At 73.7% G+C, this 56,263-nt stretch carries 51 protein-coding genes, 1 tRNA gene, 2 pseudogenes and 1 riboswitch (1 of these 55 cut by a window edge); of the genes and pseudogenes, 26 read left to right on the plus strand and 28 right to left on the minus strand.

Annotated features, from left to right (window positions below; all coding sequences use genetic code 11):
- Positions 1-124: 124 nt before the first annotated feature.
- Positions 125-1,519, minus strand: coding sequence for a hypothetical protein (locus IF61_RS0102235; protein WP_030364464.1), 1,395 nt, complete (start codon positions 1,517-1,519; stop codon positions 125-127).
- An 84-nt stretch (positions 1,520-1,603) separates the two neighbouring features.
- On the minus strand, positions 1,604-2,374 hold the full coding sequence (locus IF61_RS0102240) for a DUF4097 family beta strand repeat-containing protein (RefSeq protein WP_030364465.1): 771 nt from the start codon (positions 2,372-2,374) through the stop codon (positions 1,604-1,606).
- 191 nt (positions 2,375-2,565) lie between these two features.
- Here IF61_RS0102240 and IF61_RS0102245 point away from each other — a divergent pair.
- A tRNA-Val gene (locus tag IF61_RS0102245) sits at positions 2,566-2,640 on the plus strand.
- 65 nt (positions 2,641-2,705) lie between these two features.
- Here the strand turns inward: IF61_RS0102245 and IF61_RS0102250 are convergent.
- From IF61_RS0102250 to IF61_RS0102260, 4 genes and pseudogenes are all read right to left on the minus strand, one after another.
- Positions 2,706-2,951, minus strand: a complete 246-nt coding sequence (locus IF61_RS0102250) for a hypothetical protein (RefSeq protein ID WP_030364466.1) — start codon at positions 2,949-2,951, stop codon at positions 2,706-2,708.
- Positions 2,951-3,235, minus strand: a complete 285-nt coding sequence (locus IF61_RS0102255; protein ID WP_030364467.1) for a hypothetical protein — start codon at positions 3,233-3,235, stop codon at positions 2,951-2,953. Before IF61_RS0102255 ends, IF61_RS0102250 begins: the two co-directional genes overlap by 1 nt.
- 95 nt (positions 3,236-3,330) lie before the next feature.
- Positions 3,331-3,593: pseudogene (locus IF61_RS36785) on the minus strand (replication initiator); the annotation flags it as partial.
- Between the two features lie 414 nt (positions 3,594-4,007).
- A complete protein-coding gene (locus tag IF61_RS0102260) occupies positions 4,008-4,967 on the minus strand; it encodes a LysR family transcriptional regulator (RefSeq protein WP_030364468.1) in 960 nt (319 codons plus the stop codon).
- Positions 4,968-5,176: 209 nt separating this feature from the next.
- Here IF61_RS0102260 and snpA point away from each other — a divergent pair, with 209 nt between their 5' ends.
- Together snpA and IF61_RS0102270 are read left to right on the plus strand one after the other, a co-directional pair.
- Positions 5,177-5,845 carry a snapalysin gene (gene snpA, locus IF61_RS0102265; protein ID WP_043187574.1) on the plus strand — a complete coding sequence of 223 codons (669 nt, stop codon included), beginning with the start codon at positions 5,177-5,179 and terminating at the stop codon, positions 5,843-5,845.
- 109 nt (positions 5,846-5,954) lie between these two features.
- A complete protein-coding gene (locus IF61_RS0102270; protein WP_030364470.1) occupies positions 5,955-6,482 on the plus strand; it encodes a DUF1990 domain-containing protein in 528 nt (175 codons plus the stop codon).
- 266 nt (positions 6,483-6,748) lie between these two features.
- Here IF61_RS0102270 and IF61_RS0102275 read toward each other — a convergent pair whose 3' ends face one another.
- The 3 genes from IF61_RS0102275 to IF61_RS0102285 all read right to left on the minus strand — a co-directional run bounded on the left by IF61_RS0102275 (position 6,749) and on the right by IF61_RS0102285 (position 8,972).
- On the minus strand, positions 6,749-7,372 hold the full coding sequence (locus IF61_RS0102275) for a DedA family protein (RefSeq protein WP_030364471.1): 624 nt from the start codon (positions 7,370-7,372) through the stop codon (positions 6,749-6,751).
- Between the two features lie 129 nt (positions 7,373-7,501).
- Entirely contained in the window at positions 7,502-7,981 is a 480-nt protein-coding gene (locus tag IF61_RS0102280; RefSeq protein ID WP_078659925.1) for a DoxX family protein, read from the minus strand.
- Between the two features lie 322 nt (positions 7,982-8,303).
- Positions 8,304-8,972 carry an HNH endonuclease family protein gene (locus IF61_RS0102285; RefSeq protein WP_030364473.1) on the minus strand — a complete coding sequence of 223 codons (669 nt, stop codon included), beginning with the start codon at positions 8,970-8,972 and terminating at the stop codon, positions 8,304-8,306.
- A gap of 244 nt (positions 8,973-9,216) precedes the next feature.
- Between IF61_RS0102285 and IF61_RS0102290 the strand changes: the two genes are divergently transcribed.
- Together IF61_RS0102290 and IF61_RS0102295 are read left to right on the plus strand one after the other, a co-directional pair.
- Entirely contained in the window at positions 9,217-10,029 is an 813-nt protein-coding gene (locus IF61_RS0102290) for an ABC transporter permease (protein WP_052392362.1), read from the plus strand.
- A gap of 198 nt (positions 10,030-10,227) precedes the next feature.
- Positions 10,228-10,809 carry a TMEM165/GDT1 family protein gene (locus tag IF61_RS0102295; protein ID WP_030364475.1) on the plus strand — a complete coding sequence of 194 codons (582 nt, stop codon included), beginning with the start codon at positions 10,228-10,230 and terminating at the stop codon, positions 10,807-10,809.
- Positions 10,810-11,148: 339 nt separating this feature from the next.
- Here the strand turns inward: IF61_RS0102295 and IF61_RS0102300 are convergent, their stop codons facing one another.
- The gene (locus IF61_RS0102300) at positions 11,149-11,829 is read right to left on the minus strand and encodes an HAD-IA family hydrolase (protein WP_030364476.1); all 681 of its coding nucleotides are present in this window, start codon (positions 11,827-11,829) and stop codon (positions 11,149-11,151) included.
- A 473-nt stretch (positions 11,830-12,302) separates the two neighbouring features.
- Between IF61_RS0102300 and IF61_RS0102305 the strand changes: the two genes are divergently transcribed.
- Entirely contained in the window at positions 12,303-14,411 is a 2,109-nt protein-coding gene (locus IF61_RS0102305) for an MDR family MFS transporter (RefSeq protein ID WP_052392344.1), read from the plus strand.
- 13 nt (positions 14,412-14,424) lie between these two features.
- On the opposite strand, the gene IF61_RS31985 is transcribed toward IF61_RS0102305, so the two are convergent.
- Complete coding sequence (locus IF61_RS31985) at positions 14,425-14,778, minus strand: hypothetical protein (RefSeq protein ID WP_043187577.1); 354 nt, start codon at positions 14,776-14,778, stop codon at positions 14,425-14,427.
- A 134-nt stretch (positions 14,779-14,912) separates the two neighbouring features.
- Between IF61_RS31985 and IF61_RS0102315 the strand changes: the two genes are divergently transcribed.
- Together IF61_RS0102315 and IF61_RS0102320 are read left to right on the plus strand one after the other, a co-directional pair.
- Positions 14,913-16,253, plus strand: a complete 1,341-nt coding sequence (locus IF61_RS0102315) for an NsdA family TPR-like regulatory protein (RefSeq protein WP_030364479.1) — start codon at positions 14,913-14,915, stop codon at positions 16,251-16,253.
- Between the two features lie 38 nt (positions 16,254-16,291).
- Entirely contained in the window at positions 16,292-16,621 is a 330-nt protein-coding gene (locus tag IF61_RS0102320) for a putative quinol monooxygenase (protein ID WP_030364480.1), read from the plus strand.
- A gap of 111 nt (positions 16,622-16,732) precedes the next feature.
- Here the strand turns inward: IF61_RS0102320 and IF61_RS0102325 are convergent, their stop codons facing one another.
- Together IF61_RS0102325 and IF61_RS0102330 are read right to left on the minus strand one after the other, a co-directional pair.
- The gene (locus IF61_RS0102325; RefSeq protein ID WP_245684370.1) at positions 16,733-17,173 is read right to left on the minus strand and encodes a GNAT family N-acetyltransferase; all 441 of its coding nucleotides are present in this window, start codon (positions 17,171-17,173) and stop codon (positions 16,733-16,735) included.
- Between the two features lie 83 nt (positions 17,174-17,256).
- A complete protein-coding gene (locus tag IF61_RS0102330; protein WP_030364482.1) occupies positions 17,257-18,426 on the minus strand; it encodes a steroid 3-ketoacyl-CoA thiolase in 1,170 nt (389 codons plus the stop codon).
- 271 nt (positions 18,427-18,697) lie between these two features.
- Between IF61_RS0102330 and IF61_RS0102335 the strand changes: the two genes are divergently transcribed.
- The 4 genes from IF61_RS0102335 (at position 18,698) to IF61_RS0102350 (ending at position 22,285) form a co-directional block, all read left to right on the plus strand.
- Positions 18,698-19,930 carry a cytochrome P450 gene (locus IF61_RS0102335; protein ID WP_030364483.1) on the plus strand — a complete coding sequence of 411 codons (1,233 nt, stop codon included), beginning with the start codon at positions 18,698-18,700 and terminating at the stop codon, positions 19,928-19,930.
- A gap of 414 nt (positions 19,931-20,344) precedes the next feature.
- Entirely contained in the window at positions 20,345-20,965 is a 621-nt protein-coding gene (locus tag IF61_RS0102340; protein WP_030364484.1) for a DUF6230 family protein, read from the plus strand.
- Between the two features lies 1 nt (position 20,966).
- Complete coding sequence (locus tag IF61_RS36790) at positions 20,967-21,587, plus strand: DUF6114 domain-containing protein (protein WP_245684371.1); 621 nt, start codon at positions 20,967-20,969, stop codon at positions 21,585-21,587.
- Positions 21,584-22,285: a hypothetical protein gene (locus IF61_RS0102350; protein WP_030364486.1), complete on the plus strand. Its 702-nt coding sequence runs from the start codon at positions 21,584-21,586 to the stop codon at positions 22,283-22,285. Before IF61_RS36790 ends, IF61_RS0102350 begins: the two co-directional genes overlap by 4 nt.
- 24 nt (positions 22,286-22,309) lie before the next feature.
- On the opposite strand, the gene IF61_RS0102355 is transcribed toward IF61_RS0102350, so the two are convergent.
- Positions 22,310-24,373, minus strand: a complete 2,064-nt coding sequence (locus tag IF61_RS0102355) for a bifunctional glycosyltransferase 87/phosphatase PAP2 family protein (RefSeq protein WP_052392346.1) — start codon at positions 24,371-24,373, stop codon at positions 22,310-22,312.
- A gap of 362 nt (positions 24,374-24,735) precedes the next feature.
- On the opposite strand from IF61_RS0102355, the gene IF61_RS0102360 reads away from it, so the two are divergent.
- On the plus strand, positions 24,736-25,257 hold the full coding sequence (locus tag IF61_RS0102360) for a GNAT family N-acetyltransferase (protein WP_030364488.1): 522 nt from the start codon (positions 24,736-24,738) through the stop codon (positions 25,255-25,257).
- A gap of 41 nt (positions 25,258-25,298) precedes the next feature.
- On the opposite strand, the gene IF61_RS0102365 is transcribed toward IF61_RS0102360, so the two are convergent.
- The 6 genes from IF61_RS0102365 to IF61_RS0102390 all read right to left on the minus strand — a co-directional run bounded on the left by IF61_RS0102365 (position 25,299) and on the right by IF61_RS0102390 (position 32,404).
- The gene (locus tag IF61_RS0102365) at positions 25,299-26,168 is read right to left on the minus strand and encodes an esterase/lipase family protein (protein ID WP_030364489.1); all 870 of its coding nucleotides are present in this window, start codon (positions 26,166-26,168) and stop codon (positions 25,299-25,301) included.
- Positions 26,169-26,300: 132 nt separating this feature from the next.
- The gene (locus IF61_RS0102370) at positions 26,301-27,182 is read right to left on the minus strand and encodes an ECF transporter S component (RefSeq protein WP_052392363.1); all 882 of its coding nucleotides are present in this window, start codon (positions 27,180-27,182) and stop codon (positions 26,301-26,303) included.
- 92 nt (positions 27,183-27,274) lie between these two features.
- Positions 27,275-28,960, minus strand: a complete 1,686-nt coding sequence (locus IF61_RS0102375) for an ABC transporter ATP-binding protein (protein ID WP_030364491.1) — start codon at positions 28,958-28,960, stop codon at positions 27,275-27,277.
- Positions 28,957-30,417 (minus strand): CbiQ family ECF transporter T component, encoded by a 1,461-nt coding sequence (locus IF61_RS0102380; RefSeq protein ID WP_245684372.1) that lies wholly within the window; start codon positions 30,415-30,417, stop codon positions 28,957-28,959. Before IF61_RS0102380 ends, IF61_RS0102375 begins: the two co-directional genes overlap by 4 nt.
- Entirely contained in the window at positions 30,414-31,112 is a 699-nt protein-coding gene (locus tag IF61_RS0102385) for an SCO2322 family protein (RefSeq protein ID WP_397945237.1), read from the minus strand. Before IF61_RS0102385 ends, IF61_RS0102380 begins: the two co-directional genes overlap by 4 nt.
- 14 nt (positions 31,113-31,126) lie before the next feature.
- Positions 31,127-32,404, minus strand: a complete 1,278-nt coding sequence (locus IF61_RS0102390; protein ID WP_030364494.1) for an SCO2321 family membrane protein — start codon at positions 32,402-32,404, stop codon at positions 31,127-31,129.
- A gap of 182 nt (positions 32,405-32,586) precedes the next feature.
- Positions 32,587-32,722: riboswitch (cobalamin riboswitch) on the minus strand.
- Positions 32,723-33,018: 296 nt separating this feature from the next.
- On the opposite strand from IF61_RS0102390, the gene IF61_RS0102395 reads away from it, so the two are divergent.
- The 6 genes and pseudogenes from IF61_RS0102395 to IF61_RS37680 form a co-directional block, all read left to right on the plus strand.
- Positions 33,019-34,449: an aldehyde dehydrogenase gene (locus IF61_RS0102395; RefSeq protein ID WP_052392364.1), complete on the plus strand. Its 1,431-nt coding sequence runs from the start codon at positions 33,019-33,021 to the stop codon at positions 34,447-34,449.
- A gap of 5 nt (positions 34,450-34,454) precedes the next feature.
- Entirely contained in the window at positions 34,455-34,688 is a 234-nt protein-coding gene (locus IF61_RS0102400; RefSeq protein ID WP_030364496.1) for a ferredoxin, read from the plus strand.
- A 124-nt stretch (positions 34,689-34,812) separates the two neighbouring features.
- Positions 34,813-37,686 (plus strand): class III lanthionine synthetase LanKC, encoded by a 2,874-nt coding sequence (lanKC, locus tag IF61_RS0102405; protein ID WP_030364497.1) that lies wholly within the window; start codon positions 34,813-34,815, stop codon positions 37,684-37,686.
- A 102-nt stretch (positions 37,687-37,788) separates the two neighbouring features.
- Positions 37,789-37,911, plus strand: coding sequence for a SapB/AmfS family lanthipeptide (locus tag IF61_RS0102410; RefSeq protein WP_030364498.1), 123 nt, complete (start codon positions 37,789-37,791; stop codon positions 37,909-37,911).
- Between the two features lie 117 nt (positions 37,912-38,028).
- Positions 38,029-39,810, plus strand: coding sequence for an ABC transporter ATP-binding protein (locus IF61_RS0102415; RefSeq protein WP_078659928.1), 1,782 nt, complete (start codon positions 38,029-38,031; stop codon positions 39,808-39,810).
- A 1,478-nt stretch (positions 39,811-41,288) separates the two neighbouring features.
- Positions 41,289-41,786, plus strand: a pseudogene (locus tag IF61_RS37680) (ATP-binding cassette domain-containing protein); the annotation flags it as partial.
- A 282-nt stretch (positions 41,787-42,068) separates the two neighbouring features.
- On the opposite strand, the gene IF61_RS37540 reads toward IF61_RS37680, so the two are convergent.
- Both IF61_RS37540 and IF61_RS0102425 read right to left on the minus strand, forming a co-directional pair.
- Positions 42,069-42,701 carry a response regulator transcription factor gene (locus IF61_RS37540; RefSeq protein WP_397945223.1) on the minus strand — a complete coding sequence of 211 codons (633 nt, stop codon included), beginning with the start codon at positions 42,699-42,701 and terminating at the stop codon, positions 42,069-42,071.
- A 212-nt stretch (positions 42,702-42,913) separates the two neighbouring features.
- Complete coding sequence (locus IF61_RS0102425; RefSeq protein ID WP_030364501.1) at positions 42,914-43,552, minus strand: TetR family transcriptional regulator; 639 nt, start codon at positions 43,550-43,552, stop codon at positions 42,914-42,916.
- Positions 43,553-43,772: 220 nt separating this feature from the next.
- Here IF61_RS0102425 and IF61_RS0102430 point away from each other — a divergent pair, with 220 nt between their 5' ends.
- From IF61_RS0102430 to IF61_RS0102455, 6 genes are all read left to right on the plus strand, one after another.
- Positions 43,773-45,146, plus strand: coding sequence for a glycosyltransferase family 4 protein (locus IF61_RS0102430; RefSeq protein ID WP_030364502.1), 1,374 nt, complete (start codon positions 43,773-43,775; stop codon positions 45,144-45,146).
- A gap of 289 nt (positions 45,147-45,435) precedes the next feature.
- Positions 45,436-46,179 carry a class I SAM-dependent methyltransferase gene (locus IF61_RS0102435; RefSeq protein WP_030364503.1) on the plus strand — a complete coding sequence of 248 codons (744 nt, stop codon included), beginning with the start codon at positions 45,436-45,438 and terminating at the stop codon, positions 46,177-46,179.
- Positions 46,176-47,264, plus strand: a complete 1,089-nt coding sequence (locus tag IF61_RS0102440) for a prenyltransferase/squalene oxidase repeat-containing protein (protein ID WP_030364504.1) — start codon at positions 46,176-46,178, stop codon at positions 47,262-47,264. The genes IF61_RS0102435 and IF61_RS0102440 overlap by 4 nt, the downstream gene beginning before the upstream one ends.
- A gap of 227 nt (positions 47,265-47,491) precedes the next feature.
- Entirely contained in the window at positions 47,492-48,034 is a 543-nt protein-coding gene (locus IF61_RS0102445) for a hypothetical protein (protein WP_030364505.1), read from the plus strand.
- Between the two features lie 78 nt (positions 48,035-48,112).
- Positions 48,113-48,925, plus strand: coding sequence for a maleylpyruvate isomerase family mycothiol-dependent enzyme (locus IF61_RS0102450; protein ID WP_030364506.1), 813 nt, complete (start codon positions 48,113-48,115; stop codon positions 48,923-48,925).
- A gap of 99 nt (positions 48,926-49,024) precedes the next feature.
- Complete coding sequence (locus IF61_RS0102455) at positions 49,025-50,440, plus strand: M1 family metallopeptidase (RefSeq protein WP_030364507.1); 1,416 nt, start codon at positions 49,025-49,027, stop codon at positions 50,438-50,440.
- A gap of 81 nt (positions 50,441-50,521) precedes the next feature.
- Here the strand turns inward: IF61_RS0102455 and IF61_RS0102460 are convergent, their stop codons facing one another.
- The 4 genes from IF61_RS0102460 to IF61_RS0102475 all read right to left on the minus strand — a co-directional run bounded on the left by IF61_RS0102460 (position 50,522) and on the right by IF61_RS0102475 (position 54,585).
- Positions 50,522-51,529 carry an LLM class F420-dependent oxidoreductase gene (locus IF61_RS0102460; RefSeq protein WP_030364508.1) on the minus strand — a complete coding sequence of 336 codons (1,008 nt, stop codon included), beginning with the start codon at positions 51,527-51,529 and terminating at the stop codon, positions 50,522-50,524.
- Positions 51,530-51,857: 328 nt separating this feature from the next.
- Positions 51,858-52,700 (minus strand): hypothetical protein, encoded by an 843-nt coding sequence (locus IF61_RS0102465; RefSeq protein ID WP_030364509.1) that lies wholly within the window; start codon positions 52,698-52,700, stop codon positions 51,858-51,860.
- A 197-nt stretch (positions 52,701-52,897) separates the two neighbouring features.
- On the minus strand, positions 52,898-53,908 hold the full coding sequence (locus IF61_RS0102470) for an N-acetylmuramoyl-L-alanine amidase (RefSeq protein WP_030364510.1): 1,011 nt from the start codon (positions 53,906-53,908) through the stop codon (positions 52,898-52,900).
- Between the two features lie 38 nt (positions 53,909-53,946).
- Positions 53,947-54,585: a class I SAM-dependent methyltransferase gene (locus IF61_RS0102475; protein ID WP_030364511.1), complete on the minus strand. Its 639-nt coding sequence runs from the start codon at positions 54,583-54,585 to the stop codon at positions 53,947-53,949.
- Positions 54,586-54,727: 142 nt separating this feature from the next.
- Between IF61_RS0102475 and IF61_RS0102480 the strand changes: the two genes are divergently transcribed.
- Positions 54,728-55,294, plus strand: coding sequence for a superoxide dismutase family protein (locus IF61_RS0102480; RefSeq protein WP_030364512.1), 567 nt, complete (start codon positions 54,728-54,730; stop codon positions 55,292-55,294).
- Between the two features lie 102 nt (positions 55,295-55,396).
- On the opposite strand, the gene IF61_RS0102485 is transcribed toward IF61_RS0102480, so the two are convergent.
- The gene (locus IF61_RS0102485; protein ID WP_030364513.1) at positions 55,397-56,002 is read right to left on the minus strand and encodes a response regulator transcription factor; all 606 of its coding nucleotides are present in this window, start codon (positions 56,000-56,002) and stop codon (positions 55,397-55,399) included.
- On the minus strand, positions 55,999-56,263 hold the end of the coding sequence (locus IF61_RS0102490; RefSeq protein WP_030364514.1) for a sensor histidine kinase. It continues 935 nt past the right edge of the window; the window shows 265 of its 1,200 coding nt (coding positions 936-1,200); its start codon lies off the right edge, out of view; the stop codon is at positions 55,999-56,001. The genes IF61_RS0102485 and IF61_RS0102490 overlap by 4 nt, the downstream gene beginning before the upstream one ends.

Consider the following 56,263-nt stretch of genomic DNA (forward strand, 5'->3'; position numbering starts at 1 on the left):
GCGCTGACGTGTATTTGTGGGCCCAATACCGGGGCCCCCTTGGAGGCCGCGGCAAAGGGCCCGTAAATATACGGCCCCGGACCCCCACCCCGGAGCCCCCGCCACCGGCACCCGGACGCACCCGCTACCGGCCCCGCTCCCCCCGGATCTCCTGAACCACCCGGGAAACAGAACCCCGCACCGCCGACGTCTCCGTAAGGAAGTGCCACCAGTCCGGGTGCCGCCCCTCCAGCCCGGCCACGGCCCGGTCCAGCCGTTCCACCGCCGCGTCCAGCGGCCCCGCGTGCCGCGGGTCGGGCGTGCTGCGCCCCGCCATGGCCAGCCGCTGCGCGTCGCGGATCGCGAAGCGCGTGCGCTCGACTTCCTGCTGGTGGTCGAAGGACACCTCGTCCAGTCGCCGCAGCCGGTCGGCCGCGGCGGAGACGGATTCGTCGGTCGTGCTCAGCACGGCCCGTACGGTCGAGAGCAGGGCCTGGGCGTCGGGCCACCGCTGCTCGTCGCGCGCCCGCCGCGCCTCGGCGAGCTTCTCCTCGGCCTGGGCGACGGCCCGCTGGGCCTCCTCGGGCACTTGCTGGAGGTCCTGCCAGCAGGCGGCGCTGTAGCGGCGGCGCAGCTCGCTGAGGACGGGCTCGACGCCCGAGGCGCGGGTGGTCAGGGCCTGGGCCCGCGTCCGCAGGGACACCAGCCGCTTGTCGATCTCCGCGACCTTGGCCGGCAGGCCCTCCGCCTCGGCCCGTACGGCCCCGGCTTCCTGCAGGACTCGTTCCGCGCGCCGGAGCGTGTCGGGCACGCCGTGCTGCCCGGCGCCCTGGTTGAGCTTGGTGAGCTCGGGGGAGAGCGCCGCGAGCCGCGCGGCGAGGCCGTCGGCCCGCAGGCCCGCGCCGCGTGCGGCGTCGAGCGCGACGGTGGCGGCGAGGAGGCCTTGGCGGGCGCGTTCCACGGCGGGCGCGAGGCGGGAGAGCTGTTCCTCGGCGGTGCTCAGGAGCGGGCCGAGGCCCTGCCCGAACCGCTCCAGGTCGGCCTTGGCGCGCAGCAGCTCGTCCTTGGCCTTGGTGAGGTCGGTGCGGGCGCGGGCGGCGGCGCCGGCGTCGAGGTCCTCGCGGTCGAGGTCGTGGGAGTCGACGGCGGTGATGTAGGCGTGGGAGACCTCGTCGATGCGCTGCCCGAAGGCGGCGAAGTCGGCGGCGGCCTTGCGGGCGGCGGGGGAGGAGTCCACCGCGGTGATCGTCTCGATGGAGATCCGCAGCTCGCGCTGGGCGGTGTCGAGCTCGTAGAAGGCGGCCGCGGCGGCGTCCTTCGCGGCCTGGGCGTCCGCCCGCTGGCCTTCGCCGCGGCCCCAGCCCCAGCGGCGGGTGCCGCCGCCGGCGAAGGCCGCGGGCGCGGTGGCGAGGGCCGCGGCGAGCAGGGGGAGCGGCAGGAGGACGAGGGCGAGGGCGTCGCGGGCGGCGGCGGTGCGGGCCCCCGCAGCCCGGAAACGGCGGTGCGCCGGTCGTGCGGACTGTGCGAAGGTCGCCGTCACTTGCCCTCTCCCGATGGATCGCCCCTGGCCGGATGCCATTCTCCCACCCGGTAAGGACGAACACACGGGACGGTCAGTTGCCCGTCAGTCCGCGAGGCGGATCTTCACCTCGCCGTTGTTGCTGTGGGCGGTGACGACGTGGGCGCTGCTGTCGTCGCGCGGCACGTCCACGCGCACCTTGCCGTTGTTGCTGCGGCCCTCGGCCTTGTACGGGGCGCGGGGCAGGTCGACGGTGATGCTGCCGTTGTCGCTTCCGGCCTCGACGCGGTCGGGGACCCGGCCGAAGGCGAGCCGTACGGCCCCGTTGTCCGTGTCGGCCTTGACCTGGCGGGAAGTGACGCCGCTGGTGGTGAGGGTGCCGTTGGAGCTGTGGAGGCGCAGGGAGCCGCTGCTGTCCTCGACGCGGACGGCGCCGTTGCCGGAGCGGATGTCGAGGTCGGTATCGAAGCCGCGGGCCTTGACCTCGCCGTTGTCGTTCTTGACGGTCACCTTCACACCGCGCGGCACCTCGATCTTGTGCCGGGCGTCGCAGTCGGTGCTCAGCCCGGAGCACTGCTCCTTGAGCTTGAGGACGGAGCCGTCGAGCTCCCAGGTGACCTTCGTGGTCCCGCCCAGGGTCCATCCGGAGAACCACCGCGTGACCTGGACGCCCTTGACGTCGGCGGGCACGAGCTCCAGCGCCGAGTTGTCGGACTCGACGGTCAGCTCCTTCCCGGCCAGCGCGAACGCCTTGTGCTCCGGCGTCGCCTCGCCGGCGTCGGCGCTCCCGCACCCGGTCAGCACGGCTCCGGCGATCAGCACACCGACCGTGACGAGCGGGATACGGACGGCGGCGGAACGGGTGCGGGGCTTCATCGGGTCTCCGGTGGGGCAGGTCGGCGAGGTGCGGCAGAGGCGCCGCGTACGGGATCAGCGTAGGAGTGGATCACGGCCGGGCACGATGAAGCCCGCTACCGGAAAAGGGGTGGGGATAACCCCCGCACGGGCCCCCGGCCCTGCGTTTGCGGGGACCCCGGCAGGTCGATGTAGGCTGTCACCTCGTGCCAGGGCGCATAGCTCAGCGGTAGAGCGCTGCTCTTACAAAGCAGATGTCGGCGGTTCGAATCCGTCTGTGCCCACCAGCGCGAAGACCCCGAAGCGATCAGGCTTCGGGGTCTTTGTCGCATACGGCAGCGAGGCGCAGGTGTCAGCCGATGTAGTTGAGCTGAAGGACTGTCAGTGTCTTCGTTTGCTGGCCGACGAGGAGCACAGCGATGGCGTGATCCGTCACCAAAGTGCGCATCACGCCGTCGTCTTCCCCGTAGACGTGGGTGGCCCCGTAGGGGTCATCACAGGCAGCGGCTAAGGCCACGGCTAATTGCGCGCTTGCCTCGGGTGGCATCGCATCGTGAACCGCCTCGGTGCCGTGCCCGTACTTCAGCCGGAAGGTCATCAGGCAGCCCCTCGGGATCGCGCGGCGGCGGCTTCGGCCTGGATCCGGTCGGTCACGTCGATCCACTCGCCGGGGACCTCCCCGGTCTCCGCTTCGACTCGCGCGAGCTCCCGGCCGCGCTCGACGGCAGCACTGATGTCTTCAGCGATCTGCTGCCACTTCGCAAACACGGTGACGATCTCGTGTACCGGGGCGCGGTTGATCTCGCTCAGGAAGCGCTGCTTCGCCGGTGGACTGCCCAGGGCGTCGCAGATCGTTTCGATCGTCCATCGCTTCGCGGTCATGGTGTGTTCCTCCTCCAGCAGAGGCCGCCTGCACGCTGCCATCCCACGGTACGCGGGGCGGGGAATCTTCGGGGCATCATAGGCAACGAGGCCCGTCACCAGTCCCCCTCTGCGTCGTCGGGGTCGAGTTCGGCGAGGGCTTCGCGTGCGGTATCGCGGTTGGTTTTGAGGTCTTGGGCGATGGTGGCGGCGAGCCAGGATTCGCCGGGGGCGTGTCCTTGTCCGGCGTAGGTCCAGTGGGCCAGGACGAGGGTGGTGGCTTCGGGGGTGTCGTCGGGGTCGGGGAGTCCTCGTTCGCGGCGTTCCTGGCGGGCGCGGTAGTCGGCGCGGGCCCCCGGAGGGTGCCGAGGGTGGTGGAGTTAGGAGGTCACGTCTATGACGGACATGCCCAACCCGGCAGAGCCAAGCCCACGTCCTGACCCTACTGTGTCGCCCCCTCCGGGCCATACCGCACGCGCTTGGCTCATGACTCTTGCGACCTTGATAGGGGCCGCTGCAACTCTCATCAGTGCACTCCGTGGAGTAACGCACTAGAGCGTCTGTGGGCAGCGCCCTAGGTGGAGCAGGACACCTCAGTTGACGCCAGGCTGACATCAGCAGCCGACATCAACAAGCGTGGGCGCCGACGGATTCGGGCGGTCGGACGCGCACCGGTCGACGCCTGATGGGGAGCCCTGGACTGCTACGCGGCGGTTGCCGGATCGAACTTACCGGGATCGGTGCGGGGCTCCTGCGTTTTCGTGCGGGGCCGGGGGACGCCCGGAGGGCCCGGTCACGGCAGAGGCAGCATGCCGCCGTTCCTGTGGAGCCACGACCGGTACGTCGGGTTGGCGTAGGCGAGGGACCGGTAGGCGTCGGCCAAGTCGCAGAAGAGGGCGTCGGTTTCCGGGACGGAGAGCGCGCCGGGGCGGGTGGTCAGGGAGAGTTCGACGGTGAGGGGGTCGCCGTAGAGGGGGCGGAGGACCGTTCCCGGGCCGGCCTCCGCGGTGGGCTGGCAGGCCCGTACGGCCTCGCCCGAGGCGACGAGGTCCGCGGCCGTGGTGGTGTCGCGGACGTGCACGAGGCGCGGGTCGATCCCGGCGGTGGTGAAGGCCCGCTGCAGGGCGGACCACTCGTGGTCGGCCGCGGGGTCCACGATCCAGGCGTCGTCGGCGAGTTCGGCGATCCCGACCACGGGGTGGGCGGCCGCCGGGTGCGTGACGGACAGGGCGACGAACCGCGGCTCCCGGGTCATGAGGACGCGCTGTTCGACGCCCGGCGGTATGTGCAGGGGGAAGCCCTCGGTCTCGTGGACGAAGGCGGCGTCGAGCTGGTTGGTCGCGAGCAGCTGCAGCAACGTTCCCGCGGAGACCTCTATGTGGATGGCGACGTCCGTGTCGGGCAGCCGGGCGTGGAGGCGGCGCAGCCAGCCCGTGACGACGCGTCCGCCGAGGCTGCCGACCCGCAGCCGGGCCCCGCCCGCGCCCGCCGCGGCGTCACGGGCCGCCGCCATGAGCGCGCTCATCTCGGCGATGATGGGCCGGGCCCGGGAGAGCACGGAGTGGCCGAGCGGCGTGGGGCGGCTGCCCGTCTGGCCGCGGGTGAACAGCAGGCCGCCGACGGCTCCTTCGATGCGGCGGAGCTGGGTGGTGAGCGAGGGCTGGGTCATGCCCAGCTGCAGCGCGGCCTTCCGCACACTTCCCGCATCCGCAATGGCGCAAAGCGCGCGGAGGTGCCTGACCTCGAGCTCCACGGGGGGAGCATATCCGCGCCCCGCACGTCACACCAGGCACATGGCGGGGCAGGGTAGGTGATTGGCTGGTGTTATGGCCAGTTGGCATCATCCGTATCGCTGATAACTCGTCACAGACTCTCGGGGACCAGCAGTTCACCCGACGGACATCCGGTCGGCACACCCACCAGCCGGCAACGGACGTCCTCGGCACGAATGGAGTCCCCCACATGAAACGCTCCACGATGGTGCTGTCGGCGGCGATCGGCCTCGGGCTCACGGCGGCCATGACGGCGGTTCCCGCCTCCGCCGCCGCCCCGGCGGCCACGGGATCGCAGACCGTGCAGTCGTCGTACGCCGGCTCGGCGGCCGAAGAGGCCGACAACAAGGCGTTCTTCGACGCGGTGATGAAGTCGGCGCAGGCCAAGGCCGCGAAGTCGCCGGGCCTGCGGGCCGTCACGGTCACCTACGACGCCAGCAGAGCGCCCAGCTTCGCCTCCCAGATAGCCGCCAGCGCGCAGATCTGGAACAGCTCCGTGCGCAACGTCCAGCTGCGTGCGGGCAGCAACGCCGACTTCAGCTACTACGAGGGCAACGACTCCCGCGGCTCCTACGCGAGCACCGACGGCCACGGCCGCGGCTACGTCTTCCTCGACTACCGGCAGAACCAGCAGTACAACTCCACCCGCGTCACCGCGCACGAGACCGGGCACGTGCTCGGCCTGCCGGACCACTACTCCGGTCCGTGCAGCGAGCTGATGTCCGGCGGCGGCCCCGGCACGTCCTGCCAGAACACCCGCCCCAACAGCGCCGAGAGCAGCAGGGTCAACCAGCTGTGGGCCAACGGCCTGTCGGCCTTCAAGAAGGACGACAAGGGAGTGTTCACCACGGTTCGATGAGCCCCGGAGCTCACTGAGCCTCGCCCGTCCGGCGGCCCGGTTCCCTCGCGGAGCCGGGCCGCCGCCCGTCTCCACGCCCGTCGCGCCGCACGGCCGCATACTGGAACAGATGACACACGTGCCCCCTGGCCTCACCTATCCGGAGGCCGGCGCCACCGCCCGCTTCCCGCTGCCCGCCGGCTACCACCACCTCCACGAGGTCGGGTACGTCGGCCGCGGCCGGCCCGTCTTCGAGGCGGCGGCCGACGCGGTCCTCTCCTGGCGCCTGCACCGCGCCGCCGGCATCCGCGTGCCCGCCGGCACCCTCCCGGCCGCCCCCGGCGTGACCGTGGACGTCTCCCTCGGCCTCGGCCCGCTGCGCGCCTCCGGGACGTGCGCGGTGGTCTGGACCGTACGGGAGGAGCGCCGCGCGGGCTTCGCCTACGGCACGCTGCCGGGGCATCCCGAGTGCGGGGAGGAGTCCTTCGTCGTCACTCTCGACGGGGCGGAGGACGTACGCCTGGCCGTGACGGCGTTCAGCCGGCCGGCGCGCTGGTTCACGCGGGCCGCCGGGCCCTTGGTGCCGGCCTTCCAGCGGAGATACGCACGGCACTGCGCGCGCGTGCTGCGGGCGGAGGCGGCTCGTCCGGCGGCGTAGCCGGGGCAGGTATTGGTCCGTACCAATCCTCGTGCGGGGGTGGCACGCGGGGGTCCGCCGTTCGCCGACCGGACGTACGGTCGTTGCGGTATCGGGCCCTGCTGGAACGTGCGGCTGCGGTGGGGGCGGGATTCCGCCGGACTCCCGCCGTTGGGCCGCTTTGCCGTCGCGGCGGCTCTTTCCTTCCGCCGCGGGCGGCGAGAAGCCGCAAAGCCGGGAGGCGGGCGGAACGCGCGGCCGCCGCGACCGGGGCGACCGGAACCGCGCTACGCCTCTCGCGGCCGCTTCACGACGTACGCCGCGCCCGCCCCCGCCGCGAACAGGGCGAGGAAGGAGACGGCCGTGCCGATCCAGCCGGCGCCGAGCCACTGGCCGCCGAAGTAGCCCAGGCTCACGCTGTAGGCGGCCCAGGTCAGGCCGGCCAGGGCGGACCAGGGGAGGAATTCGGCCACCCGGCGGTGCATCACGCCCGCGCCGAGGCTGACCACGGACCGCCCGGCGGGTGCGAAGCGGGCGACGACCACCAGGGGGCCGCCGCCGCGCAGCAGCGCCGTGCCGAGCTTCTCCTGGGCGGCGGTCAGCCGCCGCGACCGGGCGATGGCCCGGTCGAAGCGGTCGCCGCCGCGCCAGGCGAGCCGGTAGGCGACCATGTCGCCGAGGACGGATGCCGTCGCGGCGCACATGACCAGCGCGAGCATCTGGGGGAAGCCGGCGTGGCCGCGGGCCGCGTCACCGACCGCGTCGGCCGCGGTGCCCGCGGCGGCGGTCGCCGCGGTGATCACCAGGACCCCGCTGGGGAGCACGGGGAGGAAGACGTCCAGGAGTACGGAGATGCTGACGATCACGTAGATCCATGGGGTGTCGGCCAACGCCCCCAACTGCTCCAGCACGTCCTGATCTCCCGGTACGGTCCCCCGCCGCGACGTCGCAGGGGAGCGGCAGGGGCGGCCTTCACAACCGCACAGCGTACGCCTGGGGCGTGTGTGACGTGTGAGCGGGGGAGGGGAAAATGGCGCAGATCACCCGCGGCGGGAGAAGAGCCGGTCCAGGGACAGCGCACCCGGGCCGGTGAAGACGAGCAGCAGGAAGCCCCAGCAGAACACGACGGGCAGCTCGCCGCCGTTCTGGATCGGCCACAGCGCCCCGCTCTGGTGCATGTCGAAGTACGCGTACGCCATGGAGCCGGACGCGATCAGGGCCGCGCTGCGGGTGCCCGCGCCGAGCAGCACGAGGATGCCGGCGACGGCCTGGATGACGGCCGCGTACCAGAACGGCCAGAGGCCGGTCGCGACGGTGCCGCCGTGGGTGCCGGCCGCGCCGCCGAGCACGCCGAAGAGCGAGGCGATGCCGTGGCAGGCGAAGAGCAGGCCGATCACGACCCGGAAGGCGGACAGGACGTACGGGCGGGCCGCGTCCAGGCGCTCCGTGAGGGCGGGGGTCGCGGCGGCGCCGGTTCTCGCGGGGGCCGAGGGGGAGGCGGTGGCGGGCGTGGGGGGCATGAGGGGCTCCTCGTATCGGGGACAGGAACGATGAGGTCCCCCAGGTTAGGTACCCCTAATCGATACTTGCAAGTTCAAGGACCGATGGACCGACTTTGTCACATGCCGGAAATCCGGGAACGGGCTGGAACCCCGGCTGGACACCCGGCGGGAAGGCGGTCCGACGCGCGGCGGAACGCGGCGGGAACGCGGCGGGGCGGGCCGGATGTGGATCCGGCCCGCCCCGGGGCGCTCTGTCTGTTCGTCTGTTCGTGCTGTTGCGCCGTCCCGGCTCAGCAGCCGCGGCTCAGCAGCCGCGGTTCAGCGGCTCAACGGCTCCGGCTCAGCAGCCCTTCAGGACGGCCGTGAGCTTGTCCTTCTCCGCGGAGTCGACCGTCAGCTTGTAGTAGTGCTTGACCGTGACCCACATGCGCGCGTACGTGCACGCGTAGGAGTTCAGCGGCGGCATCCACTGCGCCGGGTCCTTGTCGCCCTTCGCCTGGTTGACGCGGTCGGTCACGGCGATCAGCTGCGGCCGGGTGAGGTCGTTGGCGAACGCCTTCCGCTGCTCGGTCGTCCAGGCGTTGGCGCCCGAGCGCCAGGCCTGGGCCAGCGGCACTATGTGGTCGATGTCGATGTCCTGGGCGTCGTGCCAGGTGGCGCCGTCGTAGGGGGAGACCCAGGTGCCGGAGACCGCGGCGCACTTGGCGTCCTGCTGCACGTTCTCGCCGTCGCGCTTGAGGACGACCTCGCGGGTGTTGCACTCCCCGGACTGGGTGGCCCAGTGCGGGAACTTCGTGCGGCTGTAGCCGTCCATGGAGCCCTCGGGGCTGACCTGCAGTTCCGTGAGGTAGCCGCGCACGGTGGCGGCGTCCGGCGGGGTGGGCGGGGCGGCGTGGGCCGTGCCGCCGCCCAGGACGAGCGAGCCGACGAGGGCGGCGAGGCCGCTCGCCACGGCGGTGCGACGCGCGTAGAGACGGCGCGCGGCGGGACGGGTGCGCAGTGCGGGCATGGGAACTCCCTGTGGAGTGGGGGGTCTTCGGCCGTCGGGAACGGCCAGGATCGCGGCGTCCGGTTTCCGGGGGGTGGTCGCCAGGTAACAGGGTGACGACGCGATCATGACAAGGCAAGGGTCAATTCACGTGACGTTGAACCCGATCGGCGCAGCGTCCCGGCATTTCCTGACACGCCGCCATGCGACCGCCGGTAACCGGCCGTTCGGCACGCCTAGGGTGGGCCGCGTGCTCGCCGCCGCAGTGCTGCTGCCCGTCAACGCCACCCTCGCCGTGGTGCTCGCCGTCCTCCTCGCCGCCGCCGTGGCGATCGCCGCGGCCGCCCGCCTCGCCGACGCGCGCGGCCGCGGCTGGGCCCGCTCCGTCGCGGTCGCCGGGGTGCGCGCCGCCGCCCAACTCGCCGTGGTCTCGGCGCTGATCGGCTGGGTGGTGCGGGCCCTGCCGCTGCTGCTGTGCTTCGTGGCTCTGATGTACGCCGTGGCCGTACGGACCGCCGGGCGCCGGATCACCGGCAACCGCACGTGGTGGTGGGCGGCCCTGCCCATCGGCGCGGCCGTGCTGCCGGTCCTCGTGCTGCTGGTGCTCACCGGCCTCGTGCCGGTCGACGGCATCGCGCTCGTCCCCGTCGCGGGCATCCTCATCGGCGGCGGCCTGACCGCGACGGTCCTGGCCGGCCGGCGCGCCCTGGACGAGCTCCACACGCGCCACGGCGAGGTGGAGGCCGGCCTGGCGCTCGGCATGCTCGACCGCGACGCCCGGCTGGAGATCGCCCGCCCGGCCGCGTCCGACGCCCTCCTGCCGGGGCTGGACCAGACCCGCACGGTGGGGCTCGTCACACTCCCCGGGGCGTTCGTCGGCATGCTGCTGGGCGGGGCGTCGCCGCTGCCGGCCGCCGCGGTGCAGCTGTTCGTGCTGGTCGCGCTGATGGCGGTGCAGGTGGTGGCGGTCGCGGTGGTGCTGGAGCTGGTGGCGCGGGGGCGGCTGCACCGGGCGGACGCGAGCGCAGGAGGGAAGCGGCGGGCGTCGCGTACCCTGGGGGGAGCAGAAGGGGAGTAGCTCTTCGCCGGACCGTCGACATACTGCCGAGCTCGCCTCGGCCGGCGCCCGGAGGCCGCCCGTCCCGTACGGGCCGGCCAGCGAGACCTTCGGCCGCAGTGTCCATGACGCTGCCGTGCCGAAGCGACCCCTGAAACGTGCGGAAACGTGCAGGTCCCCTCGGTGCGGCAGCACCCGACCGACTGAGGGATTCACCACGTGTTCAGCTTCACCGTCGCCGCCCTGGCCTTCGGCGTCGTCTTCCTCGCCGAGCTGCCCGACAAGACCGCCCTGGCCGGCCTCATGCTCGGCACCCGCTACCGCGCGGGCTACGTCTTCGCCGGCGTCGCCGCGGCCTTCGCCGTACACGTCGCGCTCGCCATCGCCGCCGGCAGCGTCCTGTCGCTGCTGCCGCACCGCCTCGTCCAGTGCGTCGTCGGCCTGCTCTTCCTCGCCGGCGCGGCCATGCTCCTCTTCAAGAAGGACGAGGACGACGAGGAGCTCCGGAAGCCCGCCGACCAGTCCTTCTGGAAGGTCTCCGGGGCGGGCTTCATGCTGATCCTCGTCGCCGAGTTCGGCGACCTCACCCAGATCATGACCGCCAACCTCGCCGCCCGCTACGACGACCCGCTCTCGGTGGGCCTCGGCGCGGTGCTGGCCCTGTGGGCCGTCGCGGGCCTGGGCATCGTGGGCGGGCGCACGCTGATGAAGTACGTACCGCTGGCGATCGTCACCAGGGTGGCGGCGGTGGTGATGCTGGGACTGGCGGGCTTCAGCTTGTACGAGGCGGTCGCGGGCTGACGCTCTGTACGAGGTGGTCGTGGGCTGACGCTCTGCACGACGCGGTCGCGGGCCGACGTTCTGTACGAGGCTGGTTGCGGGCCGGCGTTCGTCCGGTCCGCCGTTGCCGTGGCGTGGTCCGGCACCGCCGGGGAGCGCCGTCGTGGTTGCTCGCCGTTGCGGCGCAAGGAACTGCCCGCCGCAACGGGGACCAGCCACTGTGGTGAGGGCCCGGCGGCACGGGCGACCACGGCAACCAGTGCCTGCGATCTGCCGCTGTCACCACTGCCAGGGCAACCACCGGCACCGCAGCCGCCGCCACCGTGACCGCCGGCATGCCGAACGGGCCCCGGCGGGGCCCTACCGCGCCGCTATGTGGAGCGTGATCGTGCCGTCCGCCGACGCCTCGACCCGTATCTGCGTCAGGTCCGCCACGGCCACGTCCGGCGCGTGGGCGGCCGCGCGCGGGCCGACGCCGACGACGCGCATGCCCGCCGCCCGGCCGGCGGCGATGCCCGCCTCCGAGTCCTCGAAGACGATGCAGTCGGCGGGCTCGAAGCCGAGCGCGGCGGCGCCCTTGAGGAAGCCCTCCGGGTCCGGCTTGCTCGCGCCGACGGACTCCGCGGTTACGCGGACCTCCGGCATGGGCAGGTCCGCCGCGCCCATGCGAGCCTCGGCCAGGGCGCGGTCCGCGGAGGTGACCAGGGCGTGGGGGAGGGTGGCGAGGGCCGCCATGAAGGCGGGGGCGCCGCCGACCGGCACGACGCCGTCGACGTCGGCGGTCTCGGCCGCGAGCATCCGGCGGTTGTCGGCGTGGTTCTGCTCCATCGGGCGGTCCGGGAGCAGCACGGCCATCGTGGCGTAGCCCTGACGGCCGTGGACGACCTTCATCACCGCGTCGCCGTCGAGCCCCTGCTCGGCGGCCCAGCCGCGCCAGCAGCGCTCCACGACGGCGTCGGAGTTGACGATGGTCCCGTCCATGTCCAGGAGCAGGGCGCGGGCGGTCAGCGTGGTCGTGGCGGCGGGGGCGTTGGCCTGCATCGGCGGACTCCAGGGCGCGCGGGAGGGAGACAAGCGGTCCCGCCCGCCGGTCAGGGAATACGGGCGGAACCACTTTGTTTCCCCACGATACAAAAAGTCGGGCCTTTCATGCCAACCCGTGCCGGCGGGCGGGGGCGGGAAGCGCCGCGCCGGCCGGGCGGCCCGGCGACTCCCGCAGGGCTTCCCGGCGGTTCCCGGCGGTTCCCGGCGGTTCCCAACGGGACCTCCTGGCCGGTGCCCACAGGACTTCACGGCCGCTCCCGTAGTCCCCTGGCTGACCCCCGTAGGACTTCACGGCTGCTCCCGTAGTCCCCTGGCTGACCCCCGTAGGACTTCACGGCTGCTTCCCCGCGCGCTGCCAATGGCCTACCCCGGCGGGCCGGACGCGCCGATCGGGACCACGATGGAAGAGGCCCCGCCGTCCAGGAGACCCGGCGGGGCCCCGCGAGACCCCAGGAGACCCGGGAGCGCCCATGGCGGACGACACCCCTGGCCCCTCCGTGGCCGCAGCGCCGGAGCCCGCCTCCGTACCCGGCGAGGGACAGCCCCGGCGCACCGTCCTCGTGGCGATCGGGGCGCTGCTGCTCGGCATGCTGCTCGCCGCCCTGGACCAGACGATCGTCTCCACCGCGCTGCCCACGATCGTCAGCGACCTCGGCGGCCTCGAACACCTCTCCTGGGTCGTCACCGCGTACATGCTCGCCTCCACCGCCGCGACCCCGCTCTGGGGCAAGCTCGGCGACCAGTACGGGCGCAAGAAGCTCTTCCAGACGGCCATCGTCATCTTCCTGCTCGGCTCCGTGCTGTGCGGCATCGCCCAGAACATGGGCGAGCTCATCGCCTTCCGCGCCCTCCAGGGCCTCGGCGGCGGCGGGCTCATGGTGCTGTCGATGGCGATCGTCGGCGACATCGTCCCGCCCCGCGACCGCGGCCGCTACCAGGGCCTCTTCGGCGCGGTCTTCGGCGGTACGAGCGTGCTCGGCCCGCTGCTCGGCGGCCTGTTCGTGGACCACCTCAGCTGGCGCTGGGTCTTCTACATCAACCTCCCCATCGGCGTCGTCGCCCTCTTCACCATCGCCGCCGTCCTGCACATCCCGGTCCGCCGCACCCCGCACCGCATCGACTACCTCGGCACGTTCCTCATCGCCGCCGTCGCCACCTGCCTGGTGCTGATGACCTCGCTCGGCGGCGTCACGTACCCCTGGAAGTCCTGGCAGATCATCGGACTCGGGGTGCTGGGCGTGGTGCTGCTCGTGCCGTTCGTGGTCGTGGAGCGGCGCGCCGCGGAGCCCGTGCTGCCGCTCAGCCTCTTCCGCATCCACACCTTCTCGCTCTGCTCGGTGATCGGCTTCGTCGTCGGCTTCGCGATGTTCGGGTCGATGACGTACCTGCCGACGTTCCTGCAGGTCGTGCAGGGCGTCTCGCCGACGCTGTCCGGCGTGCACATGCTGCCGATGGTGGCGGGACTGCTCATCGCCTCGACCGCCTCCGGCCAGATCGTCAGCCGCACCGGCCACTACAAGGCCTTCCCCATCGCCGGCACCTTCATCATGACCGTCGGCCTGCTCCTTCTGCACCGGCTCGAACCGGCCAGCAGCACCGCCGAGATGAGCGGCTACTTCTTCGTCTTCGGCTTCGGGCTCGGCCTCGTCATGCAGGTCCTCGTCCTGATCGTGCAGAACGCCGTCGCCTACCGCGACCTCGGCGTCGCCACCTCCGGAGCCACCTTCTTCCGCTCCATCGGCGCCTCCTTCGGCGTCTCCATCTTCGGCACGATCTTCGCCAACATGCTCGGGCCGCGCATTGCCGACGCCCTCGCCGGCGCGAAGCTGCCGCCCGGCGTCAGCGCGGACCGGCTCCAGGCCGACCCGCGCGCCGTCTCCACCCTGCCGCCGGGGGAGCGGGCGCGCGTCCTCGCCGCCTACTCCGACTCGATCACCGACGTCTTCATCTACGCGGTCCCCGCCGCCCTCGCCGCCTTCGTCCTCGCCTGGTTCCTCAAGGAGGAGCCCCTGCGCGGCAGCGTCACCGCCCCCGACACGAGCGAGGTCATCTCCAGCAACCCCGTCGAACGCTCCTCCCACGAGGAGGTCGCCCGCGCGCTGTCCCTCCTCGGCAGCCGCGAGGGCCGCAAGAAGATCTACGAGGTGATCACGGAACGGGCCGGGCTCGACCTGCGGCCCGCGGCGAGCTGGATGCTCCTGCGCATGAACCGCTACGGCTCCGTCGAGCCGTCTCTTCTCGCCGAGCGCGTCGACGTCCCCCTGCGCGCCGTCACCGAAGCCGCCATTCAGCTCGAGGTCCGCGGCCTCGCCCGCCGCGAGGGCCTCCCCCTCGTCCCCACGGACGAGGGCCGCCGCGTGGCCGAGCTCCTCTTCCAGGCCCGCGAGGCGTCCCTGGCCGACCTCCTGGGCGACTGGTGGACCCCTGACCGCCCCACCGACCTCGACGCCCTCGTCCGCGAACTCAACACGGAACTGTGCGGGTCGGACGCGGAACAGCCGCACGACCACGAGGGGCTGCCCCGGCGGGACCACGAGGCGTGGCGGGACCGGGGGAAGGGGGGTGCGGGGGCTGGGTGACGGGCGTGTGAGGTCACATGCCGGGTGATCCGGCGTGGTCCAGCCGCCAGTGGTTGCGGAATCGGTTCAAGGCCCAGCCGGTCGTGGTCGTCCGCTCCCCGGTCGCCGCACACGCCGCCCGCCAGGCCGCCTCCAACTCGGCACACCGGGCACAGCCTCTCCGCTGCGGCGCGTCGTCCCGGTTGGCCAGGACGCGGACCGCCTCCCGCTCCTGCCCCATGGCCAACCGCAGCGCCGACGCAGGCACCTCCCACTCCGCCCCGCCGCCGGGCGCACGCACCTTTACATGGGCACCCCGGTGCCCGATCACCTGGGCGACCCTGTCCTCCCGGGTGTCCACCACGTACGCGCCCACTCGATACATCACGGCGTCGTTCCTCCTGCGAAGTGCTGCCTGACCTGCCCGTACGGCTACGTAACCGGGTGGCTGAGCGGCGCGGTACCGTGGGCGGAGAACCGGCACTTGAATCCCTTGAAAGTCCGCAAGAGCGTGTGGAGTTGATGGGTGTGGGAGAGCGGGAGAACGCGGGCCTGGCGAGGTTCCTGGGTGAGAGCCGCTGGACCTACCGTCAGTTCGCCATGGCGGTCAACCGGCTGGGGACCGAGACCGGGACACCCGTGAAGTACGACGAGTCGTCCGTCCACCACTGGCTGACCGGAACGCTGCCGAGGAAGGCCGTACGGCCCCTCGTCCTGGAAGCCCTGGCCCGCAAGCTGGCCCGCCCCGTGACGCACGCCGAAGCGGGGTTCCCCGCGCCCGAACGGAAGACCGCCGCGCCCGCGGACACCGTGGAAGGTCTGGTCGACCTCGGGCGGCTGGACATGGACCCGTCCCGGCGGGGCGTCCTGGGCGCCGGGCTGTTCTCCGTGGCGCTGACGATTCCGGGCTGGCAGGACGTCGTCGGCCGGGCGGAGGCCGTCCAGAAGGGCAGGGCCACGCGGGTCGGACGGCCTGAGGTCGACATGGTCATCGCCATGACGGAGCGGATCTCCGACCTCGACGACCAGTTCGGCGGGCGGCACGCGCGCCCCATGGCCGCGGCCTTCATGGTGAACACCGTGGCCGCCTACCTACAGGCGGATGCCGCGGCCGACGTGCGGCAGGGAATGCTTTCGGCCGCAGCGGATCTGTCCTACCTCACGGGCTGGATGGCGGTGGACGAGGGATTTCACGGCCTCGCGCAGAGCTACTACACGCGCGCCCTGGAACTGGCCGGTGCGGCCACCGACTACCTCACGTACTGCACGACCCTGCGCGGGATGAGCGTCCAGGCCGTCGACCTCGGTCACGCAGCACCCGCGGTGCGCCTCGCGGATGCGGCGGCCGCCGCCTCACCGCAGGCCGGGCCCCGCATGCGAGCCTTCCTCGCCGGGCAGCAGGCCCACTCGGCGGCTCTGGCGGGAGACCGGCAGAACGCGCTGCTCTACATCAAGGAAGCCGAGGTCGCGATGGAGAAGGCCGAGGCCCGCGAAAAGGCATTCGGCTCCTACGGCCCCTCTTCGCTGCTGTACCACGTCAGTCAGGTGAAATACAGCCTCGGTGACGTAAGGGGATCCATCACGACGATGGAGGAATCGCAGAAGCTGCGGCGCAGCGATCACCGTCGAAGCCGTGTCCGCTTCCGGTCCATGACGGCGGAACGGCAACTGGAGATCGGCCACTTGGAGGCTGCGTGCACCACGTGGCACAGCGTCCTGGACGACTATCCGCTCGTGCACTCGGTGGCCTGTGACGACCGCGTCCAGAGAATGCGCGCCCTCATCCGCCCCCACCTAAAGAACGTCAAGGCCCGCGAGCTCTACGACCGCGCCATGACCATAGAGCGCCCTGTCACTGTGTAGCCCGTCCCGTACCGAAGCCCCACCGGGGAGGAGAGGCCATGAGCACCGGGTTTGGCCTGACAGGGTTCGGCCTGGTCGTACGTTTCACGCTGCGCGGCGCGGACGCCGCGGAGGCCTTCGACGCGCTGGTGTCCCGGACGCTGGAGGGAATCCGGCAGCACGAGAAGGGCACGGTCGTCTACGTGAACCACCGCGTGCCCGGCGAGCCGCTCGTACGGCTCTTCTACGAGCTGTACGAGGACCGCGCCGCGTTCGACGCCCACGAGCAGCAGCCCCACACCAAGCAGTTCCTCGAAGCCCGCGAGCAGTTCGTGGCCAAGACCGAGGTGACTTTCCTGGAGCGTCTCGACGGGAAGCCGTCAGCATGACTGGACGCGCTCAGTGACGACGCCCCGCACGTGCGGATCCACGACGGCCGGAGGTTGATCGTGCCAGGGTGACGGGCCCGGTACCGCGAGCCCGCTCGCCGGGGGCGGCCGTTACCCCAGCGCGAAACGTAGTTCCGGCCGTTCCCAGGTGATTCCCGGCAGCGCTGCCGGGACCGTTCCGACCCGGACCGCGCCCACGCTCCGGTAGAAGCCCTCCGACGGTGGGTGGGAGACGACGCGTACGGACGCAAGGCCTGCCGCCCGGGCCCGTTCCTGCATGTGGGTGGCCAGGCGGCGGCCCACGCCCAGGCCCTGGGCGTCGTCCGCGACGAACATCAGGTCCAGTTCGGCGGGCGGGCCGAGGAGCAGGGCGTAGAAGCCGAGCAACCGCCCGTCCGTCCCCGCCGCCACGTACACCTCGTTCGCCGCCACGTACTCCGCGGTGACCTCGTAGTCCTCGACCATCGCCGCATAACCACCCCGGTACGCGCCCGAACCGCGCACCAGTTCCGTGAGGTGTGCGGCGTCCGCCGCCGTCGCCCGTCTGATCACAGCTCCCCCGATCGATCGGTAATAGATCCAGTACCCCTGAGGGTATTACCGATCCGATCATTCGCCGGAGAGAATGACGGACCTCACAGCCGCTGGATGATAGTCCCCGTCGCCTGCGCCCCGCCCGCGCACATCGTGATCAGCGCGAACTCCTTGTCCGCCCGTTCCAGTTCGTGCAGCGCCGTCGTGATCAGCCGGGCGCCCGTCGCGCCGACCGGGTGGCCCAGGGCTATCGCGCCGCCGTTGACGTTGACCTTCTGCAGGTCCTGTTCGAAGACCTGGGTCCAGGACAGGACGACCGACGCGAACGCCTCGTTGATCTCCACCAGGTCGATGTCGTTCAGCGACATGCCGGCCTTGCCGAGGACGGCCCGCGTCGCGTCGATCGTCCCGTCGAGGTGGAAGTGCGGGTCGGCGCCGACGAGCGCCTGCGTGACGACGCGGGCCCGGGGGCGCAGCTTGAGCGCGCGGGCCATGCGCTTGGACGCCCACATCAGGGCGCAGGCGCCGTCCGAGATCTGGGAGGAGTTGCCGGCGGTGTGGACGGCGCTCGGCATCACGGGCTTGAGCCCGGCGAGGGCTTCGGCGCTCGTGTCGCGTAACCCCTCGTCGCGGTCGACGAGCCGCCACATGCCCTGCCCGGCGTTCTGCTCGTCCTCCGTCGTGGGCACCTGGACGGCGAAGGTCTCCCGCTTGAAGCGCTCCTCGGACCAGGCGCGGGCGGCCCGCTGCTGGGAGAGGAGGCCGAGCTCGTCCACCCGCTCGCGGGTCAGGCCGCGCTTGCGGGCGATGCGCTCGGCGGCCTCGAACTGGTTGGGCAGGTCGACGCTCCACTCGTCGGGGAACGGCTTGCCCGGCCCGTGCTTGGAGGCGCTGCCGAGCGGCACCCGGGACATCGCCTCCACGCCGCACGCGATGCCGATGTCGATGACGCCGCACGCGATCATGTTGGCGACGAGGTGGTTGGCCTGCTGCGAAGAGCCGCACTGGCAGTCGACGGTGGTGGCCGCGGTCTCGTAGGGCAGGCCCATGGCCAGCCAGGCGGTGCGCGCGGGGTTCATCGACTGCTCGCCGGCGTGGGTGACGGTGCCGCTGGCGATCTGCTCCACACAGTCCGGCTGGATTCCGGTACGGTCCAGGACCTCGCGGTAGGTCTCGCCCAGCAGGTAGGCGGGGTGGAGGTTGGCGAGCGCGCCTCCGCGCTTCCCGATGGGGGTCCGTACGGCTTCGACGATGACGGGTTCCGCGGCCATGGTTCGTCCTCTCGTGGCATCCGCTGGGCGTCCCGGCGCCCCCGGCAAACAAGAACACGTTCTTGTTCCGCTCTTCCGTTCGCAGTCTTATGAGCGCTACCCCCGGTACGCAAGGGTCGCGCACGTGCCGGGCGCGCGACAGATGGCCTCGCGCCCTCCCTTGCCGCCCGCCGCGCCCGTCACTACCGTCGGGGCGTGTATATCTGATGGCCCGTCAGGCACGTGTCCGTCAGGCATGGCCTCCGCGCCGCCGACGCCTCATGGAGGACCGATGTCCTGCCCCGCGCTCCCCGAAGGCTTCGACCTCACCGACCCCGCCGTCTACCATCGCCGCGTCCCCCTCCCGGAGTTCGCGGCGCTGCGCCGCACCGCGCCCGTGTGGTGGGTCGCCCAGCCCCACGGCATCGCGGGCTTCGACGACGACGGCTACTGGGCCGTCACCCGGCACGCGGACGTGAAGGAGGTCTCCACCCGGCCCGACCTCTACTCCGCCTCCCGCAACACCGCGATCATCCGCTTCAACGAGCACATCTCGCGCGAACAGATCGACGTCCAGCGGCTCATCATGCTCAACATGGACCCGCCCGAGCACACCCGCGTCCGCCAGATCGTGCAGCGCGGCTTCACCCCGCGCGCGATACGGGCCCTGGAGGCGGCGCTGCGCGAGCGCGCCACGGCGATCGTCGCGGCGGCCCGGGAGCGCGGCAGCGGCGACTTCGTCACCGACATCGCCTGCGAGCTGCCCCTGCAGGCGATCGCCGAGCTCATCGGCGTCCCGCAGGAGGACCGGGCCCGCATCTTCGACTGGTCCAACAAGATGATCGCCTACGACGACCCCGAGCTGGCCATCACCGAGGAGGTCGGCGCGCACTCCGCGACGGAGCTCATCTCGTACGCGATGAACCTGGCCGCCGCGCGCAAGGAGTGCCCGGCGAAGGACATCGTCAGCCGGCTGGTCGCCGCCGAGGACGAGGGCAACCTGGCCTCCGACGAGTTCGGCTTCTTCGTGCTGCTGCTGGCCGTCGCCGGCAACGAGACCACGCGCAACGCCATCAGTCACGGCATGCACGCCTTCCTCACCCACCCCGGCCAGTGGGAGCTGTACAAGCGCGAGCGCCCCGCGACCGCCGCGGAGGAGATCGTCCGCTGGGCGACGCCCGTCGTCTCCTTCCAGCGCACGGCCACGCGCGACACCGAGCTCGGCGGCGCCCGCATCCGCGCCGGTCAGCGCGTGGGGATCTTCTACGCCTCCGCCAACCACGACCCGGAGGTCTTCGACGACCCCGAGGTCTTCGACATCACCCGCGACCCCAATCCGCACCTCGGCTTCGGCGGCGGGGGGCCGCACTTCTGCCTCGGCCGCTCGCTGGCCGCGCTGGAGATCGACCTCATCTTCCACGCGGTGGCCGACGCCCTCCCGGACATCCGGCTCGCCGGGGAGCCGCGGCGGCTGAGGTCGGCGTGGCTGAACGGGATCAAGGAGATGCGGGTGCGGTACGCGTAGCCGCCCTCCGGTACGCGTAGCCGCCCTCCGTTCTGCGTCCGGCTCCTCCGGCTTGCGCCTGGCCCCTGCGTCCCGCGTCCGGCCCTTCCGGCCCGCGCCTGGCTCCCTCCGTCCCGCGCCCGGCCCCTGTGTCCCGCGCCCGATCCCTCCGGCCTGCGCCGGCTCCCTCCGTCCCGCGCCCGATCCCTCCGAACTCCTGCCTGATCGACTCCATGACGGATCGTCAATTCACTTTCCTTGTAAGGGAATAGTCCGTACCGGGACCTTGTCCGCCGGCAGTCGCGGACTTACTCTCGGGTACACCTTCCGGGCAGGCCCGTCACGCGGTAAGCCCGTGACATCACCGGCCCCGTGCCGCACGGAGGCCGCCCGCCCGGCAGCGCTCATCCGAGGCTCTCCGAGGGGACGATCAGCATGAACGACGCGCAAGGCAGACCGGTCACGGGACGGGTCAGGTGGCGCAGGTTCGCCGTCCTGGCCGTGCCCGGCTTCGCGGCGACGGCGGCGCTGGCCGTGGCGCTGGCGGAAGGGGCCCTCGCGGCCTCGTTCGCCGTGTCGGGGCAGGAGTTCAAGGTCTCGGCCGACAGCCTGGAGGGCGAGGGCTTCGCGCAGTACGGCAGCGTGGACACCAACGCCCGCGGCGACCTGCTGCCCGTCGCGGTCACCGCGATCAAGGAGGCCGAGCTGAAGAAGCTCTGCCAGTCCGTGGTCACCCACCTGCCCGTCATCGGGGACATCTCGCTCAATCTGACGGCGGGCGGCGGCGGCACCCCGGTCCGGGCCAGCAACCTCTTCCTCGACGCCACCCAGATGGGTGGCGACGCCGAGTTCAAGAACGTCGAGATCGGCCGCGACGCCTCCACCCTCGACAAGGGCCCGGACGGCGCCCAGGGCCTGCAGGACCTCTTCGCCCAGCAGGCCGACCACGTCAGCGTGAAGAAGCTCCGGCAGGTTGCGTGGGCGACCAACGCGGGAACGTTCAAGCTGGCCGGGCTGCGGTTGAACATCGCCAAGGGCAAGCAGGAGTGCTTCTGACGTGGCGGACGGCACCGCAGGCACAGGGCCCGCCGCCGTCCGTCCCCGCCCCCGGCGCCACCCGTGGGCGGCGTGGCGCCGGTGGCGCAAGGCGCGGCCCTTCTGGGGCGGCCTCGCGACCGTGCTCGCCGGGGCGGAGATCTCCGTCATCCCCCTCGCCCCGCTGAAGATCATGCTCCACCAGGGCATCGCGGGCATCCCCTCGGTCCTGATGGGACTGATCATGGTGCTGATGGGGCTGAGCGCGTGGTTCGCACCGCAGTACCGGGCCCTCGCCGGGGTGGTGACCGTCATGATCGCGGCCGCGGCGCTGGTGATGTCGAACCTCGGCGGTTTCCTCTTCGGCACGATCCTCGGCGTGATCGGCGGGGGGATGGTCTTCGCGTGGCAGCCGGTGGTGCCGGCTCCGGCTCCAGCACCGGCGCCGGAGGGAGCATCCGGTGCCGGAGACGCGCCCGGACGACCCGGCGCCCCCGGCACCGGACCGTCCCCCGCACCGCGCGACGGGACGTCCCACGGACTCCACGACGCCCCTCCCGCGCACCGTGACGAGGCGCCCCACAGACCTCCCGACTCTCCCCCCGCGCACCACCCACACCTCCCTCCCAAGGAGACCCGATGACCACCCCTCGCAGACTCCGTCCCCGTGCCGCCCTCGCCTGCGGCGCCGGGCTGGCCGTCGCCGCCGCCCTCACCCTGACCGGTGCGGCGGGCGCCCAGACGGCTCCGGCGGCGACGACCGAGGCGGGTTCCACCACCGTCACCCCGGCCGGCCACTCCTTCGCGGCCACACTCAACGGGAAGGCCACCTTCAAGGCCGGTTCCGTGACCGCCACGTGTACGGCCTCCAGCTCCAAACCGTCGGACGACTCCACCGGCAACCGGATACCGGAAGCGCCCGGCAACCAGAACCCCGCGGGCCCGGTCACCAGCCCCATCAACGCGCCTACGTACACCGGCTGCACCGCCAGCATCCCCGGGGTGACCACCACCGTCGAAACGTCCGGCGCGTGGCAGGTGTCCATGCAGAACGGGTCGCCGATCACCGCGACCCTCACCATCCCGACCGGCGGCTTCGTCCTGAAGTCCACCGGCCTGGCCAACTGCACCATCACCGCGGCCCCGACCGCGGCCGCGGACATCGTCGCGACCTACACCAACGGCTCCCCGTCCAAGCTCACCGTCAGCAACGCCGGTGTCCCGGTGAAGGTCGAAGGCGGCTTGGGCTGCCCGACCAGCGCGACGACGTCCGTCTTCAACGCCGTCTACGACGTCACGGACACGACCGACCCGGGCTCCCAGATCACGGTGAGCGACTGACCGCGCCCCGCCCGGGGCCGCCGGTCAGCCCTTCGCCGCGGGCGGTCTGGACGCCGTCCCCGTGACCCCCGTGACCCCCGCGGGCAGCGGATCGCTCTCGCCGCGCGCCGCCGGCACCTTCCCGAACGCCAGCCGGCCGGGACCGCTCAGCACGTACTGGATCGCGAAGCCGGCCAGGACGACCAGGGCACCGCCGACCGCGTCGAGCACGTAGTGGTTGGCGGTGCCGACGATCACCGAGAACGTCAGCAGCGGATAGAGCATGCCGAGGCACTTCGTCCACGGCTTCGGCGCGACGACGGCGATCACGATGCCGCACCACAGCGACCAGCCGATGTGCAGCGACGGCATGGCCGCGTACTGGTTGGACAGCTCCGTCAGCGCCCCGAAGTCGGGGTGGTCCAGGTCCTGCGGACCGTTGACCGTGTCGATGAAGCCGAGGCCCGGCATCAGCCGCGGCGGCGCCAGCGGGTAGGCCCAGAAGCCGGCGAGCGCGAGCAGGGTCGCCAGGGACAGCGCGGTGCGGGCCCAGCGGTACGTGCCGGGCCGGCGCACGTAGAGGTAGACCAGCAGGCAGACCGGCACCAGGAAGTGGAAGGTGCCGTAGTAGTAGTTCATGCTGCCGGTGAGCCAGCCGATGCCCGCCACGAAGTGGTTGAAGCCGTGCTCGACGTCGGTGTGCAGGAACTCCTCCATACCGAGGATCTGCCGGCCGTGCGCCTCCGCGAGGGAGCGCTCGTCCGGGGCCTGGGCACGGATGAACTGGTAGAACCAGTAGCCGACCCGTATCAGCATCAGCTCCAGCAGGACGTTCGGGCGGGTCAGCGGCCGCCGCCAGAAGCGGAACAGCGGCACCCAGGAGTACCGGCCCGGCTGCGGTTCGGCCACCGGCGTCGGCACCGGCCGCTCCCAGCCCTCCGCGGTGCGGGGCAGGAACGGCACCACGCAGGCCGCCAGGAGCGCGGCCAGCAGCGGGGCGTTGTCGCCGAGGGGGCGCAGCAGCGGGTTGTCCGGCATCAGCACGGTGCTGGTGAGCGTCATCACGAGCACGACGAGCACGGGCCACACCAGGCGGTCGGCGCGGCGCCCGCCCACGCGGCCGACGACCGCGAGCAGGATCCACAGCTGCTGGTGCTGCCAGGCCGTCGGCGAGACGGCGACCGCGGTGCAGCCCGCGACGGCCGTCGCGAGGAGCGCCTGCCCGTCGAGGGCGTAGCGGGCGGCCCGGCGCAGGCCGAGCACGGTGACCGCGGCGGCCAGCACGCCGTACGACGCCAGTTCGGCCGGGCCGTGCAGGCCGGTGCGGAGCAGCAGGCCGTGCAGGGACTGGTTGGCGAGCCCGTCCGGGGCGTGGCCGAGGCCGGCACCGGCGATGTGGTGGATCCAGTACGTCCACGAGTCGTCCGGCATGAAGACCCACGTCAGCGCCGTGCAGGCCGCGAAGGTGACGCCGGTGGCGGCGGCCGCGCGGCGGCGGCCCGTCAGCCACTGCAGGACGGCGAACAGCAGCACCGCGGGCTGCAGGGCCGCGGCGACGCCGACGAGCAGGCCGCTCACCCGGCCGGAGCCGCGCGCGAGGCGGGGCGGACAGCAGCCGAGGAGCACCAGCAGGACGGGGATGATGCTCGTCTGCCCGAGCGTGAACGTGTTCCGCACGGGCAGCGACAGCACCGCGAGGATCACCGCCACGGGGGCGGCGAGCAGCGCCGTGCGGCGCGGGACGGGACCGGGCAGGGAACGCGCGGCGACGAGCGCCAGGGCGACCACCAGCAACAGCGTGCCGAACGTCCAGAAAATGCCCAGGCCCTGCTCGGCGGCCCTCGTCAGCGGCTTGAGGACGAGTCCCGCGAAAGGAGTACCGGTGAACTCGTCCGTGTCGTAGAGCGAGCCCCTGACGTGGAGGACACCGTGGTCACCGATCCACCGTTCCAGGTCGGTGAACCGCCGCTCGGGAGGCAGCCGCAGCACGGCCGCGGCCTGACGGACCGCCAGCAGCGCGGCGAGCAGCCACAGCGCGCCCAGGGCGAGGCCGGTCCTCGCCCACGCCCTCGGCGGACTTCCGAGTCCGCCTCTCTGCGCATTCGCCACGCCCAGCCGCTCCTCCGGGGTCGCCCAGCTCGGTCACCTCGTAGCGCTCTTTGAGACCTTACTGAGTCCGGAAGAACAGACGCAGGCCGCCGCCGCGTTACCTGGTCGCGTCGCAGAACTGTCCGAAAGGCGACGGCCCGGGGGCCCGCCAGGGGGTCGCCTGACGGATGCGGACGCGCTCGTGGCGCGGCCGCGGTGCTGCCGGGGATCACGTGGGAGCGGCCGGAACCGGTCTTCGCGCCGGGGTGACGGTCACCCCTCGGCCGGCCGGGCCCTGAACCGGTTCCGCAACCACTGGCGGCCGGATCGCGCGCCCCGGTAATTCGGACGCGTCCGCGAAACCCCCGTGCGACCATGCCGCCATGACCCGTACGACCGCCTGGACCGTCACCCCGCAGCCCGTCCGTTCTCCCGAGGCGGTGGACCTGATGCGGGAGTACATGACCGAGGTCGCCGATCGCTGGTTCCTGCTGTACGAGGGGCGTACGACCACGCCGGAGGAGGTCGAGGGGTACGTCGCCGAGGAGGCGCACGACGACCTCGCCCCGCCCAAGGGGGTGCTGCTGGTCGCCCGGCGGGACGGGGAGCCGATGGGGTGCCTGGGGCTGCGGTGGTACGACCGGGGGCGGGGGACGGCCGAGTTGAAGCGGATGTTCGTGCGGGCCGCCGCGCGCGGGCTCGGGGCCGCGCCCGCGCTGCTGGCCGCGGCCGAGACCGCCGCACGGGAGTGGGGCGCCGCGCGGATCGTGCTGGACACGCGCAAGGACCTGGTGGAGGCGAGGGCCCTGTACGCCCGGTACGGGTTCGTTCCGATCCCCCGCTACAACACCGTGGAGGAGAACCCCTACGCCGAAGTGTGGATGGGCAAGGAGCTGCGCTCCTGACCGCCCGGGCCGGGGCGTCACCACCCCGGCCCGGCCCGGGGTCAGCTCAGGACCGACGTACAGGTGGTGGGTTCGGCGTTGGCCGGGTCGAGGAGGTTGGCGACCCAGTGGACGACGATGCGGTCGACGCTGCCGATCGAGATGTGCTCGGAGAGGTCGAGCGGGCAGAGGTCCTGGAGCAGGACGTTGCGGACGTTCCGGCCCGCCAGGAAGTTCGTGCCGTGCGGCGTGACGATCTGGTCGTACTTGGTGGCGATCACCGAGTACTCGACCCCGGGCATGGTGTCGGGGCTTGCGTTCAGGCGGTTGAGGAAGTCGGAACCGAGGGCCTGGTCGGTGAGGCCCGGGGTCATGCCTCCGAGGACCTTCCGGGCGCCCGGGACGCTGTCCATCAGCTTGGTCAGGCCCATCATGGTCGTGCCGTGGCTGGAGGGGGCGAGGCCGATGAGGTGGTTGACCTTGCTCGCGCCGCCCAGGAAGTTGATGTAGTAGCGCGGCATCATGCCGCCCTGGGAGTGGCCGACCATGTCCACCTTGTCGACGCCGGTGGCCGCGCGCACCTTGTCGACGTACGCGGAGAGCTCCTCGGCCGACTTGTCGATCGGGCCGAGGCCGTAGAGGACCGGCACGCCGGGAAGCTTGCCGTAGTCGAGGGAGAAGACGCAGTAGCCGCGCTTGACCAGATAGGGCGCCATCACGAGCCAGTTGTCGGTGGCGTTGCCGAGCGTGCCGTGGACCAGGACGACGGGGCGCGGGTGCGCGGCGGAGGGCTTGCAGCTGAAGTCGTTCCAGCCGCTGCTGACCGTTGCGGGGCGGTCGGCGGCCGAGGCGGTGGAGCCGATGGCCAAAGTCAGAGTAAGAGCTGATAAAAGGGAACAAACAAGGCGGGAAGCTCGCCGGATTCCAAACATGAAGACCTCGTGCATAGTGCGAGCAGGCGGCACCGGCGCAACGACCTGTCCGGTCGCGCACCGAAAGCCGTCCGCGTGGGTTCGATCAAGATCGCCGAAAAGTTACCGGCGAGTCAAGTAACTTCCGGTACGTCAGACCGCACGGCGCCGTTCGGCCGGAGTGCGTGCGGGCCCGCCGGGCGGCTCCTGGAAGGCCACCGGCTCCCCGAAGGACACCGGCGCGTCGAACGCCGCCCTCCGCGCGCCGCGCCGCAGCGCCTTCAGGACCGTCGGGCCGAGGGCGAGCGTCGCGGTGACCGTCACGATCGCGCGCGGGACGTCCCAGCCCAGGGACGTGGCCAGGCAGTACGCGGCGAAGCGGGTGAGGTTTTCGGACAGCGGGTCGCCGGGGACGAAGGAGACGCCCGTGGCGAGCGCGCCGATGTAGGGCCAGCCCTGGAGGTTCATCACCGTCCCGTAGAAGAGGGACGCCACCGCCCCGTAGCCCGCGAGCATCAGCACCTCGCGGGCGCCCCGCAGCCGGTCCGGGCCCGGCAGCAGGCCCGCGCCCATGGACACCCATCCCATCGCCAGCATCTGGAACGGCATCCAGGGGCCGACACCGCCCGTCAGCAGCGCCGACGCGAACATCGACACCGAGCCGAGCACGAACCCGAAGCCCGGTCCGAGGACCCGGCCCGCCAGGACCATCAGGAAGAACATCGGCTCGATGCCGGCCGTGCCCGCGCCCAGCGGCCGCAGGGCCGCGCCCGCCGCCGCGAGGACGCCGAGCATCGCGATGGCCTTCGCGTCCAGGCCCGCGTCGGCGATGGCCGCCACCACGACCGCCAGCAGCAGCGGCAGCAGCGCCGCGAACAGCCACGGCGCGTCCTGGGAGTGCGCGAGCCCGGAGGCGGAGGCGGCGAGCAGGGGCCAGCCGAAGGCCATCACGCCGACGGCGGAGACGAGGAGCAGGGCCGCGATCGAACGGCGGCCCAGGCGGATCGCCCGCGCCTGGCGGCCGGGGGCGGGGATGCGGCGGCCGGGGGTGGTGTCCTTGCGGTCGGCTACGGGGTTCCGGTGGCCGGGGGCGGCGTCCTGACGACCGGCGGCGTTGTCCTTGTCCTTCACGACTCCGCCCCCAGCGCCTCCCGCACCTGCCCCACCGTGAGCCACGGCTGCGGCGCCAGCACCTTGGCGACCTGGGGGGCGAAGGCCGGGGACGAGACGACCACTTCCGCCGTCGGGCCGTCCGCGACGACCTCGCCGTCGGCGATGACGACGACCCGGTGGGCCAGCTCCGCGGCGAGTTCCACGTCGTGCGTCGCCAGGACGATCGCGTGCCCCTCGGCGGCGAGGCCGCGCAGGATCTCCACCAGGCGGTGCTTGGCCGCGTAGTCGAGGCCGCGGGTCGGCTCGTCGAGGAGGATCAGCGGCGGGCGCGCCGTCAGCACCACGGCGAGGGCGAGCGCGAGGCGCTGGCCCTCTGACAGGTCCCGCGGGTGCGTCGTGCCGGGAACGTCCGGCAGGAGCCCGGAGACCAGCGCGCGGCAGGTGCCCGGCGCGGCGCCCGCGTCGCCGTCGGCCGCCGTGCACTCGGCCGCGACCGTGTCCGCGTACAGCAGGTCGCGCGGCTCCTGCGGTACGAGGCCGGCGTGGCGCAGCAGTTCCGCCGGGGACGTGCTGTGCGGGGCGGTGCCGCCGACGCGGACGGAGCCCGCGGCGGGCTTGTGCATGCCGACGAGCGTGCGCAGGAGGGTCGACTTGCCGGCGCCGTTGCGGCCCATCAGGGCGAGCGTCTCGCCGGGACGCACCGACAGGTTCACGTCGCGCAGCGCTATGAGCCGGTCGTGCCGGACGGCGAGGCCGGTCACGGCGGCCGCGGGGGCCGGGCCGCTCTCCGCCGCGCGGCGGGCGGCTTTGCGCAGGAAACCGGTGCGGCGCGGGGCGCCGGCCGCGGGCGGCGCCTGCGGCTCCGGCGCGGCGGGCGGGGCCGGCGGCGTAAGCCGCTCCCGCAGCGGTGCCGCCCGGCGGCGGGCGTCCCGTACGGACAGCGGGACCGGCGACCAGCCGGCCAGGCGCCCCAGGTCGACCACGGGCGGACGGACCGGCGACACCGCCATGACCTCGGCCGGCTCGCCCACGACGGGGGCCTCCCCGGGGCCGGGCAGCAGAATGACGCGGTCCGCGTACTGCACGACCCGCTCCAGCCGGTGCTCGGCCATCAGGACCGTCGTGCCCAGGTCGTGGACCAGCCGCTGCAGGACGGCGAGCACCTCCTCGGCCGCGCCCGGGTCCAGGGCGGACGTCGGCTCGTCGAGGACCAGCACCGCGGGGTGCGTCGTCAGCACCGAGCCGATCGCCACGCGCTGCTGCTGCCCGCCGGAGAGCGTGGCGATGGGGCGGTCGCGGAGGGTCGCCAGACCCAGCAGGTCCAGGGTCTCCTCGACGCGGCGCCGCATGGTGTGCGGGGCGATGCCGAGGGACTCCATGCCGTACGCGAGCTCGTCCTCGACGGTGTCCGTGACGAAGTGCGCGAGCGGGTCCTGGCCCACGGTGCCGACGACGTCCGCGAGTTCGCGCGGCTTGTGGGTACGGGTGTCGCGGCCCGCCACGGTGACGCGGCCGTGCAGGGTGCCGCCGGTGAAGTGCGGGACGAGGCCGCTGACGGTGCCGAGGAGGGTGGACTTGCCGACGCCGGACGGGCCTACGAGGAGGCAGAGTTCGCCTTCGGGGACGGTGAGGTCCACGCCTCGGAGCGAGGGCGCCTCGGTGTCGTCGTACGTGACGGACACGTTCTCGAAGCGGATCACTGGGGCTCCTCGGGTGTGGGGGTCTCGGCGGGTCCGGCACCGCCGGGCAGTCCGGTGGGGGTTGCGCGCCGTCGCGGCGGAGAGAGATGCCCCGGTCCCACTTTTTCACCGTCTTCCGGGGCTGTGCCGTTTCCCGGGGCTGCGGGCCGGACCCCGGGGGGTGGGGTGGCGGCGGCTGCGCTTCGGGCTCTGGGGGGCCGGGGGCAAGCCCCCGGATCCGGGAAGGGGCGGGGCTGGGGAGAACCCTCCGCCGCGGCGGTGCCCGGCCCCCACCGGCCGGTCCGGCGGTGCCCGGCAGCCTCATGCTCAGCGGCTCGCCGGGAGCGGCTTGCGCCCGCCGGGGCGACGAACGCAGGCAGCAGTCCCACCAGGATCGACGCCGCCGGCCACACCGGCAGCCGCGGTGCCGTCAGCGGTACCGCCGGCGGGTGCAGTACGCCCGGCGCGTAGGCGTTCGCCCAGATCATCAGGGCCGCGACGGCCACGCCGGAGCCCGACACGAGCCACGCGCGCACGCCCCACCGGTCGGGCCGGTAGCGCGTACGCACGGAGCGGCGGCCGCCCAGCCACAGGCCCGCCAGGGCCGCGGCCAGGCCGGCGAGGAGCACGGGCAGCCCGTACCCCGCTCCCTGATCGGCGAGCAGCCCGTACGTGCCGGCGCAGACGCCCATGAGGCCGCCCAGCGTCAGCGCGCTCGTCGTGCGGCGCACCGCGGGTGGCACCTCGGCCGTACGGCCGTAGCCGCGCGCGTCCATCGAGGCGGCCAGCGCGACGGACCGCTCCAGGGCGCCCTCCAGCACCGGCAGTCCCACCTGGAGCAGGGCCGTGAGGCCGCGGTCGGGGCGGCCGCGCAGGCGGCGGGCCGCGCGCAGCCGCTGGACGTCGGCGACGAGGTTCGGCGCGAACGTCATGGCGACGACGACCGCGACACCCGCCTCGTACAGCGCGCCCGGCAGGGACTTCAGCAGCCGCGCCGGGTTGGCGAGCGCGTTCGCCGCGCCCACGCACACCAGCAGCGTGGCCAGCTTCATGCCGTCGGCCAGGGCGAAGACCAGCCCCTCGGCCGTCACCCGGCCGCCGATCCGCACCCCTCGCGCCCAGTCCGGGAGCGGGACTTCCGGGAGGGTGACGAGGGTGTGCGTGCCCGGGATGGGGGAGCCCAGCACGACCGCGAAGACGAGCCGGATGCCGATCACGGCCAGGCCGAGCTTGAGGAACGCCCCGTACGAGCGGGCCCACGGCGCGTCCGTGCGCCGCGCGGCCACGACGTAGCCGGCGACGGCGACGAGCAGGCCGAGCAGCAGGACGTTCGTGGTGCGCGAGGCGGCCGTGGCCAGGCCCAGCGCCCACACCCACCAGGCGCCCGCGTGCAGGGCGGAGGCGCGTGCGGTGAGCGGCGCGCCTCCGGCACTCGCCCCGCCCTCGGCGCGCTGCGGCTTCTTCTTCCTGTCGCTCATCCGCGGCGTCGGCGGGCCTGCCAGAAGGCCGCGGCGCCGAGGACGACCACGGCGGCGACGCCGCCGATCAGGCCGGCCGACGGGACGCCGTCGCCCTCGTCGCCGCTGCCGGCGGCCGGCTTCGGCGTGGCGCTCTCCGCCCCCTTCTTCTGGCCGCTCACCTGCTCGCCGCAGCCCGCCCGCGGGTAGCCGGCGATGGCGCACAGCAGGGCGGAGGAGTCGTAGCGCAGCGGCTTCGCGACCGCGGCCAGCGCCTCGCCCGCGGTCGCGTCCTCGCCCACCTGGGCGCAGGCCGAGCGGGCCGCGGGCGGCGTCTCGCCGCCGGGGGCGTCGGCGGGCGTGCCGAAGTCGAGGACGACGGCGACGCGCTTCGCCCCGTCCTTGGCGGGCGTGCTGTCGCAGACGGCCCCGAAGCCGGCGGCGGAGCGCGGCTTCGCGGCGTCGGAGGAGTCCGCGCTGACGGCGAACCGGAACCCGATCACGTCCCCGTCGCCGGGCCGCGCCGTGCCCGGCCCCTGCGTCGCGTACGCCCACTGGCCGCCGGAGCCCTGCCAGAACGACCAGTACCGGTAGCCGGCGGCCTGCGCCGGGGCGGTGCCGAGCAGCGCGAGGAGCACGGCGACCAGCGCGGCGACCGCGCCGCCGCGCATCCCGCCGCCGGGCGTCCGGGCGGCTCGCGCCCCGGCAGGTCGCATTCCGGCAGCTCGCGTCACAGCTGCTGCTTCTTCTTGCGGCCGCTGATCAGGAAGCCGATGCCGGCACCGAAGGCCAGGCCGACGCCGACGATCCACCACACGTTGACGGTGACGCCGTCGCCCTTCTCGTCCTTCTTCGACTCGTCGGAGCCCGTGGGCTTCTTCTCCGGCGCCGGACCCGTCGCGTTCAGCTGCTCCACGAGGTCCGTGCCCGCGAAGCTGTACGGGTTGCCGCCCGCGGCGCGCGTGGCGAGGATCAGCTTGGCGAGCCGGCCGGGCTGGCCCTTGGCCCACTCGGCGGTGCCGCTCTCCTTGGACTGCAGCCACTTCAGGGTCTTCTCGGCGGCGGCGCGGTGGCCGCCCGCGGCGAGGGCGAGGGCGGCGTCGGCCGTGTTGCCCTGGTCGGGCTTGGCGGGGGCGCCGGGCATGGACGGCAGCAGGTAGCCGCCGTTCTTGTCCATGGCGGCCACGAGGTAGCCGTCCACGGCCTCGGCGGCCGCGGCGGCGTCCTTCGGCTTAGCCTTCTCGCCCTCCGCGTCGCCCGGGCACTCCAGCGCCTTGACGGGCTGGTCGGCGCCTTCCTTCAGGGGCTCGACAACGAAGCCCTTGCCGCGCGTGGCGAGCGCGGCGGCGGCGCTGGCGAGGTTGTCGGCGCGCAGCCCCTTGTCGTCCTTCAGGTACGCGAACGCGCCGCGCTCGCCCTCCTTCGCGTCGCAGCCGAGCTGGAAGGCCAGCAGCGTCTCGACGGGGTTCTTGCCGTCCTTGGCCGCGGCCTTGGCCGGGTCCTGGCCGGCCGCCGCGAACGCGCCGAGGGCGATGGAGGTGGAGTTGGCGTCGGTGGGGCTGCCGGCCTGGTAGCCCCAGCCGCCGTCGTCGTTCTGGTGGGCCTTGAGCCAGTCCAGGCCCTTCTTGACCGCGTCCGCGCGCCCGCCGGCGGCCGCGAGGCCCTGCACGGCCGCCGCGGTGGCGTCCGTGAACTCGTCCTTCTTCGGGTCGCACGCCTTGCTCGTGTCCGCGCGGTAGCCGGGGAAGCCGCCGTCCTCGCACTGCTGGCCCGCGAGCCAGTCGACCGCCGGCTTGGCCGGGATGAGGCTCACGGAGCTCTGCGCCATCAGGGCCAGGGACTGCCGGAAGACACCGTCGAACTTCGGGTCGGCCGTGCCGTACAGCCCCGGCGCCGGGGACGGTGAGCCGTCGGCGAAGGCGGCGGGGGCCGCGGCCGCGCCCAGGACGGCGGCGGTGGCCAGGGCCGCGGCGCCGCGGCGCGCGTGGACGGCGAGGGAGGGGGCCATGGGGTCGAGCCTCTCGGTGGGTGTCACTGCGGGGGCGGGGGCAGGGCCGGCTGACGGGGTCCGCGGCCGCGCACGGCCGCCTCCTCGCGCGCTGCGCGCGGTGGCACCGGGCTCGGCTCCGCATACCTCGGCGGTGCCGGTGGACCGGGCGGCACCGCCAGGCGGCACGACCGGTTCCGGAAGCCTGCCGCCTGGACCGGGTGGTCCGGCTCGTACGGCCGCCGGGCGGCGGACCGTAGTCACGGTTGCGGGTCAGCGCCGGATTTGCACCGGCTTCCCCCGTTCCGAGGCGGGATGAAGTTGTCACGGACACTTTAACCGGACGGTCTGAAGATCAACTGTCGCCGTGGTCACGCCGTACGACGGCTGCGGCCCGTTGCCTGCCGGCGGGCGAGCTGCTAACTGTCTGATGCAGCGTCAGTTCCGCAGGCATGGCGCGCAAGGCTCCGCAGAAGCGCGGGAGGCATCCGGACATGAACCAGGACACGCCCCAGAGCACCCCCCAAGGCACCCCCCTGAGCACGCCTCAGGGCACCCCCCTGAGCACGCCCCAGGGCGCGACCCACAGCACCAACGGGCTGATCGAGCACAGCCGGCTCTTCATCGGCGGCGCCATGGCCGACCCGGCCGGCCGCGCCGTCATCGACGTCGTGTCGCCGCACACCGAGGAGGTCATCGGCCGCGTCCCGCACGCCTCGCGCGAGGACGTCGACCGGGCCGTCGCCGCGGCCCGCACGGCCTTCGATTCCGGCGTCTGGGCCGACCGGCCCCTCGCCGAGCGCATCGACGTCGTCACCCGCATCAAGGGCGGCATCGCCGCCCGGCACGAGGAGATCGCCCGGCTCGTCTCCGCCCAGAACGGCTCCCCCTACTCCTGGAGCGTCCTCGCCCAGGCCCTCGGCGCGATGATGGTGTGGGACTGCGCCGTCGCCGTCGCCCGCGGCCTGCCCTACGAGGAGCGGCGGGCCGGAGCCCTCGGCCCGCTGCTCGTGCGGCGAGAGCCCGTCGGCGTCGTCGCGGCCGTCGTGCCGTGGAACGTCCCGCAGCTCGTGACGGCGGCCAAGCTCGCGCCCGCGCTGCTGACGGGCTGCTCGGTGGTGCTCAAGCCCTCGCCGGAGACGCCGCTCGACTCGTACCTCCTGGCGGAGATCGTCACGGAGGCGGGCCTGCCGGAGGGCGTCCTGTCGATCCTGCCCGCGGAACGGGAGGTCGGCGAGTACCTCGTCGGGCACCCCGGCGTCGACAAGGTGGCCTTCACCGGCTCGGTCGCGGCGGGCAAGCGCGTCATGGAGGTCGCGGCGCGCCACCTGACCCGCGTCACCCTGGAGCTCGGCGGCAAGTCCGCGGCGATCGTCCTGCCGGACGCCGACCTGGAGGCGGCCGTCGCCGGCATCGTCCCCGCGGCCTGGATGAACAACGGCCAGTCGTGCGTCGCCCAGACCCGCATCCTCGCCCCCCGCACCCACTACGCCGAGCTCGCCGAGCGCTTCGCGGCCGCCGCCTCCGCCCTCGTCGTCGGCGACCCCCTCGACCCCGCCACCCAGGTCGGCCCGCTCGTCGCCGAACGGCAGCGCCGCCGGTCCCTGGAGTACATCGCGCTCGGGCAGCGCGAGGGCGCCAAGGTGCTGGCCGGCGGCGGCCGCCCGGCGGACCTCGACAAGGGCTGGTACGTCGAGCCCACCCTCTTCGGCGACGTCTCCAACGACATGCGCATCGCCCGCGAGGAGATCTTCGGCCCGGTCATCTGCCTGCTGCCCTACGACACCGAGGAGGAGGCCGTGCGCATCGCCGACGACTCCGACTACGGGCTCTCCGGCAGCGTCTGGACCCGCGACGCCGAACGCGGCATCGAGGTCGCCCGGCGGGTGCGCACCGGCACGTACTCGGTCAACACCTTCGGCCTCGACATGTTCGGCCCCTTCGGCGGCTACAAGAACTCCGGCCTGGGGCGGGAGTTCGGCCCGGAGGGCTTCGCCGAGTACCTGGAGCACAAGACGATCCACCTGCCCGCGGAGTACGGGGATCCCGCCGGGGGAGAGGCGTGACGGCGGTGAGCGAGCGCTGGCGCGTGCGGGTCGACCGGGGGCTGTGCGTGGGCTCGGGGATGTGCGCCGGGAGCGCGCCCGGGGTGTTCGCGCTCGACGCGGGCCGCCGCTCCCGGCCCCTCGCGGAGGAGACGGAACCCTCGGAAGAGGTGCTCGCGGCCGCGGAGACCTGCCCCGTGGAGGCGATCACGATCAGCCGGCCGGACACGGGGGAGAAGGTGTTTCCTCCCGACGAGTGAAACCCCTTCGTACGCACGGACGTTGTTACTCATGCGTTCCGCACAGGTGCTTGATGACACATGTGACTGGCCGGGCCTCTCACCGCGTGGAAATCTCTAGGCAACGCAGCCGAGGGGGGAAGCGATGGACGCGCGGTACGAGGTCTACTGTCTGGCCGACAGGCACTTCTACGAGACCCCGGACCGCCTGTCCGTCCCGGGGGCGGGCGGTGAGGACCGCGGTCTGTACGAGACCGCCCGCCGCCCGGCCCCCGCCGGCTGGGCCACCTCCCGCCACGGCGAATGGCTGAATGTTTTCCCTGTGGCCGCCGTCCCCGCCGGCGGGGACGGCGGCCCGCGCCCCGGGCAGCCCCTCCAGGGCTGGAAGATCCACGTCTCGGCGACGGCCGACACCGCGGAGAAGACGGCCGCCGACGTCTGGGACTACTGCACGGTCCACGGCATCCCGTTCAAGTTCGTGCCCGGCCCGCACCTGTTGCACCTGCGCAACAACAAGTACGCGGAGCGCGGCCACAGCGGGAAGTTCGTCACCGTCTACCCGGACGGCGAGGAGCAGCTGCTCGCCACCCTGACCGGCCTGCACGGGATCCTCGGCGGCCGGCCCGGCCCGTACATCCTCACCGACCTGCGCTGGCACGAAGGCCCGCTCTACGTCCGCTACGGCGCGTTCGCCCGCCGCTTCTGCATCGACGGGCGCGGCAGCCTCGTGCCCGCCGTCGAGGACGGCGAGGGCCGCCTCGTCCCCGACTCCCGGAACCCGGCCTTCCAGGTCCCGGCGTGGGTGACGCTGCCCGCGTTCCTCGCACCGCACCTCGCCGCGCGCAACGCCACCACGGTCGCCGACCTGCCCTACCGCATCGAGAAGGCCCTGCACTTCTCCAACGGCGGCGGCGTCTACGCCGGCACCGACACGCGCGACGGCCGCAAGGTCGTCCTCAAGGAAGGCCGCCCGCATGCCGGGCTCGCCGCCGACGGGGCCGACGCCGTGGCCCGCCTGGAGCGCGAGAAGGACGCCCTGGAGCGGCTCTCCGGCCTCGGCGTCGCCCCCGAGCCGCGGGACTGGCTCACCGTCGGCGACCACCGCTTCCTCGTCATGGACTTCGTCGAGGGCAAACCCCTCAACTCCTTCTTCGCCCACCGCCACCCGCTGCTCGCCGCCGACCCCTCGCCCACCGCCACGGCCGACTACACGGCATGGGCGCTGCGCGTCTTCCGGACCGTCGAGGAAGCCGTCGGGAAGGTCCACTCGCGCGGCCTCGTCTTCAACGACCTCCACATGTTCAACATCATGGTCGCGCCCGACGAACGCTCCGTCGTCCTCATCGACTTCGAGGCCGCGGCGCCCGCCTCCGAGCACGGCCGCCAGGTCGTCGCCCACCCCGGCTTCTTCGCCCCGCCGGACCGCCGCGGCACGGACGTCGACAAGTACGCCCTGGCCTGCCTGCGCCTCGCCCTGTTCCTGCCGATCACCACGCTGTTCGTCATCGACCGGGCCAAGGCGGTGCACCTGGCGGACGTCATCGCCGGACAGTTCCCGGTGCCGCGGGAGTTCCTGGACGAGGCCGTCGCGGAGATCACGCGGGAGGGAGCGGGCACTTCGGCGGAGATCCGGCAGGAACAGGAAGGGGCGGGCACTCCGGCGGAGATCACGGGGGAGGGGGCGGGCACTTCGGCGGAGGTCGTGCGGGAGGGGGCGGGCTCCCCGGCGGACGCCGCAGCCGGCACCCCGGCGGACGCCGCCCTGCGGGAGAAGGCCCCGCCCGCCGACGCGCCCCCGCGGCGCCGTACGCACCACACCATCGGCCCCGGCGCAGGCCGCGCCGCCCCGCCGCAAGAGCTCCCCGACCCCGCCGAGGACTGGCCCGCCGCCCGCGCCTCGATGATCCGCGCCATCCTCGCCTCCGCCACCCCCGGCCGCGACGACCGCCTCTTCCCCGGCGACATCGCCACGTTCTCCGAAGGCGGCGGCCTCGGCCTCGCCCACGGCGCCGCCGGAGTCCTGCACGCCCTCGCCGAAGCCGGCGCCGAGCGCTACGAGGAGGGCGAGCAGTGGCTCCTGCGCCACACCGCCCCCGTGCCGTCCGGCACCCCGCTCGGCCTCTACGACGGCCTCGCCGGCGTCGCCTGCGCCCTCGACCGCCTCGGCCACACGCAGCGCGCCCTCGACCTGTCCGGCGTCCTCCTCGGTGAGCAGTGGCAGCGGCTCACCTCCGACCTGCGCGGGGGCCTCGCCGGCGTCGGCCTCGCCCTCGACCACCTCGCCCGCACCACCGGCGAGCGCCGGTTCCACGACCAGGCCGTCGAGGCCGCCCAGCTCCTCGCGGACCGGCTCGCCGCCGAGACCGCCGGCCCCGACGGGGACGGCCCGCACCGCAGGGCCGGCCTCCTGCGCGGCGCCACCGGCCCCGCCCTGCTCTTCCTCCGGCTCTACGAGCGCACCGGCGCTCCCGCCCTCCTCGGCCTCGCTGAGCAGGCCCTGCGCGCCGACCTCGCCCGCTGCACCCGCACGGCGGGCGGCACGCTCGAAGTCGACGAGGGCTGGCGCACCATGCCCTACCTCGGTGACGGCAGTGCCGGCATCGGCACCGTCCTGGACGACTTCCTCGCCCACCACCCCGACCCCGACCCGTACTTCACCGAGGCCCGCGACGGCATCCTCACCGCGGCCCGCTCCCGGTTCTACGCCCAGCCCGGGCTGTTCCAGGGCCGGGCCGGGATGGTCCTCCACCTCGCCCGCACCACCGCGCCGGGCGCAGCGCCGGAGCACCTCGCCGCCCAGGTCCGCGGCATGTCCTGGTACGCCATGTCCTTCCAGGGCGAACTCGCCTACCCCGGCAGCCAGATGATGCGGCTGTCCATGGACCTCGCCACCGGAACCGCCGGCTGCCTGCTGGCCCTCGCCGCCGCCCTCGGCGACGGCGCCCGGCCCGCGCAGCTGCCGTTCCTCCCGCCCCTCCAGGGGCCCCCGAGCCGGCTCCATGCCGTTGTGGAGCCGTAGCAAGAAGGTCCGCGCGAGCGGGACGACGCAAGACGCAAGAACCGCCGCGCGCGACGAAACCCGACCCCGTCCCCACGGGAAACCCACGAAAGGAACACGACCATGGCGCTTCTCGACCTGCAGAACATGGAGTCCGAGGCGAACACCGGCCACGGAGGCGGCGGCCAGAGCACGGTCAGCCTGCTCTCCTGCGTCAGCACCGCCAGCGTGCTGATCTGTCTCTGATCCGCCGCTGACAGACCGGATCCCAGCCGATCCGGCACCGGGCGGGCCCCTTCTGCGACAAGGGGCCCGTCCGGGTCCTGCATCCACGGATGGTACGGAGAGGAGGGCCGCCCTGCCATGGCACGTACGCGTACTGCGGCGGCATCCCGCTCTGCCTCCGCTTCAGGTGCCGGCTCCTCTTCCGCCTCTGCTTCCCCTTCCGCCTCCGTTGCCGCCTCCGTTTCCGCCGGGGACCGGCTCCTGCTCGGCACCGCCCGGCACAGCGCCGGCCGCGCCGCCGCGCTCGCCCTCATCGCCGTCGCCTCGACCGGCGCGGCCCTCCTGCTGCCCCTCGTCCTCGGCCACACCCTCGACCTGCTCCTCGCCCGCCGCGGCCCCGACGCCGGCCGGTGGACCGTCCTGTGCGCCCTCCTCGTCGCCGGCCCCGCAGCGCTCGACGCCGCCGGCGAACTCCTCACCGGGACGACGGCCGCCCGCGCCACCGCCCGGCTGCGCCACCTCCTCCTCGGCCACGTCCTGGCCGCCGGGCCGCGGGCCGCCGGCCGCTTCCCGCCCGGCGACCTCGTCACCCGGGCCGTCGGCAACGCCGCCGACACCGGCACCGCGCCCGCCACGCTCGCCCACGCCGCCGCGTCCGTCGCCGGCCCCGTCGGCGGGATCGTCGCCCTCGGGCTCATCGACCCCTGGCTCGCCGTCGCCTTCCTCGCCGGAGCGCCCCTCCTCGCCGCCCTCCTACGGGCCTTCACCCGCGCCTCCACGGACAGCGTCGCCCGCTACCAGCAGCACCAGGGCGACATCGCCGCGCGCCTCGTCGAAGCCCTCGGCGGCGCCCGCACGATCGCCGCCGCCGGCACCGCGGACCGGGAGCGCGCCCGCATCCTCGAACCGCTGCCCCGGCTCTCCCGGCAGGGCCGGCGCATGTGGCGCGTCCAGGGCCGCTCCACGGCCCAGGCCGGCACGCTCGTACCGCTGCTGCAGATCGCCGTCCTCGCCGTCGCCGGACTGCGGCTCGCCCAGGGCCTCCTGACCGTCGGCGACCTCCTCGCCGCCTCCCGCTACGCCGTGCTCGCCACCGGCGTCGGCATGCTCGTCGGCCACCTCAACGCGACGGCCCGGGCGCGGGCCGCGGCCGGGCGCGTCGCGGACGTCCTCGCCGTGCCGCAAGTCCCCTACGGACAGGGACGGCTGCCGGCCGGGCCCGGCACGCTGGAACTGCGGGGAGTGAGCGTCGTACGGGGCGGGCGGACGGTCCTGGACGAAGTGAGCGTGACGGTGCCGGGAGGGACGTCGCTGGCCGTCGTGGGGCGCTCGGGCAGCGGGAAGACGGTGCTGGCGGAAGTGGCGGGGCGGCTCACGGACCCCGACGCCGGGTCCGTCCTCCTGGACGGCGCCCCGCTCCCCTCGATCCGCCACGAGGACCTCCGCCGAGCCATCGGCTACGCCTTCGCCCGGCCGGCGCTGCTGGGCGGCACGGTCGGCGGCACCATCGGGTTCGGGACGTTCGCCCCGGGGCGCGAGGCGCTGGAGGGCGCGGCCCGGGCGGCGTGCGCGCACGACTTCGTCCGGCGCCTCCCGCACGGCTACGACACGCCCTGCGCGGACGCGCCCCTCTCGGGCGGCGAGACCCAACGCCTCGGTCTCGCCCGCGCCTTCGCCCATGCCGGGCGCGTCCTGATCCTGGACGACGCCACGTCGAGCCTCGACACGGCGACGGAGCGGCGCGTCGCGGCAGCGTTGCGCGCTTCCGCCGCCGCGACGCGGGTCGTCGTCGCCCACCGCCCCGCGACGGCGGCGACGGCGGACCGCGTCCTGTGGCTCCACGAGGGCCGAGCACGTGCGACAGCCCCCCACGCGACCCTCTGGCAGGACCCGTCCTATCGCGCGGTGTTCCATGCGTGAGCCCGACACGGCGCGCCTGCCCGGCAGGGAGGCCGCCCACGGTGACGGTGTCCGGCCACGCCGGTCCGCCCCCGGCCGCGGGCCGGATGCTGCCCTGCGCGGCGGCAGGGAGCCCGGAGAGGCCGTGCCTCTCCGTTCCGCCGCGGTGGCGAGTAACCACGATGGTGGTGTCCGGCGGTGCCGGACTCGCCCTGGGCCGGGGCTGTGTGGCACCGCCGGAGGCGCGGGTGGGGGTTGCGCGCCATCGCGGCGGGTTGTTTTGCCTGGCGGCGGGGAGTGTGGAGAGCTCGTGCCTTTCCGCTTCGTCGCGGCGCCGAGCAGCCACCGCGGCGGCGTCCGGCGGTGCCGGTCCGGCCCCGGCCGCGGGCCGGATGCTGCCCTGCGCGGCGGCAGGGAGCCCGGAGAGGCTGTGCCTCTCCGTTCCGCCGCGGCGGTGAGCAACCACGACGGTGGTGTCCGGCGGTGCCGGACAGACCTCAGCGGCCGGTCAGCCGACCCATGGCCGCGGCACGGAGCCCCCGCCGCGTCGGCGAGGCGCCCTCACCCAGGAGGTCCCCGTGACACCCGCTGACCCCGGGCTCCTCCGGCGAGGGTTGCGGTACCTCGCCGGACGGCGAGGCGTCGTCGCGCGGCTCCTCGCGTGGTCCGTCGTGGAGGCGGGGCACACGTTCGCCATGGGGTACGCGCCGGCCGCGGCGCTGGACGACGGGTTTCTCGTGGGGGAGCCCCGCACCGGGCTCGCCTGGCTCGGCGTGGCGGCCGTGGCCGTGGTCGTCGGCGCGTACGGCACGGGGAAGACGTACGGCGGCGTCGCCGGCCTCGTGGAGCCGTTCCGCGACCGCCTCGTCACCGCGGTCGTGGACCGCGCGCTGCGCCGCGGCGACGCCGCGGCCGTGTCCCGCCTCACGCACCAGACCGAGATCGCCCGCGACGCCTTCGCCGGCCTCGTCATGGTCGCGCGGTCGTTCGTCTTCACCGCGGCCGGTGCCCTGACGGGTCTCTTCCTGCTGGCGCCGCCGCTGCTGGCGGTGGTCGTGCCGCCCCTCGTCCTGGGCCTCGCCCTGTTCCTGGTGACGCTGCGCCCGCTCGCCCGCCGCCAGGAGGCGTATCTGGCCGCGGACGAGGCCCTCGCCGCCGGGTTCGGCGAGGTCTTCGCGGGCTTGCGCGACGTCACGGCGGCGGGCGCCGAGCCGCGCGTCCGCGCGGAGGCCGGTGCGCTCACGGAGGCCGCGCTGCAGGCGTCCCGCGCGCTGGCCCGCTGGTCGGTCGTTCGGGTCGTGGCCCTGGCCCTGGCGGGCCAGCTGCCCGTGATACTCCTGCTGGCCGCGGCGCCCTGGCTGCTGGACCACGGCGTCACGGCGGGCGCCCTCGTCGGCGCGCTGGCCTACCTGACGCAGTCGCTGATGCCCGCGCTGCAGAACCTCGTTCACGGCCTCGGCACGAGCGGATCGCGCCTCGCCGTGGTGGCGCGCAGGCTCATGGCGCGGGACGGCTCCACAGCGCCGGTCGCCCCGGCCGGCCCCACGCCACCGGACGGCCCCTCGCCCGCGGCACTCCGCCTCCGCCGCCTCACCTTCGCCTACGGCGAACACGCCGACCCCGTCGTCCACAACCTGGACCTGACCCTGCCCCACGGCGCGCACCTGGCCGTCGTCGGCCCCAGCGGCGTGGGGAAGTCGACGCTGGCCGGGCTGATCGCGGGCTTGCTGCGGCCGGGGAGCGGGGAGGTCGTCATCGACGGGGACCGGGCGGACACGGCCGCGGCGGCCGCCCGGCGGGTGCTGATCCCGCAGGAGGCGTACGTGTTCTCGGGGACGCTCGCCGGCAACCTCGGCTATCTGCGCGCGGACGCCGTCCCGGAGGAGGAGCTGCGGGCCGCGGCGGAGGCGCTCGGCATGACGGAACTCGTCCGCCGCCTGGGCGGCTTCGCGGCGCCCCTCGCCCCGGCGGAGCTGTCCGCGGGCGAGCGGCAGCAGATCGCGCTCGCCCGCGCCTACCTTTCGCCCGCTCCCCTCGCCGTCCTGGACGAGGCGACCTGTCACCTGGACCCCGCCGCGGAGGCCCGCGCCGAACGGGCCTTCGCCCGCCGCCCCGGCGGCACCCTCGTCGTCATCGCGCACCGCGCGACCTCCGCCCGCCGGGCCGGCCGCGTCCTGGTGATGGACGGCGCGGACACGGCCTGCGGCGACCACCACGAGCTGCTCGCGCGCTCGCCGCTCTACCGGGACCTCATGGGCGAGGACGGCGGGGCGCACGGCTCACACCCACCCCGCCCCCCGCGAGATGCGGATCGCGTCGACCCGGTTCCGCGCCCCGGTCTTGCGGGTGATGGCGGCCATGTAATTGCGCACCGTCCCGTTGGACAGGTGCAGGCTGTGGGCGATCTCCCCGACGGACGCCCCTTCCGCCGCGAGTGACAGCACGCTCAGCTCTCGTCTCGTGAGGGGGATCTCCGCGGCCTCCAGGAAGCCGAAGCCGAGCGCCTCGTCGATGTACCGCTCGCCCTTCGCCACGTGCCGTATCCCCTCGACCAACCGGTCCGGTGAAGCGTTTTTGCTCAGGTATCCCAGGGCCTTCTCCTCGTACGCCCGGCGCAGGGACCCCGGTCGCCCCGCGCTGGCCAGGGCGAGCAGGGCCGCCCTTCCGTCTCCGCCCGCCGCGGCTTCGCCGTGCGCGCCACCGTGCCCGGACAGCTCCCGCAGCCCGCGCGGCCCGCCCGCCTCCGGGCTGTCCATGTCCACCACGCACACGTGCGGCCGCAGTGAGCGAGACAGGTCCGCCGCGCGCTGCCACGAGGCCGACGTGACCTCCAGGTCCGGCTCCCTGCCGAGCAGGAACGCCAGCGCTGTGCGCAGCAGATAGGTGTCATGCACCAGAAGTACCCGGATCACGGTCCCCGCCTTCCGCTTACGGCTTCCCCTTGCCGCTTCCCCGGCGCAGCGAACGCTGCGCCGGGCACGACGCCCATTCATACCGGCGTGTGCCACCGCGACGGGCGTGTATACGGGACATGGAGGGGGCGCAAGGGCGCATGAATCACGCCACGTGCGCCCCAAGTTCACTCGAAAGCGCCCCTCATGAATCGGGTGCCGGGGGTAGCGCATCAGGCTTGCTGTGGGGTAGTGAGCCGGATGAGCCGGCAGACGGTCTCGATGTCGATCCGTACCTGGGCGATCGACGCGCGCCCCGAGAGCCAGGTAATGAGCGCCGAGTGCCAGGTGTGCTCGATGACGCGGACGGCGGAGAGCTGCTCGGGGGTGGGCGGCCCGGCCGGGCCCATGGCGTCCAGGATGAGCGCCGTGGTGAGCCGGGAGACGGTGTCGACCTCGGCGCTCACCGAGCGGTCGGCGAAGGTGAGGGCGCGCACCATCGCATCGGCCAGGTGCGGTTCGCGCTGCATTGCGCGGAACGCCCGCATCAGCGTCTGGGCCACGCGCGCGGCCGGGTCGGTGTCCGTCGGCGGGCGCTTGCGCAGCGTGCCGTGCAGTTGCTGCAGCTGGTCCTGCATGGTGGCGACAAGCAGGTGGATCTTGGAGGGGAAGTAGCGGTAGAGCGTGCCGAGCGCGACGCCCGCCGCTTCGGCGACCTCCCGCATCTGCACGGCGTCGAAGCCGCCGCGGCTCGCGAGCTCCTCGGTGGCCTGCAGGATCCGGCGGCGGCGGGCCGCCTGACGCTCGGTCAGGGGAAGGCTGGGCCCGGCGGGCACGGCCCGCGCGGTCGGCGACTTGGATTCCGTCGTCATATGTCCCATTCCGTGGCATCCATCCAGGGTGTCTGTACGGCCCGGACGGCACAGCATGGCAGGGGCCGGGCCGTGGCGCGAATCACCCGATCCGGTCCTGGCGGCTGCCCTTACGGCCGGTAGATTCGAGGCTTCCGGACGACCCAGTCTGAAACTTGTTCTAGATTAGCGCGACCGGTTACGCTCCGGCCGGAACAGCAGCCAGAAGGAGGCCGGGGGAGTGACCGCAGAGGCCACTGAGGCAGCTCTCGCAGCGCACGCGCGGGACGCACGGCGGGACGCCCTCCGTGAGACGGGCGACCACGACCGCCCTCTGCGCATCGCACTGCTCACTTACAAGGGCAACCCGTTCTGCGGCGGCCAGGGCGTGTACGTCCGCCACCTCTCCCGCGAACTCGCCCGCCTCGGGCACAGCGTCGAGGTCATCGGCTCCCAGCCGTACCCCGTCCTCGACGAGGGCGTGACCCTCACCGAGCTCGCGAGCCTCGACCTCTACCGCCAGCCGGACCCCTTCCGCACGCCCGGGCGCGACGAGTACCGCGACTGGATCGACGCGCTCGAGGTCTCCACCATGTGGACGGGCGGCTTCCCCGAGCCGCTCACCTTCAGCCTGCGCGCCCGCCGCCACCTCGCCGCGCAGCGCGGCCGGTTCGACGTCGTCCACGACAACCAGACGCTCGGCTACGGGCTCCTGGGCGGCCCCGCCGCGATCGGCGCTCCGCTCGTCACCACGATCCACCACCCCATCACCGTCGATCGGCAGCTCGACCTCGCCGCCGCCGCGGACTGGAAGCGGCGGGCGTCCGTACGGCGCTGGTACGGGTTCACGCGCATGCAGAAACGTGTCGCCCGGCGGCTGCCGTCCGTGCTCACCGTCTCCGGCTCCTCGCGCCAGGAGATCGTCGACCACCTCGGCGTACGGGCCGAGCGGGTGCACGTCGTGCCGATCGGCGCCGACACGGACCTGTTCTCGCCGGACCCGTCCGTGCCCGAGGTGCCGGGCCGGATCGTCACGACGTCCAGCGCGGACGTGCCCCTCAAGGGCCTGGTGCACCTGATCGAGGCCCTGGCCGTGGTCCGCCGCCGGCACCCCGCCGCGCACCTCGTCGTCGTCGGCAAGCGCGCCGAGGACGGGCCGGTCGCCACCGCGATCCGGCGCTGCGGGCTGGAGAACGCCGTCGAGTTCGTCAAGGGCATCACCGACGCCGAACTCGTCGGCCTCGTGCGGTCGGCGCAGGTCGCCTGCGTGCCGTCCCTGTACGAGGGCTTCTCCCTGCCGGCCGCGGAGGCCATGGCCACGGGAACGCCGCTCGCCGCCACGACCGGGGGCGCCATCCCCGAGGTCGCCGGCCCCGACGGCGAGACCTGCCTCGCCGTCCCGCCCGGCGACCCCGGAGCCCTCGCCTCCGCCCTCGGGCGGCTCCTGGATGACCCTGACCTCCGCCGCCGCCTCGGCGCCGCGGGCCGCGAACGCGTCCTCTCCCGCTTCACCTGGCGCGAGGCCGCGCTCGGCACGGCCCGCCACTACCGCGAGGCGATCGCCCTCGCGGGCGGCGACGCGGGCGCCCGGCGCGCCGCCGGACGGCCCGCCTAGTGACGGCCGGCACCGCGCTCCGGCGCCGACACGAACCGCCCGCCGCGGCGCCGCCCAGCCGCGACAAGGCCGTCCGGCACCGCCGGTCCGCGCCGCGGCGCCTGCTCGCCGTTGCGGCGGAGGGAAGACGCTGCGGTCACCGCAAGCCCGCAGGCCCGGCGCGGCACCGGCCTCCACAGCCCGCCGCCGCGGTGCGCAACCACCACGGTGCGGTCCGGCGGTGCCCGGCCCGCAGTCATCCGTACGCCCCCGCACAACCCCCCGTCCCGCCGGCCGAAGGCAAATACCCGTGCTGACCGTCGATTTCTCCCGCTTCCCGCTCGCCGCAGGCGACCGCGTCCTCGATCTGGGGTGCGGCGCGGGACGGCACGCATTCGAGTGCTACCGGCGCGGGGCGCGCGTCGTCGCGCTGGACCGCAACGGCGAGGAGATACGCGAGGTCGCCAAGTGGTTCGCCGCCATGAAGGAGGCGGGTGAGGCCCCCGAAGGGGCCACCGCCACCGCCATGGAGGGCGACGCTCTCGCGCTGCCCTTCCCGGACGACAGCTTCGACGTCGTCATCATCTCCGAGGTCATGGAGCACATCCCGGACGACAAGGGCGTGCTCGCGGAGATGGTCCGCGTCCTCAAGCCCGGCGGCCGGATCGCCGTCACCGTCCCCCGCTACGGCCCCGAGAAGATCTGCTGGGCCCTCTCGGACGCCTACCACGAGGTCGAGGGCGGCCACATCCGCATCTACCGCGGCGACGAGCTCCTGGACAGGATGCGCGAAGCCGGCCTCAAGCCGTACGGCACGCACCACGCCCACGGCCTGCACAGCCCCTACTGGTGGCTCAAGTGCGCCTTCGGCGTCGACAACGACAAGGCGCTGCCCGTCCGCGCCTACCACAAGCTCCTGGTCTGGGACATCATGAAGAAGCCCCTGGCCACCCGGCTCGCCGAGCAGGCCCTCAACCCGCTCATCGGCAAGAGCTTCGTGGCGTACGCGACCAAGCCGCACCTGCCCGGCACCGGTGACGGGGTGGCGGCGTGACCACCTTCAGCCGCGGCTCCGGCCGCACCGAACGCCTCGTCCTGCCCGGCGTCCTGACGGCGGAACAGGTCACCGGCACGGTCGCCGGCATCGCCGCCGCCCAGCGCGAGGACGGCGCCATCCCCTGGTTCCGCGGCCACCACCTCGACCCGTGGGACCACGTCGAGGCGGCCATGGCCCTCGACGCCGCCGGCGAGCACGGCCGCGCCGAGGCCGCCTACCGCTGGCTCGCCCGCCACCAGAACCCCGACGGCTCCTGGTACGCCGCCTACGCCGACGGCGCCGCCGACGAGCCCACCGACCGCGGCCGCGAGAGCAACTTCGTCGCCTACGCCGCGGTCGGCGTCTGGCACCACTACCTCGCCACCGGCGACGACGCCTTCCTCGACAGCATGTGGCCGACCGTCTACGCCGCCGTCGAGTTCGTCCTGCGGCTCCAGCAGGCCGGCGGCCAGATCGGCTGGAAGCGCGAGGACGACGGCACCCCCGTCACCGACGCGCTGCTGACCGGCTCCTCGTCCATCCACCAGGCGCTGCGCTGCGCCCTGGCCATCGCCGAGCACCGCGAGGAGCCGCAGCCCGACTGGGAGCTGGCCACGGGCCTGCTCGCGCACGCGATACGCCGGCACCCCGAGCGGTTCCTCGACAAGAGCCGCTACTCGATGGACTGGTACTACCCCGTCCTCGGCGGCGCCGTCGCCGGCGTGGCCGCCAAGGAGCGCATAGAGGAGGGCTGGGACCGCTTCGTCGTCCCGGGCCTGGGCGTGCGCTGCGTGCTGCCCAACCCGTGGGTGACCGGCGGCGAGAGCTGCGAGCTCGCCCTCGCGCTGTGGGTGATGGGGGAGTCCGACCGCGCCGTGCAGATCCTGCAGTGGATCCAGCACCTGCGCGCCGAGGACGGCATGTACTGGACGGGCTACGTCTACGACGACGACGCCGTCTGGCCCGAGGAGCGCACCACGTGGACGGCGGGTTCGCTGCTCCTCGCGGCGGCGGCGCTCGGGGGCGACGAGGCGACGACCGCGGTGTTCGGCGGGGAACGGCTCCCCGCGGGCTTGGAGCCGGACTGCTGCCCGGGGGCGTAGCGTCTCCGGCGGGGACAGCTCACGGCCCGGTTCCGGTGCCTGCGGATTCCACCGGACCCTCGCCGCGGTGGCGGATCGCCGTCGCGGCGGGCAAGTCTTCGGCCTGCGGTGCCGAAACCGTGCCGCCACCGCGGTGAACGCTCGAACGGGCCCCTCCCCGTGGCGGGCCGCACGGCCACCCGGCACCCTGGCGGCATGGGACCCCCGCTCGCCCAGGAGGCCGCCCCGTGCCCCGTCGTGCCGCTGCCGTCGTCGCCCTGCCCCTCGTCTGCGGGCTGCTCCTGACCGGTACGGGCTGCGGTGGCGGCGGCAAGAAGGGCTCCGCGGAGGGCGGGGCGAGCCCCACGAACTCCGTCGAGCGGCAGAAGTTCGCCAAGACCCGGTTCGTCGCCAACGCCGGTCTCGCCGCGGGCGCCTCGTACCAGTGGATCATCAAGCCGTACCGGGCGGGCGCCTTCAAGAAGGGGGCCGACGGGCGGACCGTGGCCCTGGTCAAGGCGGGTCTCGCGGGCACCTTCGCCTACAACCGGTTCAAGGCGGCGCTGAACAACGCCAAGGGCGACCCCACGCTCTCGAAGGCGGTGGCCCCGCTCAGCGCGGGCGTCGAGTCGCTCAAGGGGCTGACCGCCAAGTTCCGCAAGGGCGAGGCCACGGACGGGGACGCGGGCGCGTTCGACGGCGTCATCAACAGCGTCAAGAACGCGGGCAAGGACGCCGGGGCGCCGGTCACCGACAAGGTCCCCTCGTACTCGGAGATCCAGAAAGGCTGATCCGGAGGGGGACGGACCGGTTTCTGAACTTCCCTACCCGTCGGGGTCGTTGTCAGTGGGCGGTCCTACAGTGAGGCCATGACGAAGATGCTGAGTCACGAGCGCTACTGTTCCGCGATCCTCGACCAGACCGGCCTGCTGTGCGCGGCCCTGAGCGAGGGCGCCGACGTGTCCGTCACCGTGCCCACGTGCCCGGAGTGGACGCTCGGCCACCTCCTGCTGCACGTGGGGCAGGCCCACCGCATGGCCACCGGGCTCGTGCGCGGGCGGGTCATGGAGTTCGTGCCGCCGTCCACCGCCGGGCAGGTCATCCCCGTGCCCGGCCCGGGCGACCCCTCCGCGGACGACCTGCCGGCCCTCACCGCCTGGCTCGCCGCGGGCGCCGAGGCGCTGGTAGCGGTCCTGCGCGAGGCGGGGCCCGACAGCCCCGTGTGGACGTTCTCCGAGGACCAGCGGTCCGCGTTCTGGGCCCGCCGCGCGGCGCACGAGACGCTGGTGCACCGCGCCGACGCCCTGGGCGCCGTCGGCATCCCCTTCACGGCGGAGCCCGAGCTCGCGGCGGACTGCGTCGACGAGTGGCTGGGGATACTCACCTTCCCGGCCGCCGTCGCGTTCAAGCCGCAGCTGAAGGAGCTGCCGGGCCCCGGCCGCACCCTCCACCTGCACGCGACCGACACCCCGGCGGAGCTCAACGCGGAGTGGTTCATCGACCTCACCGGCGAGGGGATCGCCTGGCGGCGGGCCCACGAGAAGGCAGCCGTGGCCGTCCGCGGGCCGCTGACCGACGTGTTGAGCGTCCTCCTCCGCCGCCTGCCCGCCGACACCGACCGGGTCGAGGTCCTGGGCGACCGCGAGCTGCTCGACTTCTGGCTGGAGCGGGCCGTCTTCTGAGACCCCTCGGCCCACAGGGGCACCCACCGGGGGCCGCCCACCGGAGGCCGTGCCGTTGCCCTCACCCACCACCCCGGGGTCGGATGAGAGCATCATCGTATGACCGTTGTGCCCAGATCCTCCGTGTCCTGCAGGCTCGTCCGGGCCGCCGTGCTGCCCGTCGCCCTCGTGCTCGTGGCGGCCTGCGGCTCCGGTGACGCCGCGACGCCCAAGGCCGGCGCGCCCGGCGCGGGGGACCCGCTCTTCCCGCGCCTGGGCAACGGCGGGTACGACGTCCGGCACTACGGCCTCACCCTCGACTACGAACCGGAGGGCAACCACCTCAAGGGCAAGGCCGTCATCACCGCCCGCGCGACGCAGGACCTCGGCTCCTTCAACCTCGACCTCAAGGGGCTGAAGGTCCGCAGCGCCCGCGTCGACGGCCGCACGGCCCGCACGGCCCGGAAGGGCACCGAGCTGATCGTGACGCCGCGCGAGACGCTGGGCAAGGGCCACGAATTCGAGACGGTCGTCGTCTACGACGGCACGCCGAAGGAGATCACCGACGAGGACGGCAGCGCCCTGGAGGGCTGGGTCGAGACCGACGACGGCGCGGTCGGCCTCGGCCAGCCCACCGGCTCGATGGCCTGGTTCCCCGGCAATCACCACCCCTCCGACAAGGCCGCCTACGACATCGAGGTGACCGTCCCCAAGGGCTACACCGCCGTAGCCAACGGCGAGCTGCAGCACCAGGAGAACAAGGGGAACCGGACGGTGTTCGCCTGGCACAGCGCCGAGCCCATGGCGAGCTACCTGGCGAGCGTGGCCGTCTCCCCGTTCAAGGTCACCACCGCCCGCGCCGGCGACCTGCCCCTCTACATCGCCACCCACCCCAAGGAGGCCCAGGCCGGGCCCCGCCTGGAGAAGCTCCTGCCCGAGGCCATCGCCTGGGCGAGCGACCTCTTCGGCCCGTACCCGTTCTCCTCCGCCGGCGCGGTCGTCGACCACAACCCGTACGTCCAGTACGCCCTGGAGACCCAGACCAAGCCCTACTTCGACTCCACTCCGGACGACGTGACGGTCGTGCACGAAGTCGTCCACCAGTGGTTCGGCAACTCCGTCACCCCGCGCACCTGGCGCGACATGTGGCTCAACGAGGGCTTCGCCGCGTACGCGGAGTGGATGTGGGAGGAGAAGCACGGCGGCCGCTCCGTCCAGCGCACCTTCGACGACTACTACTCCGGCAAGGACCCGCTGAGCGACGGCATCTGGGCCTTCCCGCCCGCCGACCCCGCCCCGGCCACGGTCTCCGACCCGCCGGTCTACGGCCGCGGCGCCATGGTGCTGCACAAGCTGCGGCAGGCCGTCGGCGACGAGGCCTTCTTCGCCACGACCCGGGCCTGGGTGAGCGAGCACAAGTACGACAACGCCGACACCGCCGAGTTCGAGCGGTTCTGGCAGCAGCGCACCGGGAAGAACCTCGGCGGCGTGTTCGGCCCCTGGCTCCACGGGCAGGGGCGGCCGGACCGGCCGTGACGCCGTGACGGCGGCCGTGGGTCGCGCAGCCGCCGGTCCCGCAGCCGCGCCGGGCCCGCGGTCGCACCGGACGGCCCGCGGTCAAACCAGCTCCGCCAGCACCCGCAGCGTCTCCGGGTCCGGCGCCGTCACCAGCAGGTCCGTCACCGGCCCCGCCCGCCACAGCTCCAGCCGCTCCGCGATCCGCCCGCGCGGCCCCACGAGCGAGATCTCGTCGGCGAAGGCGTCCGGCACGGCCGCGACGGCCTCCTCGCGCCGCCCCGCCAGGAACAGCTCCCGCACCCGCCCCGCCTCCTCGCCGTAGCCCATGCGCGCCATGAGGTCGGCGTGGAAGTTGCGGCGCGCGTGGCCCATGCCGCCGATGTAGAAGCCGAGCATCGCCTTCACCGGAAGCAGCCCCTCGGTGACGTCGGCGCACACCCGGGCCCGGACCAGCGGCGCCACCAGGAAGCCCGGCGGCGCGGCGGCGAGGGCCTCGGCGTGCAGGTTCGTACGGAGCGGGGACCAGTACAGGGGCAGCCAGCCGTCGGCGATGCGCGCGGTCTGGGCGACGTTGCGGGGCCCCTCGGCGCCGAGCAGGACGGGCAGGTCCGTGCGCAGGGGATGGGTGATGGGGCGGAGCGGTCTGCCGAGGCCGGTCGCGCCGGGGCCGCGGTAGGGGAGGGCGTGGTGGCGGCCCTCCAGCGTCACCGGGGCCCGGCGCCGCAGCACCTGGCGGACCACGTCCACGTACTCGCGCGTGGCGGTCAGCGGGCTGTCCGGGAACGGCCGCCCGTACCAGCCCTCGACGACCTGAGGGCCCGACAGCCCCAGGCCGAGCAGCAGCCGGCCGCCGGAGAGGTGGTCGAGGGTGAGGGCGTGCATCGCGGTGGCCGCGGGGCTGCGGGCGGCCATCTGGGCGACGGCCGTGCCGAGCCGGATGCGGCTCGTGTGCGCGGCGATCCAGGTGAGGGGGGTGAAGGCGTCGGAGCCCCAGGCCTCGGCGGTCCACACCGAGTGGTAGCCGAGCCGCTCGGCCTCCCGGGCCAGGCCGAGGTGGCGGGGGTCGGGGCCGCGGCCCCAGTAGCCGAGCGCGAGTCCGAGCCGCACGGGGTGCCTCCCGGCAGGGTCCGTAGCTGACGTACCGTCAGGTATGCGGCCGACTGTACGGACCGTTCCGCGCCCGGACAAGACGGCCCTCGCGGGGCGCCGGGCGGCGTGGCCGCGGCGACGGCGGTGGCAGGGCCGGGTCCGGCGCCGCCGTTCCACGCCACGGTGGTCGCTCGCCGTTGCGGCGGAGGGTTGTCGCGGCGGCACCCCTGGATCCGCGGACAGCGCGTTCCAGCGGTGGGAACGGACCCGTCCGGCGCCGGTGCCCGGACACGACGGCGGCCCGCCGGGAAAACCCCGGCGGGCCGCCGTCCGTGCACCGTGCGCGTCAGCCGCGCTGGATGCCCGTCGTGTCCTGCAGCAGGCCGCGGCGGCCGTCCTGCGTCTGCGCGACCAGGGCCTGGCCGCGCTGCTCCACCGCGAGGTACCACGTGCCGGGCGCGAGCTCGGCGATCTGCGTCGGCGAACCGTCCTCGCCGTACAGCGGGCGCGGCACCGGCACCGCGAACCAGAACGGGGCGAAGTCCCCGGCCGGGGCCGCGGGCTGGCCGGCGGCGGGCGACGGCGCGGCCGCGGCACCGCCGAGGCTCGCATCCGGCTGGCCCGGCTGGGCGCCGTAGGGCTGCTGCTGCGCGCCGCCGTACGGGCCGGCCTGCTGGGCACCGCCCGGGCCGGGGTAGCCGTAGCCCGGGTTCGGGCCGGCGCCGTACGGGGACGGGGCCTGCGGGCCTGCGGCGTTCACCAGCGGGGCCTTCAGGGCCGGGATGCGCGGGGTCATCAGCGCCGTGGCGGCCAGGGCCGCGTTGGCGAGGAGGGCCAGGATCTGGCCGACGCCCGGGGACACGCCCTGGGCGCCGCCGATGATCGTCCACAGCGAGGACCACGCGGCGAACACGGCGAACGCGGTGCCCCACTGGCCGAGCTCCAGGCCCACGAGCTTGCGGCCCTCGGGCTGGAAGCGGGTGGCGACGATGAGACCGGCGGCGATGATCCCGGCGAGGAAGATCGACGGCAGGACGGGGAAGAGGCCGGCCTTCCAGCCGTTGGGCTCGGTGGGGCAGATCGATCCCGCGCAGTCGTACGAGTAGAAGCTGAGGAACGAGGCGATGAACAGCAACACCGCTGCTCCGATCACCACGCCGTCGCCTCGAGTGAGGGAGCGGATGTTCACTCTCATGTCCTTTGTCAGTGTGATCATTAACGTCGCTGTCGCCGGCACGCGAGGATGCGGGGGCGCGGGGGTGGCCCCCCATCGTACGGGTGAACCTATCGCCTGCACGGTCGGGGCGTCTTCTTCGTATCTGCCTCGTGACAAGCCTGTGGTCTGCGCGGACGGCCGCGCCGGCGGTCCCGGGGACCGCTTCGGACCTACCCGTCCAGGAAGTCCGTGATGCCGTCGGCGATCCCCTGCGCCGCCTTCTCCCGCCAGGCTCCGTCCGTCAGCAGGGCGGCGTCCTTCGGGTCCCGCATGTTGCCGCACTCGATGAACACCTTCGGCACGGTCGACAGGTTGAGACCGCCGAGGTCACCGCGGGTGTCGAGGCCCGTGCCGCCGCCGATGTAGTTGGACGCGGCGCTGCGCGTGACGCGCACGAAGTGGCCCGCGATCCGCACGCCGAGCTCCTTCGACGGCCCGACGATCGGCGCGGTGTCCGCGCGGCCGCCCTTGACGGAGGCGGGCAGGATCACATGGAAGCCGCGGTTGCCGACGGCCGAGCCGTCGGCGTGCACCGAGACGGCGGCGTCGGCGTGCGCCCGGTTCCCGATCGCCGCCCGCTCGTCCACGCACGGGCCGTACGGACGCTCCCCGTCGTGCGTGAACACCACCTTGGCGCCCTGCGCCCGCAGGATCGTGCGCAGCCGGTGGGCGACGTCGAGGCTGAACGACGCCTCCGCGTAGCCGTCGTCCGTGGACGTCCCGGTGGTGTCGCACTCCTTGCGGCCCGTGCCGATGTCGACGGAACGGTCGATCTCCGCGGTGTGCTCGCTGTTGCGGATGTTGTGCCCGGGGTCGACCACGACCACCTTGCCCTTGAGGGGCCCGTCGGGCAGCGGCCCGTCGTCCGCGGCGGCCGGCGAGGGACTCTGCGCGTCCGCCGGAGCGGACGACCCGGGCGCCGAAGGCTCCTTGCCTTCCGGCGAGGGCTTCCCGGACGGGGCCCGCGACGCGGGGGCCCCGCCGGGCGTCGCCGGCGACGCGGCGGCCACCGGCGCCTTCTTCCCGCCGTCCGCCTCCGCGTCCCACAGCAGCCAGCCCGCGACCCCGGCCGGGACCAGGGCCGCCACCGCGACGACTACGGGCGTGCGGAAACCGGCCGGGCGGCCGGGGCGGCCGGCGCGCGGCGAGCGGGGGAAGCGGGGAAAGCTGCCTTTGGACACCCGGCGATGCTACGCCGCCGCCCCGCCGCGCAGGGGGCCTACGCCGTAACCGGTCCGCGCCGCAGCACCCGCAGCGACCGCGTCACCGACACTTCGGTGAACTCCCCGGATTCCAGTGCCCTGAGGTATACGCGGTACGGCGCCTGCCCGCCGTCCGCCGGGTCCGGGAACACGTCGTGGATGACCAGCAGCCCGCCCGGCGCGAGGTGCGGGACCCAGCCCTCGTAGTCGGCCGTCGCGTGCTCGTCGGTGTGCCCGCCGTCGATGAACACCAGCCCCAGCGGCTTCCCCCACAGCGAGGCCGCCAGCGGCGACCGCCCCACGAGCGCCAGCACGTGCTCCTCCAGCCCCGCCTGGTGCAGCGTGCGCCGGAACACCGGCAGGGTGTCCATCCGCCCCACCGCCTCGTCGACGAGTGACGCGTCGTGGTACTCCCAGCCCGGCTGCTGCTCCTCGCTGCCCCGGTGGTGGTCCACGGTCACCGCCGTCGTGCCCGCCTCCCGGGCGGCGGCGGCCAGCAGGATCGTCGACCGGCCGCAGTAGGTGCCGACTTCGAGCAGCGGCAGCCCCAGCCCCGCCGCCTCCTCGGCGGCGGCGTGGAGGGCGAGCCCCTCGTCGAGCGGCATGAACCCCTTGGCCGCCTCGAAAGCGGCGACTATCTCGGGCTTGGGCGGCATGTGTCGTCCTCCTGGGGGTACGCGGTGGTCGGCTCATTGTCCTCACCGGCCGCCGCGCGCGGCGCGTGAGGGGCCGATACCGTGGGAAGCACGAGCGGGGGACGCAGAAAGCCGCTGTCAAAGCTCCCGAAAGGGGCGGAAGATGTCCTTCGCCGTAGCGCTGCTCGCCGCATCGACGCTCGCGCTCTCTCCCGCGGGCCTCTCTCCCGTGGGCGGCGCCCACGGGGAAGGCGCCGATGTCAGCACCGTCTTCTCCGACCCCACGGGCGACGTGCTGCGCGCCGTGACGTTCGACAGCGAGGCCGTCCCGCCGGGCGCCCGCGTCACCGTCACCGAGCGCACCGGCCGTGACGGCACCCGCATCCGCCTGGCCCTGCACGGCGTCCAGCCGGACCGCACGTTCGGCGCCCACGTCCACACGAACCCGTGCGGCACCCGCCCCGAGGACTCGGGCGCGCACTACCAGCAGGTCAAGGACCCGAAGCAGCCCTCCACCGACCCCGCGTACGCCAATCCGCGCAACGAGGTCTGGCTGGACCTCACCACCGACCGGCGGGGCGACGGCACGTCCTCCGCCTCGGTCGCCTGGCGATTCCGCCCCGGCGAGGCCCGCTCCGTCGTCATCCACGAGCACGCCACCGAGACGGCGCAGGGCCGGGCGGGCATGGCGGGGGCGCGGCTGGCGTGCGTGAACGTCCCGTTCGCATGACGGGCGGCGCCTGCGGAGCCCCTTCCGGACGCCGTACCGGAAGCCCGGGTCCGTGATTGCGGCGCATCGGCGCTGCGGGGCTCCTCCGCGTGCGCGCCCGCGCTACAGCCAGCCGTTCTGGCGCGCCGCCCGGACCGCCTCCATGCGGTTGCGGGTCTGGGTCTTGCCGATGGCCGCGGACAGGTAGTTGCGGACCGTCGCCGGGGACAGGTGGACCTTGGCCGCGATGTCCGCGACCGTCGCGCCGTCGACCGCCGCCGCGAGGACGTCGCGCTCGCGCTGGGTCAGGGGGTTGGGGCCGGCGCTCAGGGCGGCGGCCGCGAGGGCCGGGTCGATGACGCGCTCGCCGGCGAGGACGCGGCGGATCGCCGCGGCCAGGTCCTCGACCGGGCCGTCCTTGACGAGGAAGCCGGCCGCGCCGGCCTCCATCGCGCGGCGCAGGTAGCCGGGGCGGCCGAAGGTGGTGAGTATGAGGACCTGGCAGCCGGGCATGCGGGCGCGCAGGTCCGCGGCGGCGTCGAGGCCGCTGCGGCCGGGCAGTTCGATGTCGAGGAGCGCGACGTCCGGCTGCGTCTCCAGGGCCTTGGGGACGATCTCGTCGCCGTCGCCGACCTGGGCGACGATCTCGATGTCCTCCTCCAGCCCGAGCAGCAGCGCGAGCGCCCCTCGCATCATTCCCTGGTCCTCGGCGAGGAGCAGTTTGATCATGAGCTGTGGTCCTCCTCGGACTCCGAGTCCACGGGCAGTTCGGCCACGAGCCGGAAGCCCTTGCGGCCGTCCGGGCCGGCGGTCAGGTGGCCGCCCGCGGCGGCCAGCCGCTCGGTCAGGCCCTTGAGGCCGTTCCCCGGCGAGCCGGCGGTGGTCTCACCCGAGCCTACGCCGCTGCCGTTGTCCGTGATCTCCAGGCGTACCTGGTCGGTCTCGCCCCGCACCTCGACCGTGCAGCGGCCGGCGCCGCTGTGCCGGACG

The sequence above is a fragment of the Streptomyces roseoverticillatus genome, from assembly GCF_000719265.1.
GTDB lineage: Bacteria > Actinomycetota > Actinomycetes > Streptomycetales > Streptomycetaceae > Streptomyces > Streptomyces roseoverticillatus.

What these genes read in the sequence shown, in the direction of transcription:
- IF61_RS0102255 (WP_030364467.1), bottom strand. Translation starts at nt 3,235, where the DNA reads ATGACCGCGAAGCGATGGACGATCGAAACGATCTGCGACGCCCTGGGC.
- lanKC (WP_030364497.1), top strand. Translation starts at nt 34,813, where the DNA reads ATGGACGCGCGGTACGAGGTCTACTGTCTGGCCGACAGGCACTTCTAC.
- IF61_RS0102240 (WP_030364465.1), bottom strand. Translation starts at nt 2,374, where the DNA reads ATGAAGCCCCGCACCCGTTCCGCCGCCGTCCGTATCCCGCTCGTCACG.
- IF61_RS0102455 (WP_030364507.1), top strand. Translation starts at nt 49,025, where the DNA reads ATGACCGTTGTGCCCAGATCCTCCGTGTCCTGCAGGCTCGTCCGGGCC.
- IF61_RS0102410 (WP_030364498.1), top strand. Translation starts at nt 37,789, where the DNA reads ATGGCGCTTCTCGACCTGCAGAACATGGAGTCCGAGGCGAACACCGGC.
- IF61_RS0102450 (WP_030364506.1), top strand. Translation starts at nt 48,113, where the DNA reads ATGACGAAGATGCTGAGTCACGAGCGCTACTGTTCCGCGATCCTCGAC.
- IF61_RS0102480 (WP_030364512.1), top strand. Translation starts at nt 54,728, where the DNA reads ATGTCCTTCGCCGTAGCGCTGCTCGCCGCATCGACGCTCGCGCTCTCT.
- IF61_RS0102475 (WP_030364511.1), bottom strand. Translation starts at nt 54,585, where the DNA reads ATGCCGCCCAAGCCCGAGATAGTCGCCGCTTTCGAGGCGGCCAAGGGG.
- IF61_RS0102360 (WP_030364488.1), top strand. Translation starts at nt 24,736, where the DNA reads ATGACCCGTACGACCGCCTGGACCGTCACCCCGCAGCCCGTCCGTTCT.
- IF61_RS0102250 (WP_030364466.1), bottom strand. Translation starts at nt 2,951, where the DNA reads ATGACCTTCCGGCTGAAGTACGGGCACGGCACCGAGGCGGTTCACGAT.
- IF61_RS0102335 (WP_030364483.1), top strand. Translation starts at nt 18,698, where the DNA reads ATGTCCTGCCCCGCGCTCCCCGAAGGCTTCGACCTCACCGACCCCGCC.
- IF61_RS0102300 (WP_030364476.1), bottom strand. Translation starts at nt 11,829, where the DNA reads ATGCAGGCCAACGCCCCCGCCGCCACGACCACGCTGACCGCCCGCGCC.
- IF61_RS0102340 (WP_030364484.1), top strand. Translation starts at nt 20,345, where the DNA reads ATGAACGACGCGCAAGGCAGACCGGTCACGGGACGGGTCAGGTGGCGC.
- IF61_RS0102380 (WP_245684372.1), bottom strand. Translation starts at nt 30,417, where the DNA reads ATGAGCGACAGGAAGAAGAAGCCGCAGCGCGCCGAGGGCGGGGCGAGT.
- IF61_RS0102320 (WP_030364480.1), top strand. Translation starts at nt 16,292, where the DNA reads ATGAGCACCGGGTTTGGCCTGACAGGGTTCGGCCTGGTCGTACGTTTC.
- IF61_RS0102385 (WP_397945237.1), bottom strand. Translation starts at nt 31,112, where the DNA reads ATGCGACCTGCCGGGGCGCGAGCCGCCCGGACGCCCGGCGGCGGGATG.
- IF61_RS0102315 (WP_030364479.1), top strand. Translation starts at nt 14,913, where the DNA reads ATGGGTGTGGGAGAGCGGGAGAACGCGGGCCTGGCGAGGTTCCTGGGT.
- IF61_RS0102485 (WP_030364513.1), bottom strand. Translation starts at nt 56,002, where the DNA reads ATGATCAAACTGCTCCTCGCCGAGGACCAGGGAATGATGCGAGGGGCG.
- IF61_RS0102395 (WP_052392364.1), top strand. Translation starts at nt 33,019, where the DNA reads ATGGCCGACCCGGCCGGCCGCGCCGTCATCGACGTCGTGTCGCCGCAC.
- IF61_RS0102270 (WP_030364470.1), top strand. Translation starts at nt 5,955, where the DNA reads ATGACACACGTGCCCCCTGGCCTCACCTATCCGGAGGCCGGCGCCACC.
- IF61_RS0102280 (WP_078659925.1), bottom strand. Translation starts at nt 7,981, where the DNA reads ATGCCCCCCACGCCCGCCACCGCCTCCCCCTCGGCCCCCGCGAGAACC.
- IF61_RS0102415 (WP_078659928.1), top strand. Translation starts at nt 38,029, where the DNA reads ATGGCACGTACGCGTACTGCGGCGGCATCCCGCTCTGCCTCCGCTTCA.
- IF61_RS0102330 (WP_030364482.1), bottom strand. Translation starts at nt 18,426, where the DNA reads ATGGCCGCGGAACCCGTCATCGTCGAAGCCGTACGGACCCCCATCGGG.
- IF61_RS0102390 (WP_030364494.1), bottom strand. Translation starts at nt 32,404, where the DNA reads ATGGCCCCCTCCCTCGCCGTCCACGCGCGCCGCGGCGCCGCGGCCCTG.
- IF61_RS0102285 (WP_030364473.1), bottom strand. Translation starts at nt 8,972, where the DNA reads ATGCCCGCACTGCGCACCCGTCCCGCCGCGCGCCGTCTCTACGCGCGT.
- IF61_RS0102365 (WP_030364489.1), bottom strand. Translation starts at nt 26,168, where the DNA reads ATGTTTGGAATCCGGCGAGCTTCCCGCCTTGTTTGTTCCCTTTTATCA.
- IF61_RS0102305 (WP_052392344.1), top strand. Translation starts at nt 12,303, where the DNA reads ATGGCGGACGACACCCCTGGCCCCTCCGTGGCCGCAGCGCCGGAGCCC.
- IF61_RS0102350 (WP_030364486.1), top strand. Translation starts at nt 21,584, where the DNA reads ATGACCACCCCTCGCAGACTCCGTCCCCGTGCCGCCCTCGCCTGCGGC.
- IF61_RS0102425 (WP_030364501.1), bottom strand. Translation starts at nt 43,552, where the DNA reads ATGACGACGGAATCCAAGTCGCCGACCGCGCGGGCCGTGCCCGCCGGG.
- snpA (WP_043187574.1), top strand. Translation starts at nt 5,177, where the DNA reads ATGAAACGCTCCACGATGGTGCTGTCGGCGGCGATCGGCCTCGGGCTC.